Here is a 54,962-nt window from a genome sequence, read left to right on the forward strand (position 1 = left end):
CATGAAGTGCTTTTTCCTACTTTCGGAAAACTGGTGAACGCACATCTTTCCGGACTTCTACAAGGAAAACAATCCGCTGCGGAAAGATGGCAGATTATTCTTGAACTTCTGGAAAAGCTGGAATCGCCGCCTTATTATCTGACCAAAATAGAGCTGGTTCCCGTTTTATCACTGATCCAAGCGGGAGAAATGATTGCAGCATACAACGATCCGGTCGAGGCACTGAATGCATTTTACATGTCTTATGTGCGGCTCGACGGGCTTGAAAAGGAAAAATCAGATTTGTTACGTAAACTGCGAAAACGCATTCAGCAGACTAATAATTACCTGACCAATACCTTTGACAAACTGACAGAACTTGAAAATGCCGTTAAAAATGAAGAGCTCGGAAATATCATCATGGCCAACATGCATGCCATTCCCGAAAGAACGGAGAAAGCAGAACTGTATGATTTTTACCGCGACAAACCGATTGTGATCAAGCTCAAAAAAGACTTGTCGGCCCAGAAAAACGCTGAAATATTTTACCGGAAAGCAAAAAACGAAAAGATTGAAATTGCCAGACTGAACGAGAGCATTGAAGCCAGAATGGCGGAACTGGAAGAATTACAGCAACATCTTGCGGGCGTCGAAAACATTGATTCGCTGCGTGAACTGCGGGCTTATGTCAAAAAAAGCGGCTTGAACCAGTCGAAGGCGCCGGTTTCACAGGATGAACTGTTTAAAAAAGAAGAATTTCTGGGTTACACGATTCTGATCGGCCGGAATGCAAAAAACAACGATCTGCTGACCAAGCATTATGCGGGCAAAGACGATTTATGGCTTCATGCAAAAGATGTTACCGGATCGCACGTTATCATTAAAAACCAGCCCGGGCGCAATTTTCCGGAACTTGTCATTGAACGCGCCGCAGAACTGGCCGCATTTTACTCCAAAAGGAAAAACGATTCGTTGTGCCCGGTGATATTTACGCCCAAAAAATTCGTCAGAAAACCCAAAGGTTTGCCGGACGGCGCAGTGGTCGTAGATAAAGAAGATGTAATAATGGTTGTTGCGAAAGGCAGTTAGGGCTTTGATAAGTCCTGCGATGTAACGATCTTCGTATGAAATTTGAGAACAGGAATATAAGTGCAGGATGCTTGAAAATCGTCGCTTTGTCATCATTGGTTTTTTTGCTTTAATAGGTCTAACATACTTATTGCGACTTTTCTACTTACAGGTACTGGATGACAGCTACTCCATTGAGTCATCGAGCAACTCCATCAAACGTGTGACTGAAATTCCGTTTCGCGGCCAGATTTACGACCGCACCGGAAAGCTCATCGTATACAACACGCCGGTTTATGACCTGCTTGTTACGCCGTACAAGGCCCGAGTTGATGATACGTTGCGTTTTTGTCAGGTTTTGGGAATCGAAAGAAGCGACTTTGACAGTCTGATGGCTGCGGCCAGCGCATACAGCCGGGTAAAACCTTCGCTGTTTTTACGGCAGCTTTCCAAAGAGGATTTTGCTTCCATTCAGGATATCATGGTGGATTATTCCGGTTTCGAGTTTGCCAAAAGCTCGCTGCGGACTTATACGGCGCCAACACTTGCCAATACGCTCGGCTACGTCAGTGAAATTACAAAAACGCAGCTGGAGAAGCAGGAAGAGCCTTATTACCGCCAGAGCGATTACATCGGGCAAAGCGGAATCGAGAAAATTTACGAGAATGAACTGCGTGGAAAACGCGGTACCAAGTTCGTCATGCAGAACGTAAGCGGCGTGTACAAAGGCCCTTGGAAAGGCGGGGAACTGGATACCATGGCCGTCGCCGGGGAAAATCTTTACTCCGGAATCGATCTGGAAGTGCAGCAGTATGCCGATAGTTTGATGGTGAACAAAGTGGGAAGCGTGGTTGCCATCGAGCCTAAAACCGGGCAGATTATTTCCATGGTTTCCGCTCCGACTTACGATCCCAATATTCTGGCAAGCCGTTATTTTTCCAAAAACTACGCTGCGCTTGCAAGAAATCCTTACAAGCCATTGTTCAACCGGCCGGTTATGGCCAGTTACAGGCCGGGTTCCACTTTCAAACTGATCCAGGCATTGATCGGACTTCAGGAAGGCGTGATTACGCCGGGAAGCGGTTTTACGCATGCGAATTGTCCCGTTGGCTGTCACAATCATCCGGCTACCGGAACCGTTGCACTGGGCGTGATGCATTCCTGCAACCCTTATTTTTACAATGTGTTCAGAAGGATCATTTACAAGAACAATATCAAAAATACCTTTAAAGCATCCGCTGTCGGGCTGGACAACTGGCACGATCAGATCAGTAAATTCGGAATCGGGCAAAGGCTGGGCATCGACCTTCCGAGCGAGTACAAGGGAAATTTACCTAATAAAAAATACTACGACCGTTTTTACGGCGAGTACCGCTGGAAGTTTTCCAATATTTATTCATTGAGTATAGGTGAAGGCGAGTTGCTGATCACGCCGTTGAAAATGGCCAACGTTGCGGCGATCATTGCCAATCGGGGCTATTTCTATACCCCGCACGTTATTCACGGAATCGGCGATAAGAAGAAAGTAAATCCTGAATACCTTGTCAGACATGAAACTGGCGTGGAGCCGCATAATTTTGAGCCTGTAATTGAAGGAATGATCGGCGCAGTGGAAGGCGGAACAGCGAGAAGATCCAGGGTCGAAGGCATTACGATCGCAGGAAAAACGGGAACATCGCAGAACAAAAGAGGCGATGACCATTCCATTTTCATTGCCTTTGCACCCGTTGAAGATCCTAAAATCGCCATCGCAGTTTTTGTTGAAAATGCCGGAGCCGGAGGGCAGGCCGCAGCACCGATCGCCAACCTGATCATAGAAAAATACCTTACCCGGAAAGTTACAAACAAGGCTCTTGAAGAAAGGATGATGAAGGCAGACCTGATGAGCAAGGTAATTCTGCCGGGACAGAAGAAGCCTTTGCCTGCAGACACGACTAAAAAGAAGCCGGTGACCGAAACCAAGCCTTCCGCAGCAAGGCCGTAAGCAATACTATCAACATTCAGCATTACAATCATTCAGAACATGTCGGAAACCAAGCCCATAACCAAAAATGTAGACTGGGTCGTTGTGCTCATTTACATTGCATGCCTTATGATCGGGTGGATTAATATCTATGCGGCCGTTTACAATCCGGAGGTGAATACCAGCATGTTTGACTTCAACAACAATGCCGGCAAGCAGCTGATGTGGATCGGGACTGCGGCGCTGCTGATCGTCTGTATTCTGGTCATTGACTACAAATTTTACGAGACGTTCTCGTTCATCATTTATGCGGTTGTCATTTTTCTTCTGGTAATGGTCCTTTTTGCGGGTTCCAACGTCAACGGATCAAGGTCGTGGATCAAGTTCGGGCCGGTTTCATTACAGCCGGCGGAATTTTCCAAACTGGCCATCAGTCTCGCTATTTCCAAGTATTTAAGCGATCCGGCGATCAGTCTGACGCGCAAGCTGAAAGATTATTATCCGATCCTGGGCATCATTGCCGTTCCCGCCTTGCTGATTCTTTTATCCAATGAAACCGGTTCCATGCTGGTTTTCGCGTCTTTTGCAATTGTTCTTTACCGCGAAGGAATGCCCGGGTTTATCCCGGCGATCGGCATTGTGATGGCTGCTTTGCTGATTATTACCTTATTATTTATCAAATGGTATATTGCCGCCGCTATTATCGTGATTGCCGGACTCGTAATATGGCTGATGCCGGTGATGACCAGAAGGAGAGGAGGGCTCTGGGCAACGATTCTGATTGCTGTTGTCATGATCGGGATTGTTTTCGGTGTTGACTTTTTCATGAATAATGTCCTTCAGAAGCACCAGCGCGGCCGTATTATGGTTTTGCTCGATCCGGATTCCGATCCGAGGGGAATCGGCTGGAATGTTATCCAGTCCAAAATTGCAATCGGATCGGGTGGCTTTACCGGGAAAGGGTTTTTACAGGGAACCCAGACCAAATTCGATTTCGTGCCCGAACAAAGTACCGATTTTATTTTCTGTACCGTAGGGGAAGAACACGGATTTATAGGCTCTGCAATTGTTGTTGTCCTGTTTATAGCATTGATTTCAAGGCTCGTAGTGCTTGCTGAAAGGCAGCGTAGCCGCTTTGCCAGAGTTTACGGCTACTGCGTGGCAGGAATTATTTTCTTCCATTTTATGGTCAATATCGGCATGACGATCGGGCTGATGCCGGTCATCGGGATTCCGCTGCCTTTTTTCAGTTATGGCGGTTCTTCCTTGTGGTCATTTTCAATTCTGCTCTTTATTTTCCTGAAAATTGATGCACAGCGGCCTTTTACACTTTCGAGAGGTTAGGCGATTATAATTTTCCTGCGGCCATAATCAGCAGAATCCATCCGATAATGAGCGCAACGCCGCCGATCGGTGCGGTTGCACCGAATTTGGTAATGCCGGTAAAACAGATGGCATAAAGCGATCCGGAAAAAATAATCACGCCGACTGCAAAGGCATTGCCCGACCAGCCCAGCAAACGGACAGCATCCGCACCTGCGCGCTGCATCAGTATTCCGACCAAAACCATCGCAATAGCATGATAAAACTGGTATTTGACGGCTGTTTCAAACGTGTCCGCTCTTCCCGAAGTTTCCAGCATTCCTTTTAATGCATGCGCGCCGAAAGCGCCAAGTGCAACGGCAAGAGCCCCAAGAATTCCGCCTGCCTGAATCATGAATTTCATAATGTTTATAAACAATGGTTTCTGTAAAGTGAGGAACTGCAGCCGGATTCCGATCAGCAGCCTGGCGGTAAAGTTAGGCCGCGATTGAGGCAGAACCAACTCTTTAAATCTATTTTATTATCTTGCGCGCTTTTAAAATAAAGCGGTTTCCGCACGCGGTTGATAGCGGAAATTAGATTTAAAATGAAGTTAGAACGCTTTATCCAGCTCTGGACACATCGCTATCACAAATATTCGCATATTCTGAAAGCCAATTTACTCGGTTATCGGGCCGGGCTTCATTTTAAAACTGTCAAGAGCAGGTTAAAGCAGGGCCGTAAGCTGGTGGCTGTAATCCGCACGGAACATTTCGGCGACATTGTAGCGGCCGAGCCGATTTCCCGATATGTGCGGTCGTTGTACCCGGATGCATACATTGTATGGTTTGTAAAGCCGGCTTTTCATGAACTGGTCGATTATAATCCTGCCATTGACGAAGTTTTGCAGGAATTCTGTGTGACGCAGAGGGAAGTACTGCTTCAAACCGGCGTATTTGACGAAGTGTTTCAGTTGCAGTTTAAAAACAATAATCACTGCCCGAAATGTCAGATTTTTATCGAAAATCCGGTGGCGGAAAAGCGTGATATAACCATTTTCAATTACTTTGATTACGGAAACCTGCTGGAAGTCTTTGCGCAATCCGGCGATTTGATCCCGGCAAAAACGGCATTTCCTGCTGACGATCAGCCCAGACTTTATTTGCAGAAAAAACATGCTGAAAAAGCGGATTCCCTGCATTTGAACAAAAAGTTCATTGTCATTCATTGTCAGTCCAATTATGCTCCGAAAGACTGGCCGGCAAAACACTGGGAAAAACTGGTGGAATGGCTTGCGGATCAATATGACTATGAAATCGTGGAAATCGGGCTGAAAAGCAATCTTGAAATTAAAACCGGGGCATACCGGAATTTGTGCGGCCAGTTGTCTATCCTGGAAACAGCGGAAGTTATTCGCCGGGCCAGTTTCTTTATTGGTCTGGACAGCGGCCCGTCGCATCTGGGCAATGCAACGGGCACTTTCGGGATTATTTTAATGGGGTCGCTCAATAATTTTCCACAGTATAATCCGTATTCCGGAAGCTACGGACGACAGGAAAATGCCTTGTTTGTCCGCCAGGACGGAATGCCGTGTTCCGCGCTTTCATTTGAGTTTGTGCGTGAAAAAGTAGCGTCCGTTCTGAACAGCCGCAAAGCTGAAAAGCAGAACTGATGCTTTACCTTGAACCAAAGATAGCGCTTCCGACGCGCACAAGCGTACTTCCTTCTTCTACCGCAATCGGATAATCGCCGCTCATTCCCATCGACAGTTCCTGCATCTTGACCTGATCGGATTCAAATTGTTTAAAGGAATCAAACAGGTTTTTTAATCCCCGGAATTCAGCCCTGATTTTCGTTTCATCATCCGTATTGGAAGCCATTCCCATTAATCCCTTGATTTTAACCGATTTATAAGACCTTAATTCTTCGGATTGCAGGATTTCCGCGGCTTCTTCTTCGGATAATCCGAATTTTGTTTCTTCACGCGCAATGAAAATCTGTAAAAGACAAGGAATAATGCGGTCGTTTTTTGCCGCTTCCTTGTTAATTTCTTTCAACAGTTTCAGGCTGTCAACAGAATGGATCAGCGACACGAAAGGCGCCATGTATTTCACCTTGTTGGTTTGCAAATGCCCGATCATATGCCATTCAATATCTTTCGGAAGCGCTTCGTATTTGGCAGCCATTTCCTGGACCTTGTTTTCACCAAACAGTTTGGATCCGGCATGGTAAGCTTCCAGGAGCATTTCCACAGGCTTGGTTTTCGTTACGGCAATTAGCCGGGTTCCCGGTTTGAGGCGGCTTTCTGTTTGTGCAATGTTTTCTGCAATGGAAGGCATCAGAATTGAATAAGATTTTGGTAAGCTGAATTATAAATTGAAAAAATAGGCATGGCAACAGAAATCGGCGTTAACTTATTTCAAAATTGAAAAAAACATAGTTCTTTTACCAACTAATTTCAAAAATTAACCTTCTGTATGGACTATAATCAAGAACAAAAGCAAGATAGAAAAACACTTTTATGGGCCGCTTTGGCTGTATTGTTATTGCTTAATCTCGTGCTTGTTTATTTTATATATCATGAAAAACAGGAAAATGTAGCAAAGGACGAAATTATTACAGCCAAAACAGAAGAAGTTTTATTTATAAAAACCAAGCTGGATTCCATTTCAGCAGAGCTGGACGTGAAAATTGCAGAAATTCAGAAACTGGGCGGAAGTGTGGATTCACTTGTGGTTCTGAAAGAAAGGCTTGAAAAGGACAAACGTGAACTGAAAAATGCAAATGCTTACTCAGCAGCCAGTTACAGCAAGAAAATCAAGTCTTATGAAACGATCCTGTCTGAAAAGGACAGTGAAATTACGCAACTGAGGCAGCAGCTTGGCATTGCCACTTCCAGAAATGAAGAACTGAACCAGAAAGTAACCGGCCTGGAATCCGAAAGGCAGCAGCTTGCTGATTCTGTTACCAGTTATTCCGTGCAAAACAGGGAATTAAGTGAAAAGGTGAATATTGCTTCTGCATTACGTGCTGAAAACCTGACCGTCAATGCGCTTTCGTCCAAAGGCAAAGAAAGCAAAGGCGGAAAATACCGTTCAAAAAGGATTGATAAACTGAAAGTGAACTTCCAGCTGGGAGAAAATGCCGTTGCACAGCAGAACAACAAGGAAATTTACCTGCGTATCCTGGATCCGGACGGAGCCGTTTTATCCGATATGGCAACGGGCTCGGGTTCATTTATGTATAATGGTCAGGAATTGATTTACAGTTCCAAAGAAACCGTTGCATTCAATAATTCCCGTCAGTCCGTCGATATTTTCTACGGCCGCGGCGGCATTCCGCTCAAAGACGGAAAATATTCGATTGAAGTATATACCGAAGGTTTCAAGATTGGTCAGGGCGAATTTACGGTAAAGTAGCGCAGAGGCTGAATAACTTGGTGTTAAGTAATGGCGGGGCTTGGAATTGTAAATTCCAGGCCTTATTTTTGCACCCTCATTTTGGTAGTTATGCCAAAATGAGGATTTTATTTACAATTTTATAATTAATCAATTACCGTATGTCTAAGCAATATGAAACGGTGTTCATTCTAACTCCCATTTTGTCTGAGGCCCAGGCAAAGGACGCCGTTGAAAAATTCACGACAATCATCACTGCAAATGGTGCAACGATTGTACATGAAGAAAACTGGGGATTGCGCAAGCTGGCCTACCCGATTCAGAAAAAAAACTCCGGTTTCTATCATGTGGTGGAATACACTGCATCTGAAGGAAACGTTGTGGATGTTCTGGAAACCGAATTTCGTCGTGACGAGCGTATTTTGCGCTTTATGACTATTGTCCTTGACAAGCATTCGATTGCTTACAATGAGAAGAAACGCAAAGGACTGGTTGGAAAGAAAAGAGAAGAATCTACTGAATCAAAAACCGAAAACGCATAAGCTATGTCACTAGTAAACGAACCGGTTGAGAAAAACATTAACCGCAAAAAATACTGCCGCTTCAAGAAATCCGGCATTAAATATATCGACTACAAGAATCCTGATTTTTTACTTAAACTGGTAAATGAGCAGGGAAAAATCTTGCCTCGCCGTCTGACAGGAACAAGCCTGAAATATCAGCGTAAAGTTTCCCAGGCTATAAAAAGAGCACGTCATCTGGCTTTATTGCCTTTTGTTGCTGATCAATTGAAATAAAACAGACAGAGCTACAAACAATGGAAATCATACTAATCACTGATATTGCAGGTGTAGGCTATAAAAACGATATCGTAAACGTGAAAGCAGGTTACGGTCGTAATTACCTTATTCCTCAGGGATTTGCATTACTGGCGAATGCCTCTAACCGCAAAATCGTTGCTGAAAACGTGCGTCAGGCTTCGCACAAGGCAGAAAAACTTAAAAAAGACGCGGAAGATATTGCAGCAGCAATCGGCGACATGACAATCGACATCCGTACGGTTGTAGGTGAAAGCGGCCGTATTTTCGGACGTGTAACCAATACACAGGTTGCAGATATCCTGAAATCAAAAGGTTTTGATATTGACCGTAAGAAAATTACTGTTGATGATGTAAAATCGGTTGGTACTTATTCTGCACTGATTGATCTTCACAAAGAAGTAAAACACAAAGTTACATTGAACGTTATTGCAGCGGAAGATTAATCTTTGATGTTTCAGATAAAGAAAATGGCAATCCGAAAGGGTTGCCATTTTCTTTGTTTATGATTGTAAGTAAGCTGATATTTAAAGGTTTGCGTTTCCTATAATGCAGGAATGCGCAGAACTTGTCCGGGATAAATCTTGTCAGGATCTGAAAGCATCGGCTTGTTTGCTTCAAAAATAACCGGATATTTCATCATATCGCCGTATACTTTCTGCGCAATTTTGGAAAGCGTATCGCCTTTTTCAACCGTATGGTATGTAGCTTCCGGGGACGGCGTAGCGACCGTTAGCCGGTTATCAACCAGCTGAACACCTTCCACATTTCCGACTGCAAGTGCTATTTTCTCTGCATCTTCCTGCTTTGCAACTTCGCCTTCAATTGTGACGGTATCACCGGAAGTTTTTACGGTCAGTTTGTTATATGCAAGACCAAGTGACTTGACATGTGCCAGTAATGCGCTTGCCCTCAGCGGTTCAGTTTCAGGAGCAGGCGCAGCCGTTTCTTCTTTTTTAAATACTTTTTCTCCGACACCTTTTAAAAACGATAGTAAGCCCATGAGTTAGTGATTTTGCTTGAGTGATTAATTGAATTACTGTTGTTAAAATTTGGTATAATGAACCATATTGTAGCAAGAGCAATTATTATACCAGCATTATCTATAAATTACTGAGGCTTAAACCTGTTTTCAGCCTGCGCTTTGTACTTTTGCAGCAGGTAAAACAACGCCGGCCCGTATCGCAAAATAAATGAACCGCAACACATCGCTAGAAAAACTTAAAAGGGAAGAATTTGATATCTGTATTATCGGGGCAGGGGCTAGCGGTGCCGGATGTGCATTGGATGCTGTTTTACGCGGATACAAAGTGGCCATTATTGACAGAAAGGACTTTGCCTCCGAAACTTCTTCCAGATCAACAAAACTTATTCACGGTGGCGTAAGATATCTCGAGCAAGCCGTTAAGAAACTGGATTTTGCGCAGTTGAAACAGGTAAAACACGGGCTGGAAGAAAGGCATATCGTGCTGAACAATGCGCCGCACCTGGCCCGGCCACTGGCGTTGCTGACACCGGTAAACTCCTGGATTGAAGGTTTGTACTATAAAATCGGATTGCAGATTTATGACACCTTTGCAACCAAGGACTCGCTTCCGAAAAGCAAATGGCTGAGTAAAAAGGAAGTACTTGAAAAAATGCCTTCGCTGGACCGGAAAACACTTCATAGCGGCGTACTTTATTACGACGGACAGCTTGATGACGCACGTTACTGCCTTGCATTGGTGCAGTCTGCTTCGGAAGCAGGCGCTGTTGCCGCGAATTACATTGAGGTAAACGGCTTTGAAAAAGATGAGAAAGGAAAGGTAAATGCCGTAACGGTCAGCGATATACAATCCGGAAATACATTTACGATCAAAAGCCGGATGATCATCAATTGTACGGGGCCTTTTTCGGATAAAATCAGGTTGGCGGCGAACCCGAAGCTGCCGGAACGGATACGTCCAAGCAAAGGCGTGCATGTGGTGCTGCCTTATGAAACGCTGAACAGCGAATATGCCATGCTGATTCCAAAAACTTCCGACGGACGTGTTGTGTTTGCAATTCCGTTTGAAGGCGCCATGATCATCGGGACCACGGATACGGAATGCAGGGATATAAACGCAGAACCGACTTTGAATCAGAAAGAAAAGCAGTATTTAGTTGATACCTTGAATCCATATCTGGCCAGAAAAATCGACATTTCAAAACTGAAAGCCGGTTTCGGAGGTTTGAGGCCGTTGCTTTCTGCCGATCCTTCCAAGTCTACAAAAAGCCTGTTGCGCGACCATGAAATTGAAATGGACAGACATTCCGGTTTGATAAGCTTGCTTGGCGGCAAATGGACTACGTACCGCCTGATGGCAAAAGATACGATTGATGTGGCTGATGAAATTTTTAAAAAGGAAAACAGCTGTGTAACAGATCAGTATGTGTTGGCAGGCGGGGAAAATTACAATCCCGGACTATGGAAGCAATTACAAACGGAGTTTGGTTTTGAAGAAGATATCTGCAGACATCTTGTCAGAAAGTATGGCTCGCGGGCCACACGCATCGGCGCTTTGACTTTGAACGATCCTGCTTTGAAACAACGGCTTAGCGCTCAGTATCCATACATAAAAGCGGAAGTAATGTATGGCATTCAGCATGAAATGGTTGTAACGCCCAGGGATTTTCTGGCCAGAAGAATACGTCTGGAAATTACGGATTGGAAGGAAACGCTGCATTGTCTGCCGGTTGTTGCAGAACTGATGGCACAATCACTGGGCTGGAATGAAGAAGAAAAGCAAAAGCAGGTTGCAAGTTATTCGGCGGAGTTAAAAAAGTATATATCGGATGCCGGTTAACCTGCTGTCGATCAATTAAAAAGGGCAGTTTAACCAAACAAAAAGATCCTTTCAGTTTTAAAAACAAAAGGATCTTTTTTATAAATGCTAAATCTCAGATTAACCGCCAACAGCTAAAAGCCAACAGCTTTAAAATACAGTCGAACTTTTGAAGTCTTTTTCATCCATTCTGATGACTTTGGCAAGTGTTTGCAAAATGGAATCATGCTTTTTCACAAACGGGTTCGCCTCATCCCATACGTAGCCGGCAAGAACGGAGCAAATCTGGTATTTAATGCTTTTTTCAATATTGCTCGCAAATACAATGGTTTGAAAATCACCGTTATACCAGCCGGTAACATAACTTCTGAAAACATCAATTCCTTTCTGGATCACATTTTCATAATCCTTTTCCCAGTTCACTGTTTCACCCTGTAAATGTTTGTGCGTCATTTTAGCAGAAAGTAACCCTGAAGCGGTTGCAAAAGTTACGCCCGACGAAAAAATAGGGTCAAGAAATTCGGTGCTGTTGCCGGAAAGCACAAATCCTTCTCCGAACATTTTTTTCACACCAATGGAATAACCCAGAATATGGCGTGGTTCGAATTTGAAATCCGCCTGGGTGAAACGTCCCTGAAGATCATCAAATTCCCGGATAAATTTCTTGTATTTCTCTCCGCCGTTTGCAGCCAGTTCAATGATTTTTTCCCTGTTGCCGACAATGCCGACGGAAGTTGAGCCATCTGAAAACGGAATCGCCCAGATCCAGGATTTATTGTCGTCAAATGAATGTACGAATATGTTGTTTCCTGCTTTTTCAGTGCGTTTCTTATCTTCCAGATGAGAAAAAACAGCACCTCTTGGACTGAATGCGGAAGGTTTGCTCAGATCAAACAACCTGGGCAGTACGCGTCCGTACCCGCTGGAATCAATGATAAACTGGCACTCAATCTGATGGATTGTTCCGTTCACATCTTTATATACAATGAGTTGCTTGTCAGCACTGCATTCTACTTCAAGGACTTCACATTCAAAATGCACATTAACGCCTTTGGCTTTTGCGGCTTCGGCCAGTGTGTTGTCAAAGTCTGCCCTTTTTACCTGCCAGGTCCACGTCCAGCCTTTGGTAAATTGTTCCTCAAAGAAAAATTCACATTTCTTTTCACCGCGGACAAATGCTGCACCGGTTTTTTTCTGGAAATTTCTGGCCTTTACTGCTTCCAGAAGCCCGCATTCTTCCAGATGCTCCATGCAGCACGGCAGCAGACTTTCACCGATCTGGAAACGGGGAAACTTTTCTTTTTCCAGAATAGTGACGTGATAACCCTGTTTTTTTAAATAAGAAGCTGCAACGGTTCCGGCTGGTCCGGCTCCGATAACTACAACATCAACTGTTTGCATGATCAGGCATTTTTGACTTTTTGAATGAGTTTATCTTTGTTTACGAAGGAAAAACACGTTACAAATGCACTTACCGTAACGCCCAGGATTCCATGCAGGGAAATGTTCTGGCCGGTTAAATGCAGGTTGGGAATTCTTGTTTTTGTGTTGATCTGTGTCCGCGCCGGCGAAGCGGAATCTTTCATAACGCCGTATAAAGAGCCGTCTTTGTTACCGATATAATCCCGGAAAGTAAGCGGCGTAGCGCTGTGCACGTGTTTTATCTTTTCCGAAATTCCGGGAAATACGTTTTCAAGCTGCGCAATTACTTTCTTTTCCTTATCCGATTTGAATTTTTCATATGCTTCATTGCGTTCGCCGGGCTCGGCCACCGTCCTGAAAGTATCGCTCCACTGATCCGTCTCCGACGATTTCATGTAAGTCATCACCGACATGGAATCCGCGTATTCTCCTGTTCGGGAAATTCGGGGTGTGCAAATGAAATAAGTCTGGGGCCAGGTCGCTTCATCATAATGTACGCCGTCCCAAACGTCGTCCAGATGATGCTGATAAATGTTGTAATTGAGGTATTTAAAAGTTTGTTCTTTAAACGCAATGTGCACGAGAAAAGTAGAAATGCTGTTTTCAAGGTTCTGAACACGGTTTTTGTAAACACCCAGAAAACGCTCATGTCCAAAAATATCGATGGTGACGGACGGGTGCACATTGGAAATAAAATGTTTTCCAGCAAACGTTTCGCCGTTATCCAGCACTACTTCCCGGATTGCTCCTTTATCATCGTAATTGGCGGAAACTACTTTTTTGCGCTTGTGGATTACGCCTCCGTGCCGGCGGATGGATTTGCTCATCTGAATGGCAATCTGCGAGCCGCCGTCAATGAATTTATAGGCACCGGAAAGGTAACTTTTCATAATCAGCGCATGTACGTAAAACGGTGTTTTTTCCTTTACGCCTGCATAAAGCAGGTTGGAACCGGCCAGTACATTTCGCAAACGGACATTTTCAGTTAGTGAAGCAATGTAATCGTATGCATTCAGTTCCAGAACTTCTCCGTCCATATGATAATTCTCGTTGGAAATGCTGAGGTTGTACAACGGAAATTTGTCACAGATTTCCTGAATTTTGGAACAGTACGTTTCAATGGCCGATTTATCCTGCGGAAAGTAACCGATCAGCTTTTCCCGGAATTTGTCCATGCCTTGCGCATAGCTGAATTCGCTGCCGTCGTCAAACCGGATTACATCAAACCCGTTATCGTCCATCCGGTACAGTTTGAGTTTGTCCAGAATTCCGAAATAACGGAAGAACTGATAAAGGTTTTCGCCTTCGTCCAGGCCGCCGACATAATGAACACCCGTATCAAAAATGCTTTTGTTCCTGCTGTAAACCTGCAAATTGCCGCCTAGCTGATTGTTTTTTTCAAGAACTGCGACGCTGAAACCTTCCATTGCCAGAATAGTTGCGCAAGCCAGCCCGCCGAGGCCGCTTCCCACGATTACAAAATCAAATTCTTTTTGACTGGCGGAAGATTGCATTTAAATGGCAATTGAAAAAGTGAATAATCTGGTATTTATTAATCGGCAGTCTGTTCCTGACGCCGTTTCAGAATGAACAGCACATTGGACGTACTGCTGGAATGTTCGTGCATCTCACAGCTCAGTCTGTGCTTTTCGGCAAATGTCCGGATGTCTTCGGAAGTAAAGAAATGGAACGGATTTTCTTTTTTATTGAATGAAAAAATTCCTGTTGACAATGCTTCGGTTGCTTTCGTATTTCTGTGTTTTTGCTCGTTGTCCGCAATGCCGTCACGGATGAAAATAATGCCGTCTGCATTCAGTGCCGATGCACAGCGTTCCAGTAAGACAAGCTGTTTTTCTCCGGATAAATAATGCAGGATGTCATTCAGGAAAATGACATCGCATTTATCGAAAATGGCAGACATCACATCCTGAAACACAAATTTCAGATTTTCTGTTTTGTTGTAGCTGTTCTGGGCAATTCGTATTTTTTCTTCGTCATAATCAATTCCGGTAATTTGCCTTTCTTCATTTTTGTAATGCAGGTAAAAGGAAAGATAGCCGTACCCGCAGCCGATATCCAGAATGCGTTTTTTGTCTGCAACAAGCTCGTTATAAAAAGCATAGTTCCGGCTTTCCAGCTTCCATTTGATCTTGAAATACCATTCCAGCACCGGCCCTTTGAAGACATAATTGGTGAATACTTTATGCTTCATATACGCCGGATTTTCCATTTCCTGCTGATAGGAAGCAAATTCCGATTTAAAATAAGCCGCAACGGATTTGGTTTTATCCCGAAGCTGTGTGCCCCATTTCGGGTCCTGATAACGGATACGCGGAAGTACGCGCACGTTCAACGCACCGGAACGGATCAGGAAATCGCCTTTGGGCAGAACTTCGGAAGCGCCGTGAATGAGAATGGGTTGTATGTCAAGGCCAAGCTGTTCGGCAAGATGAAAAGCGCCTTTATGAAACCTTCCGATTCTGCCGTCTTCCGAACGCGTGCCTTCGGGAAAAATCAGCAGCGAATAGCCGTCCGCAACCAGTTCTTTTACTTTTTCAAGGTTTTCTTCCGGCCCGTTTTCGGTATAGATATAACCCGCATGCCGGATCATCGGACCAAAAAAAGGAGAATTGTAAACCCAGCCTTTCACCATCAGAACGATTTTCGGGTTCAGCATGATGGTCAGCAGGATATCCAGAAAAGAAGTATGATTGGCGATGAAAATAACGGGCTGGGCCGGTTGAAGGTTTTCAAGCCCTGAAATGTTCTTTTTCACATGCGGGCCGGAATAAATAACGGTTTTGGCATAAAATGAAAGCGAACGGTTGATCATTTCTCTTTTCTTCTTGCCCGGCACCGGCAGCAGCAAAATGATCAGGAGCTGGAACTGCATGAAGAAACAGCCGGCCACAAAGTAGGTAAAGCTGGAAATACTGATCAGAAAAGGCAGCATGGTTACGGGCGCCCTTTTTCTGGAAATCCTGTTCTGAACAAAATAATCGAACAAAACGGGTTGAAAAACAAAGGAAATAAACAGAATGCACACAATGCCCAGCACGCTGATGAGCGCAATGGAATGGATGGCCGGATGCTCGGCAAAAATCAGCACGCCGGTACCGATGATGGTGGTTGTTGCGGATAACACAATGGCGGACTGATAGGAGCGGAGCGTATCTTTTCCGTACTTGTATTTACTCAGCAGCCCGTCTGTTACAAAAATGCTGAAATCATCGCCAAGCCCGAAAATAAACGTCGTGACAATGACATTGACAAAATTGAATTTAATATCCAGAATGGCCGCAATCCCGAGAATCCAGATCCAGCTTATGACCATCGGCAGAAATGACAAAATCGTCAGTTCAATTCTTCCGTACACAATCAGCAACGTAAAGAACACAATGGATGCAGAAACGAGCAGCAGGTAATTGAAGTCGTCTTTTACCAGCGTAAGCAGTTCGCCGGCGAGTTCGCCGCGGTCAAAAATAACGGCGCCGTTAACAGAGCGCAGTTCCTTTTTTACATGTGCAAGCTGGTTTTGCGGAACGATCAGCGTGGAAATGTAAGTTGTTCCCGATGCTCCGGAGTCGATCAGATTATCAATTCCCGTTTCCTGAAAAAGCGTATCCAGTGAAACAGCGTTCTGATGCTGGCCTGCAATCCAGTCTTTAAAATCATTGAACGCATACGCATTGAAACCGTTTTTTGCCGCAGCCCGGTCCAGAATACTGTAAGTCGTTTCCTTTTGCCTGAAATTCCAGAATGCATACCATTCGCTGTTGCGCTGCCTTCTCAGATTTTCCGGAATCAGGAACAGCCCCGACGAAACAAAACTGCTGATTTTATTACTTTGCTTCAGTGCTTTCAGTTTTTGATAAACATTGTAATTGATATTTTGCGCCGTTTCGGCGGACTGGCTTGCTGCAAAAACATAAATCCGCTTTTCCGTTCTCGGGTCAATTCCCGTAAGTGCTTCCTCACGGTTTTTCAGATCTTCATTCTGAATGCTGAGGTTTTCGAGGCTGCTGTCAAAAGTTGTAAACTGAGCGAAATAAAGAAAAACCAGCGTGAGCAGAGCAATTACGCCGAGAATGACAGAACGGGATCTGGAATTTATTTGCGGAAAACGGAATGATTGTTTTTCCTGCGGAATTTTATGGTAATCAAAAGAAAAGGACGAAAGGATGACGGGTAAAATAATGAGCGTAAAAAGCGCAGCCCCAAGCAAACTTAAAGATGAAAAAAAGCCAAAATCCTGCAATACGGACGAATTGGCAAAATGCAGCGCACTGAACGCCATAACGGTTGTAAAACTGCCCGTAAGCAATGGCCCGCTTACTTCCCGGATCGCCAGCTGAATGTTCCGGGTATGCCGCAGATGTGTAAAAAAATGGAAAGCATAATCCAGCAAAATCCCAAAGATAACCGCACCGGTTGCCAGTGAAATGCCGGAAACTTCCGGACGGAAATAGCCGGTAATCCCAAGTGCAAAAATGGCCCCGAACAAACCGGGCAGTACAATATAAACCGGAATCAGCAGCTTGCGGTAATAAATAACAAGTAAAAGCAGTATGCCTGCAAGCGCAATGAATGAAGTAAGATAGGAATCCTTTTTGACCTGAATCGCATTCCGGGCCGCTATCTCGAAAGTGCCGAAATAATTGAAATGATTAAACCGGCTTTGTCGGTTCCATTTTGATCGGAATGCTTCGGTCAGGTTGAACAATTCCACATTTTTTTCGGAATCGCCGGAATCAAAACTGGTTGAGGCTAGAATCAGCAGTTGTTTGCGGTCGCTGCTGAACATCATTCCGTCTTCCATAACAATCCTGCCGCTGTTACTGACCTCGTTCAGTTCCCGGAAATACTTTCCCGTAATACCGAGCGGATCGTTGATAATGAATTGTTTCAGGAAAGTGCCGCCGGGCGTCAGAAGCTGATTGTAAGTAGATTTTACGGCCGAGCGGATCGTGTCGGGAATCAGCCTGGAACGGATATGCGCATAATAGGAAGTATCAATAAGCTGGGGAAAATGCGTGAACGCATACTGATAAACATCTTCCTGAACATCGGGCCGCTCGGCCTGAATATTCCTGATATAACCTTTGGTATATCTTCGTAACGAGTCCGAAAAAGCCTCGGCAAGCGCGCGTGCATCGTCGGTTGTGGTTTCAGCCGGAATGTCAACGGCAAATACGATCTGATTGATGATGTTCTTGCTTTCGACCAGCCGGTTGAATTCTTCGAAGCTTTTACCTTTCGGCAAGGTGGCAAAAATACTTTCCGTTACTTTTAAACGTGAAATCCCGGCAAGCAGAAAACCGGTAAGAAAAATCAGACCAAGAAAAAAGGCAGTTTTGTTAGAGGAAAGGAATTTGTTCAGCCTTACAAGTAAATCTCCGACCATTGAAACGGGAACGTGGATGTGAAGCAAAATTACAAAATTGTGAAGATCTGACAACTTGCTGTTACACGGAAAGTGCCGCTTTACGGCTTGTCAAAACCATCAAAAAAGATTTATTTTACAGATATTTAATTAGCCATCCTTAAATGAATCATATTTCCTTAGATCAGATTGAGCAGTATGCTTTTGAAAAGAAGGAATTTATCTTGACCGAAGACGCGCTCGGCAAAGTTTCGGAATCATTTGATTTTCTAACCGATTTCTCCAGAGACAAAATCATTTACGGGATCAATACGGGTTTCGGGCCGATGGCGCAATACCGGATTGAAAGTGATAAACTCAATCAGCTGCAATATAATCTGATCCGCAGCCATTCCAGCGGAACGGGAAAGCCGCTGAATGAAACGTATGCACGCAGTGTCATCGTTGCCCGGCTGAATTCCTTTTTACAGGCTAGTTCCGGCATCAGTACGGGTGTTATAAAGCAGCTGGTTTTATTTTTGAACAAAGGAATTGTACCCGAGATTTTCGAACATGGAAGCGTAGGCGCAAGCGGCGATCTGGTGCAGTTGTCGCATTTAGCGTTGAATCTGATTGGTGAGGGCTATGTCTATGAAAATGGAATCCGTTGCAAAACAGCCGATTTGCTGGCAATAAAAGGCATTGAACCGCTCAGAATGGAATTGCGTGACGGCCTCGGCCTGATTAACGGAACTTCCTGCATGACCGGAATAGCGGCTGTAAACCTTATTTATGCAAAAAGGCTTGTTCAATGGGCTACGGCAGCCTCTTCCATGCTGAACGAAATCATTGAAGCATTTGATGACTCGTTTTCAAAAGAACTCAATGCTGTCAAGCACCATAAAGGACAGCAGCTTGTGGCACAGCAAATGCGTGATTTTGTCGCCGGCAGCAGGCTTATAAGGAGTCGTGACGAACTTTTTAAGGACGATACGGCCATGCAGCGTAAGGAATTTGACCGTAAAATTCAGGAATATTATTCCATACGCTGTGTCCCGCAAATTCTTGGTCCCATTCTGGATACCATTCATTATGCGCAGGAAGTAGTTGAAAACGAATTGAATTCGGCCAATGACAATCCGGTTGTGAGCATAGAAGCCAACAATGTTTTCCATGGCGGCAATTTTCACGGGGATTATATTTCGCTGGAAATGGACAAGGTTAAAATCGTGCTGACCAAACTTTCCATGCTGATGGAGCGTCAGCTTAATTTCCTGATGAACAGCAAGCTGAACGGCAAATTTCCGCCTTTCCTTAATGCCGGAACCTGGGGCCTGAATTTCGGATTTCAGGGAATACAGTTTACGGCTACTTCCACAACGGCAGAAAATCAGGCATTGTCCGGTTCGGTTTACGTTCATAGCATACCGAACAACAATGATAATCAGGATGTTGTGAGCATGGGAACAAACAGTGCCGTGCTCGCGCGCCAGGTTCTGGAAAATTCATTTCAAGTGATGGCCATTCACATCATGGCGATTTGTCAGGCGATTGATTTGCTGGATCCAGAAGAAAAAGATAAACTCTCTCCGAACGCCAAATCGGTTTACAAACAGATTCGTGAAAAGGCATATTTTATAAAAGAAGATGAGCCGCAGGCGGAAAACATAGCGGCAGTTTGTGAATACATGAAAGAAAACCCGTTTACATTATGAACTGTGCATTGGTAACAGGCGCTTCAAGAGGATTGGGCAGGGCCATTGCCGTTCAGTTAGCCATAGACCACGGATTTTACATGCTGGTGAATTATGCTTCGAACCGGCATGCTGCCGAAGAAACGCTGGCTGCTATTACTGCGAATGGCGGGCAAGGTGAAATTATTCATTTCAATGTACAGGTGAAACCGGAAGTGGATGCGGCTTTGAATGAATGGAAAGAAAAAAACGAAAACAAGTTCATCCGTGTGCTGGTGAATAATGCCGGGATCACGCGCGACGGATTATTCATGTGGATGCCGGAAAATGACTGGGACGACGTCATGAACATATCAGTAAAAGGGTTTTATAACGTTACACAGAATGTCATTCAGCAAATGCTGCGGAAGCGCTCCGGCCGCGTTGTAAACATTGCGTCCTTGTCCGGGCTGAAAGGCGTTGCGGGACAAACCAATTATTCTGCGGCAAAAGGGGCCATGATTGCAGCCACAAAGGCGCTCGCGCAGGAAGTAGCCAAACGCAACATTACAGTAAATGCCGTTGCGCCGGGCTTTATAACCAGTGACATGACCAAAGACCTGAATGAGGACGAACTTAAAAAGATGGTTCCGATGAACCGATTCGGAAATGCCGAGGAAGTGGCGCATCTGGTCAGTTTTCTGGTTTCGGACAAAGCAGGTTACATTACAGGAGAAGTAATCAATATTAATGGAGGAATTTATTCATAAATGAGTCAGCGAGTTGTTGTCACCGGAATCGGGATTTATTCCTGCCTCGGCCAGAACTTGGGTGAGGTAACCCAGTCATTATATGCCGGCAAAAGCGGGATTGTTTTTGATCAGCAGCGGAAAGATTTTGGTTTCCGTTCCGCGCTGACGGGAATGGTTCAGGAACCGGACCTCAAAAACCAGCTTTCCAGAAGGCAGCGGCTGGGCATGCACCAGCCTGCCATTTATGCGTATGTCGCTACGAAAGAAGCGCTGGATATGTCGGGGCTGGATATTGATTTTCTTGAAAAATCGGAAACCGGCATCATCTTCGGAAATGACAGTACGGCGGCTTCCATTATAGAAGCCGTTGACCGGGCAAAGGAAAAAAAGGATACAACGCTGATCGGAAGCGGCGCCATTTTCCAGAATATGAACAGCACGGTGAACATGAACCTGTCCACCATTTTCAAGCTGAAAGGCATCAACTTTACATTGAGCGCCGCATGTGCTTCGGGTTCGCATTCCATTGGCATGGGCTATCTGATGATCAGTCAGGGACTGCAGGAAAGAGTGATCTGTGGCGGCGCGCAGGAAATCAATCCTTCTTCCATGGCCAGTTTTGACGGTCTGGGAACATTTTCAGTGCGGGAATCGGAACCGCAGAAAGCATCTCGGCCGTTTGACAAAGACCGCGACGGCCTTATTCCGAGCGGCGGGGCCGCAACCGTTATACTGGAATCATACGAAGCCGCTGTAAAAAGAGGTGCGCCGATTCTTGCCGAACTGATCGGTTACGGATTTTCCTCCAACGGCGACCATATTTCAAATCCAAGCGTTGACGGCCAAATCCGTTCGCTTAGAATGGCACTGAAACAGGCGCAGGTTACAACCCATGAAATTGATTACATCAACGCTCATGCAACTTCCACAGTCGTGGGTGACGGCAGTGAAGCAAAGGCTATATATGAAGTTTTCGGGGCAGACGTTCCGGTAAGTTCAACCAAATCCATGACGGGGCACGAATGCTGGATGGCCGGAGCGAGCGAAATCGTGTATTCCATACTGATGATGCAGCATTCGTTTATTGCGCCCAACATCAACTTTGAAAATCCGGACGAGGATTCTGCACGGATCAACATCATTCCGGAAACAAAGCAACAGCCAATTGATTGCTTCCTGTCAAATTCCTTTGGTTTCGGAGGAACCAATTCTACGCTGATCCTGAAGAAAGTTTAATTGTGCTAACTTATCTTTCTTGTGCCATTTCGTAATCGGCAATTGCCTGCCGTGAAAAAGATGTATTTTTGTTTTACACTGAAAACATGTAAATTGATTCAGTCTGCAGTTTAAAGGTGATAATTGTATCAGAAATTATCATTTTAATAATCCGGAAATTTTAAACTATCAGCAGGAATAAATTAATTTTGTAGCCATGTATATTAATGATGTAAAAATGAATTGGGAAGAAGTTATTGAAGAAACCCGTGATTTTTTGTCCGAGGAATTTGAGATAGACCGAAATCTTATTCTTCCTGAAAATAACCTGAAAGACACACTGGATCTGGACAGCCTTGATTATGTTGATCTTGTCGTGCTGATTGAGGAAAATCTGAATATCAAGATTACAGGAGAAGATTTCAAGGAAATTGTCACTTTCGGCGATTTTTTCAAGCTCGTTCGCAAGAAACTCGCACTGTAACCTATGAGCCGTTGGGACGGGAAGACAAAAGGATCACTTGCGGGTTATAAAATATTTCTGTTCTTTATTAATTCCCTCGGGATTGATTTTGCGTACCGCCTGCTGCGTATCGTTACAGGTTATTACTTTCTGATGGCTGCCAAGCCCAGAAATGCACTGCTCGATTTTTATCAGAACGGACTTCAGATTCCGTCCATTAAAGCAAAATTCCTTGCCCGTAAAAATTTCTATGTGTTCGGGCAGACACTTGTGGACCGCGCTGCTTTTCTGCTCGGTAAAAACGAGAAATTTGTCCATACCTTTGAAAATGAGCAATATCTGCTTGATATACGCGATGCGGGAAAAGGCGGGATACTGCTCAGCGCACATCTCGGTAACTGGGAAACGGCAGGAAATCTGCTGAAAGGACGGGTTGCTTCCGCGATCAATATTGTGATGCTCGATGCAGAAGTGGAAAGTATCAAGCAATACATGGATCTTTCAACCGGCGGTTCGCATTTCAAGGTCATTGCCATCAAAGACGATCTGTCGCATATTATTTCGATCCGCAATGCATTGCTTGGCAACGAGTTCATTGCCATTCACTGCGATCGCTATCTGGACGGGGCAAAATATATAGAGCTGGATTTTCTGGGTAAAAAAGCAAAGTTCCCGTACGGGCCGTTTGTCATTGCATCCAAATTTGAAGCACCGGTTACCTTTGTTTTTGCAGCCAAAAACGGCAAGTACAGTTATCACCTGAGCGCAACGTTGCCGATTACCGAAAAGCTGAAACCGGAGGTAATTGCGAAGTTGTACGTAGCGGAACTTGAAAAGAAAGTAAGGCAGTATCCGGAGCAATGGTTTAATTATTTCAACTTTTTCAATTGATGCTGATCGCCAGAAATGTCATGGAAAGCTGGATTCCGCACCGGGAGCCTTTTGTTATGATTGATAACCTGCTGCTTGCAACAAAGGAAGTTTTCGAGTCAGACTTTTTTATAAAAAGTGATAACATGCTGGCGCAAAACGGCTTTTTTCAGGAAACCGGACTGATTGAAAACATTGCACAAACCTGCGCCGCCGCATTCAGCTATCTGGATGCAGAAAAGCATGAAAATCCGCGCATGGGCTTTATCGGAGCTATTTCCAGACTTCGGGTATACGAACTTCCGGCAGTAAATTCGGGTATTGTCACGGTTGTAAATCCGTTGCACCAGCTGGAAAACATCTATCTTGTAAAAGGCGAAAACTGGCAGGATGGACGTAAATTGCTCAGTTGCGAAATGAAAATTGTGGTTTCGCAGTAATTTTCAATGATTCAAAAAGCATGATTACCTCAGAAATCAGGATTGATATTCGATTTAGTGAAACCGACGCCATGGGCGTTGTATGGCATGGAAACTATCTGAAATTTTTTGAGGACGGACGCGAAGCTTTCGGAAAAGAACACGGGCTGGAATATCTGACCATTTTTGATAACGGTTATTTTACGCCCATCGTCAAATCGGAAATCGAACATAAGTCGCCGGTTTATTACGGACAGGTCATTAAAGTCATTACCCGTTATATTCCGGCAAAGTCGGCCAAGTTGCTGTTTGAATATGAAGTAGTTAATATGACTACGGGCGAAATCAGCGCAATTGGCAAAACCATGCAGGTTTTTCTGAACAGGGAAACGCGGACGCTGGAACTGGTCACGCCGGATTTCTACAGAAACTGGAAAGAAAGAAACGGAGTTAGTAAATAAAAAGCCATTTTACTGCAACTGGAAATGACCTACATCGGTGCGGAGTTGATGATTAGCCCATTAGGAAAAACCACAGAAGAAAACCGTACGGCAATGACCGCTAACCGGTCCGGGATTTCACTGATCGCGGATGCAGGTTTTGACCACCAAAATCTGTTTTTATCAAAAATGACGGATCTGGACGGTCCTGGAAAATTTACGCGTCTGATCATACAAGCCGTTGAAGCCATCAGGAATGAAATGGACGACGCTGTGTTGCTTTCGGAACGGACTATATTCGTGATCAGTTCGACCAAAGGCGATCCGGAGCAAATAAATGATCCTTTTAACGCACCAGTTTCGGCGGTACAGCAAAAATTCAACCTTGCAAATCGTCCGCTCGTTATTTCAAGTGCCTGTATTTCAGGAATCGTTGCCATAAACACGGCGCATCATCTGATCCATGCAAAACTTTACGACCATGCCGTTGTAATTGGCTGCGATGTGCTTTCGGACTTTGTTGTTTACGGTTTCCAGTCGCTTTTCGCCATTGGAGACACGCCGTGCAAGCCGTTTGATGCCGCGCGGAACGGGATTTCAATCGGTGAAGGCTGCGGTGCAGTCGTGATTTCGGCTTCTGAAAATATTTTTAAAAATGCTCCTTTGCAATTGCTTGCCGGCACGACTGCCAACGATGCCAATCATATTTCCGGACCTTCAAGAACAGGCGAGGGGCTTTTCCGGAGCGTAAAGAAAACGATGGAAAAAAACGGCATTGCAGCAGATGAGCTGGATTTTATTTCGGCGCACGGAACGGCAACGGTGTTTAATGACGAAATGGAATCCATCGCTTTTGATCGTCTTGGCATGAGTACCATTCCGTTGAACAGTCTGAAAGGCTATTTCGGGCATACGCTTGGCGCGGCAGGAATTATTGAAACCGCAGCTTCCATGCAAATGATCCGGAACGGTATTTTGTTCAAAAGCCTTGGTTTTCAGGAGCAAGGTACTTCGAAAGCCCTGAATATTGTTTCGGGGAACACGGTGGCAAATCCTGAAACTATTTTAAAAACGGCATCGGGTTTTGGAGGCGGAAATGCTTCCCTTATTCTCAGAAGCTTATGAAATTCATTACGGCATATGCCCATTTGAAGGAGAACATTTGTGCAGTCAACGGCGAAATGATCTGCAGGCGTGACAAGGATTCCGGCGATTCCTGGTTTAAGCAAATTTACAAGCAGCAGGAATTCGTTTATCCTAAATTTCACAAGATGGACGTGCTGTCGCAGGCAGGATTCCTGACTTCGAAACTGATCAAACGTGCCAATCCGCAATTTGCCGAAAAGTATAAGGATGATGAAATAGCCATGCTTTTTGCAAACCAGTCAGGCAGCGCCGAAACGGATCAGAAATTTGTTCATGCTTATCGGAACGGTGCGCCAAGTCCGTCGCTGTTTGTGTATACTTTGCCCAATATCGTCATGGGTGAAATTGCCATTCTCAACAAATGGTATGGAGAAAGTCTGTTTGCCGTTTTGCCTGAATTTGATCCGGAATTTTATATAAACCATTGTCATATACTGCTGTCGGCAGGTTCTGAAGCGGTACTTTGCAGCTGGCTTGAGATAGCAGGAAACCAAATTGATGTTTTTACGTTTCTGATTGAAAAAGAAGGTGAAAACAGGTCTGAATTTACTGCGGATAATTTGTCAAAAATTGCTTTTGCAGGCAATTTGCATAAAACTGAAATTAACGCCAATTATTAATATTAGTCATGGATGATTTAAAGGAAGAACTTAAAAGACAACTGATCGAACAGCTCAATCTGGAAGAAATTACACCGGCCGATATCGACGACGACACCTTGCTGTTCAGCGACAAAGGCCTTGGGCTGGACTCGATAGATGCGCTGGAACTTATTGTGCTGCTCGAAAAATACCACGGCATTCAGGTTACAAAACCGGAAGAAGGCAAGGAAGTCTTCAGGTCTGTTAATTCAATGGCCGAATATATCCTCAAAAGAAAAGGCTGATTTTACCATAAAAAGCAATGAGTGTGCGCATAACCGGAATCGGGGTCGTTTCTGCCATCGGACTGAGCGTTCAGGAAAACCTGCTTGCATTGAAAGAAAGCAGAACCGGCATTATGCCATTCTCGTTTCTGGATGATGATAAAATCTTTCTGGCCGGTGCGGTAAAAGCAACAAATCCGGTTTTAAAAAAGGAATCAAAAACGCAAAGCCAGTTCATTTCGCGTACTACCTTGCTTGGACTGAAAGCTGCGCGGGAAGCCTATGGAAATGCAAAGCAGCACAATCAGATCAGAACGGGCATTATTTCTGCTACTTCGGTTGGCGGGATGGATCAGAGCGAGCAGTTTTACAATGCATACCTGGATGGAACGGATGCGGATTTTGCAATGCTCGGAACGCATGACAGCGGAAGCACTACGGAACGTATTGCAGCAGAACTGGGAATTTCGGGCTACATAAACACGCTTTCAACGGCTTGTTCGTCTGGTGCAAATGCCATTATGCTCGGGGCAAGGTTGCTGATGCAGGGAAAACTGGACCGGGTTCTGGTTGGCGGAACAGACGCGCTGACGAATTTTACGGTAAACGGGTTTCGCTCGCTGATGATTTACGACGAACAATGGTGCCGGCCGTTTGACGAATCCCGGGAAGGGCTGAACCTTGGAGAAGGAGCCGCCTTCCTGCTGCTTGAAAATGAAAAAAGCATCCGCTTCTCCGGCAACAGAACGCTGGCTTTTCTGAATGGCTGGGCAAATGCGGCGGATGCTTTTCACCAGACGGCTTCTTCGCCGGAAGGAAAAGGCGCAACGCTCGCTATGCAGAAAGCAATAGAAAAGTCCGGTATCAGTCCGTCGCAAATTTCGTACATCAATGCACATGGAACCGGTACAAAAAACAATGACCTTTCGGAATCTGTTGCGTTGACAAACGTTTTTGGCGATCAGGTGCCTGCATTCAGCTCAACCAAATCGTTTACAGGCCATACCCTCGCAGCCGCCGGCGCAGTGGAAGCCGTTTTTTCCGTTCTTGCCATTCAGAACCAACTGATTTATCCGAATATCAATTTCAGTACTCCGATAACGGAGACCGGACTTGAACCGGTCACGATTCTGCAGGCAGAAAAACCGGTTCATGCGGTGCTTTCCAACTCTTTCGGTTTTGGCGGAAACAATTCTTCACTGGTTTTTTCAGATCATGCCTGATCATTTTCTATCTTTCCGCTAACAGAAATTCTAAACATTTAAGCATTACATACTTGTATTACATTTCTGCCGCTTCCACGATTTCTCATCAGCCTGCATTTCTGAATCCGGGTTTTTCCGGCATGATCGAACCGCTGCATGCCGGTTCTGCACTGATTAATCCTGATTACAAGGAATATATTGAGCCCGGTTTGCTGCGCAGAATGAGTAAAATACTCCGTATGTCCGTTGCCTGTTCCGGAGCGTGCCTGAAACAAGGCGGGATCGAACATCCGGATGCCATTGTGGTCGGAACGGGATTGGGTTGCCTGCTGGATACAGAAAAGTTTCTGAACCATGCCTTAACGGTCAAAGGTTTACTGCCTCCGACTTCGTTTATTCAGTCTACGCATAATACCATGGCCGGACAGATTTCGCTCAGTCTTGGAAATCACGGTTATAACATGACGCATACGCAGAATTCCGTTTCTTTCGAAAATGCTTTGCTGGACGCCATGCTGCTGATTGATGAAGGCGAAAAACACATTCTTGCCGGTGCTGCAGACGAACATATAGCCTTGTTGGACGAAATTTCAAAGCAATTAAATGTCCGGTCAGATTCCCGATTTACTTCCGGGGCATCATTTTTTATACTTTCAGCTGAAAAGTCGGATCAAACTTTGGCCGGGATTAAAGATGCCGAAGCAGTGGGCCTTGTAAAGAATATACCGGAGCAAATTACGGCGTTTCTGGACAGGAACAATGTAAGTCCGGAGGATCTGGATCTGGTTTTATATGCCGGTTCCATCGTTGGAACGGAAGATGAAGAGAAGGGTTTTCAGTCCTTTTGGAAGATGGAAAATCTGCATGTTATAAATTACCTGAAGTACTCGGGCATTTATCCGACGGCATCGGCTTTTGCCTTGCACTTTGCCGTTGACAAAATGCAGCACACACGATCTTTAAAGAATATTCTGATTTGTAATTCATTGATTCAGCATAATTTGGGTCTCATTCTCGTACAATCCGTTGAAGCATAATATTGTAACCTTTACCGCCATTACTGTTTTTGCCCTGAGTGGAATCATATTCTGGGAAACAGGACTTGTTCTGATCGTTTTTGCGATCATTATACTGTTATATCTGGGTCTGACCGCCTACGGTTCCTTTCATATTCAGACCAATTACTTTCTTAAATCCATCAATTACGGTAAAAAAAAGGCCATTGCATTGACTTTTGACGACGGCCCCGATCCGGATACCACACCGAAAATTCTTCATATTCTAAAAGAAAAAGACATCAAGGCTGCATTTTTTGTAATCGGCAAAAAAGCAGAAAAATATCCTGAACTGCTGCGGCAAATGGATGAAGAAGGTCACATCGTCGCCAACCATACGTTCAGTCACCATTATTTTACGGCATTTTTCCCAACTCGAAAGCTGAAGGCCGAGCTTTTGAAATGCAATGCGGTTATCGCTGATATTCTTGGTAAGAAGCCTTTGTTTTTCCGGCCGCCGTTCGGTGTTACCAATCCGAGGTATGCAACCGTTCTGAAAGATCTCGGGCTGAATTCCATCGGCTGGTCTCTGCGCAGCCTCGACACCAAAGCGGAAAACAAATATCAGATCATCAACAAGATCATTTCGGAAATTGAAACCGGGCATATTGTTTTGCTGCACGATAACCGGAGCGTAACGGCTGATTCGCTGGAAGATGTCATTGAACATTGCCGGCAGAAAGGAATCCGTATCGAATCGCTTTCCAAACTTATTCAGAAAGAACCCTATGAAAATATATAGGTTACTTCCTTTTTTACTGATCTGTTCAGGGTTTTTTCAGTTGCATGCCCAGCATTTCAGACCTGCCGCCGAGCCTGACAAAATTCTGCAGGAACTGCGACAAGCTTCTGAAACCACTTCATCCGTTCAGGCTTCATTTTCCGAAGAAAAGTACCTCTCGGTTTTGAAAGAACCCGAGCGTTCATCCGGCGTATTTTATTATAAGAAGAAGGACAAAATGCGCTGGGAACAAAAACTTCCGGCTAAATACGTCATTCTGATCAGCGGCGACAATCTCAGGATTCAGGAAGGCGGAAAAGAAAAGAAAGTAGGGCAGGCGGGCAAAATGGCCGGCCAGATCAAGGAACTGATGATCGGGCTTGTCAACGGTGATTTTCAGCAGAACAAGGCCTTTTCACAAAGCTGCCTGGAAAGTGAAGATCAGTATATGATTGTGCTTACGCCCGTTAACCGTCGATTGAAAAACATTTATACAAGTGTAAAGCTGGTGTTTTCCAAAAATACGATGCGTTTGAAAGAGCTTTCTTTTTTCGAAAAGAACGGCGACAGAAGCATCATGAAATTCCAGAATGAAAAAATAAACCAGCCTCTGAACGACGGCATTTTTCAAAATCTGTAAGTATTATCCGGCCACTGCATGTTCCTGAACGATCTTTACAGCATCATAAATTTTAACCAGTCGGAGGATAAACTGGTTTCCGAAATCAGGCTGAATGCTTCGCATCGCTTGTTTCAGGGACATTTTCCGGGTATGCCGGTGACGCCGGGTGTCGTACAGCTTCAGATTGTAAAGGAATTGCTGGAACAGCATTTTCATAAAAAGATCAGGCTTGATACGCTGCGGTCATGCAAGTTCCTTCATATTCTGAACCCTGTGGAAAACCCGCTGATACGGATCAATATCAAGTGGCGTATATCGGAAAGTATGGAAGTTACCGCAAGTGCAGAATCCGGGGAAGTGATTTTCTTTAAAGTGCAGGCAACTTATCTGTAAAGTCATCAGCATGCTTACATTTGGATGCAAATTGCCAGTTATTCCAGCCCAATCAATCTGAAAAATGACCCTTAAGGATATCCATTGCTGTATCATTGTCCCGACTTACAACAATTCAAAAACGATCCGGAATGTTATTGCCGAGGTGCTGAGGTATTCAGACGGACAAGATGTGATTGTTATCAACGACGGCTCAACGGATGAAACGGAAATGATCCTGGCAGAGTTTGCTTCAAAAATCACCGTTCTGAACAATGAGCGTAATTCCGGAAAAGGCTATTCGCTGCGGAAAGGATTCCGGGAAGCCATAAGGCTGGGTTATGCAAACGCCATCTCGATTGATTCGGACGGACAGCATCTTCCTTCGGATATTCCGCTTTTTACAGACGCCGCCAGCCAGCATCCGGGTGCGCTGATTATGGGTTCGCGGGATATGGAACAGGAAGGTGTGCCGGGAAAAAGTTCGTTTGGAAACAAATTTTCAAATTTCTGGTATAAAGTCGAAACCGGTCTGACTTTGCCCGATACGCAGACCGGTTACCGCCTGTACCCGCTGGAACCGCTCCGTAAAATCCGCTTGTTTACAACCCGGTTTGAAACAGAAATTGAAGTGATCGTGAAAATGGCATGGCAAAATGTTCCCGTCGTTCCGATCCATATCCATGTGATTTATGACAAAAAAGAAAGAGTAACGCATTTCCGGCCGTTTATTGATTTTACCCGGATCAGTATCCTGAACACCTGGTTTGTGATCCTTACTTTGCTGTATTATCTGCCCAGAAGGATTTTTATCCGTGTAAAGAAGAAAGGACTCTGGAATATCATCAGGCATGAAGCTGTAAAACCCGAAGAATCCAATCTCAGCAAAGCCCGTTCGGTAGGTTTCGGTTTTTTCATGGGGATTTTTCCGGTATGGGGATTTCAGCTGCTGATCGGGATTCCGCTTGCGGTTTATTTCAAAATGAACAAAGTCCTTTTTCTGGCTGCGGCCAATATCAGCATTCCGCCGTTCATTCCGTTCATTATTTTCGGAAGCTACAAATTCGGAGGCCTGTTCTACAAAAACGGTACGCAGGTGAACAGTTTCAAAAATCTTACGCTCGAATCCATTCACGTTAATTTTTTACAGTATTTTATCGGCGGCGCGTTGCTCGCTGTTGTTGCAGGCACACTCGGATTTCTGTTTACTTATCTGATTTTATCGGTTACGCGTAAGAAAGAAAAAACGCTCGATTTCCCCGGTTTTATCAAGTAATTCTGTATTTAGAACAATTATATCGTTTAAAATTGATATTTATTGGAGTGAGAAGTTTAAACTTATAAACCGTTGGTAATAAGTTGTTTGTAGCATAATAACCCTTTTTGGACTACAACATTTCTGGAAAATATCATAAAATCTATACGAATTAATCTAAAATTAGCGGTTCCAGCCTTTAATATGAGGTCCCATTCTCTATATTTACGAGAATTATAAAACCTTTAATCAAATTCTGAATAGCGTATGAGTAACATTACTTATCTGGTGCCGGCACTTGGCCTCGTAGGCTTGCTGGTGATGTTCTTCAAAAGAGGCTGGGTTGTCCGTCAGGATGCAGGAAGCCCGGAAATGAAAAATATATCGGACGCCATAGCAGACGGTGCGCTGGCTTTCCTGAAAGCCGAATGGCGCGTACTCATTGTATTCGGTATTATAGTCAGTATTTTATTAGGTTACTCAGGCACACTTGTTGAAAATTCCAGTGCATTTATCGGCATATCTTTCGTAATCGGCGCGTTTGTTTCTGCATTTGCCGGCTACATCGGAATGAACATAGCAACGAAATCCAATGTTCGCACGACGCAGGCCGCGCGTTCCAGTCTTACCAAAGCACTGGAAGTTTCATTTACAGGCGGTTCGGTAATGGGTATCGGCGTTGCCAGTCTTGCCGTAATCGGACTTGGCGGCCTGTTTATCATTCTATATTCTGTATTTGTAACCGACGGCAGCGATGTAAACGGGCTCGGCATGGAAAAAGTACTGGAAGTGCTGGCCGGTTTTTCACTGGGAGCCGAATCCATCGCATTGTTTGCGCGCGTAGGCGGCGGCATTTATACCAAAGCGGCTGACGTAGGCGCGGATCTTGTCGGCAAAGTGGAGGCCGGCATTCCGGAAGACGACCCGCGCAACCCTGCAACGATTGCCGACAACGTGGGCGATAATGTGGGCGACGTTGCTGGAATGGGTGCCGATTTGTTTGGTTCCTACGTGGCTACGATATTGGCGACGATGGTTTTAGGCCGTGAAATCATTTCGGAATCCACGGATAATTTCGGCGGTATCTCACCGATTTTGCTGCCGATGGTCATTGCCGGCATCGGCCTGATCGCATCCATCATCGGTATGCTGCTCGTACGCGTCAGTAACGATGAAGGCAATGTGCAGGCTGCGTTGAACCGCGGCAACTGGGGCTCTATCATTATCGTACTGATCGCAAGCTATCCGCTTACTTTTTGGATGCTGCCCGAAGGCACGCTCACGATCCGGGGCGTTGATTTTACCGCAATAGATGTCTTCTGGGCTATTTTGCTGGGTTCAATTGTCGGTGCCATCATGTCAACGGTTACGGAATATTATACCGCCATGGGAAAACGCCCGGTTCAGTCCATTGTCAATCAGTCTTCGACCGGGCATGCGACAAACATCATCGGCGGACTTTCTGTGGGAATGGAATCAACCGTTGTTCCGACGCTTGTGCTGGCTGCTGGGATATTTATCAGCTACGAATTTGCAGGATTGTACGGCGTGGCCATTGCGGCTGCCGGAATGATGGCTACAACGGCCATGCAGCTTGCCATTGATGCTTTTGGCCCCATTGCCGATAATGCCGGAGGAATTGCTGAAATGGCTTATCTGCCGGAGGAAGTACGCGGCCGTACAGACATTCTGGACGCGGTAGGAAATACGACTGCGGCTTCGGGAAAAGGGTTCGCCATTGCTTCTGCGGCACTTACGTCCCTGGCGCTTTTTGCAGCATTCTGCGGCGTAGCGGGAATTAATTCCATCGATATTTACAAGGCCAACGTGCTTGCCGGTTTGTTTGTAGGCGCCATGATCCCGTTCATATTTTCTTCGCTGGCCATTGCGGCGGTTGGCCGTGCGGCTATGAAAATGGTTGAGGAAGTTCGCAGGCAGTTCCGTGAAATCCCCGGCATTATGGAAGGAACGGCAAAGCCTGAATACGATAAATGTGTTGCCATTTCTACACAGGCTTCCATTCGCGAAATGGTTGCTCCGGGGTTAATCGCCTTGATTGTTCCCGTAATCGTAGGATTTATTTTCGGGCCGGAAGTACTGGGCGGAACGCTGGCCGGCGTCACCGTTTCAGGCGTCTTGATGGGGATTTTTCAAAACAATGCCGGCGGCGCCTGGGACAATGCCAAAAAGTCCTTTGAAAAAGGAGCGGTTATCAACGGTGTTACGTACTATAAAAAGTCGGAACCGCATAAAGCTGCGGTTACGGGTGATACCGTCGGTGATCCATTCAAGGATACTTCGGGCCCGTCCATGAATATCCTGATCAAACTGATGTCCATTGTTTCGCTCGTCATTGCGCCGCATATTGCCGTGGAAGACAGAGAATCAGGCATCCTCAATAATCCAACTCATAAGATTGAAATGGCAAAAAAATATAAACCGGCAGAAACCAGTAAAGTTGAAACTGCTGATTATGCCATGCAGCTTAAAAAATAATACTTTGCAGCATCCAAGAAAATCCTGATTTCAGATTCTGGAATGATTTTTGTTCGGGAATATACGGACATGCAGCTTTGCTGAAAAGCTGATCAATGATCAAGTATATTCATTCTCAACCAAATAGAAGATCATGAAGAAGATATTTGTTATGGCTGCACTGATTGGATTATCGACTGCGGCATTTGCACAGGAATCGGCAAAAACAAAAGCAGACAAAGCCGTAGCTTCAACGAAGGCTGCCGGAAAACAGGCTGGTCAGGAAATTAAGAAAGATGCCAAGGAAGTTGGTGACAAAACCAGCGAAGGCGCAGACAAGGTAGGCAAAGGTATGAAGAAAGGTGCCAAGAAAGTAGAGAAAGGCGCTGAAAAAGCATACGATGCTACCAGAGACGAAGCAAAAAAAGTGAAGAAGAAAGCACAGGATTAATCTGTTTTTTTCAGCAATAAAATAAAAAATCCCGGACAGCAATGCCGGGATTTTTTTATGGGTAATGCATCCGGTTATCCGAGTTTCTTTTTAAGATAGGCCAGAGACAATTTATAAGCATCTTCAGTAGCGGCGGCATCGTACTTCGGGTTGCTCGGGTTGGCAAATCCGTGAACGGCATCGTACATCTTAATGGTAACCTGCTTTCCGGCTGCTTTCATATCTTTTTCAAATTTTGCCACAACTTCCGGGTTGATGCCCTGATCCTGCGAACCAAAAATACCCAGTACATCCGTTTGCAGCGTTTTCAGTTTTTCCACATCCTGTTCCGGACGGCCGTAGTACATGACGCAGCCCGCAACCTGTTTGCCGCTTGCAATGGCAGACTGCAATGACAGCATTCCGCCGAAACACCATCCGATGCTGGCGATTCTGGCATTTTTACCTGCATAGTTCAGTCCGCCTTTTGTAATGGAAGCAAGTCTGTCCGCAGATGCATTCTGCATAAGCTGGCCGGCTTCCTCGCGCGTGGTTCCCACTTTTCCGTCGTACATATCCAGTGCAAGCACATTTACATCGCCCAGATCTTTGTGCAGTTTGGCTGCCTCCTGCTTGATGTGATCGTTCAGTCCCCACCATTCCTGATATACCAGAAGCCATTTGTCCGATTTTTTAGGAGACTTTATCAAAAATCCGGAACCTGTTTTACCGTCAGGAGTCGGAAAACTGATCATTTCGCCGTTGCCTTGATATTTAAAAGGAACGGGAATTTCATGAAGAGCCTGAAACGCCGCATTTGCTGCCAGTTCAGACATGTCATTGGCAGCAGCAGGCGTGTGACAAACAGGGATTGTCAGCGTTTTGGTTACAGGTTCAGGCAGGAACATTCTGAACATAAAGATGGTCAGCAGAATAAAAATGGTTCTCATTGTTAAGGCTTAAAAGTTTGAAAAAATATCTCTGGCTTAAATATATGTAAATTAAAACAGAACTGAAGTTCTGCCGCATGCAGGCAAAACCATCCATTTTGAAAGACAGGGTCATCTGCATGCAAGAGTATTTATCATTGATGAAAATATTGTACTTATTAAAAAACAGGAACTTAATGCCGTAATGCGCCCGTTAAATATTCAGTAATTTATATTTGGTCATGAATCGCAAGCAATATTTTTTTATCATTCTTATACTGGGTTTTCTAGCAACAGTCAGCCCTTTTTCCATCGATATGTACCTTCCGGGCTTTCCCCGGATAGCTGCCGATCTTAAAACAACTATTGATAAAGTACAATTATCCTTAACAAGTTACCTCATCGGAATATGCATCGGGCAAGTACTTTACGGCCCTTTGCTGGATCGTTTCGGTCGTAAAAAACCGCTTTTTTTCGGGCTTGCATTGTATGTGCTGGCGTCCGTAGGCTGTGCATTTACTTCTTCTGTCGATGAACTTGTCCTGATGCGTTTTTTCCAGGCCATGGGCGGGTGTGTAGGTCTTGTGGCTTCACAGGCACTGGTCAGCGATCTTTTTCCTTCTGAAAAGCGGGCGGAAGTTTTTTCCATGATTACCCTGGTGATCGCCGTTTCTCCGATGATCGCACCAACGGTAGGCGGCTATGTTACGGGCGTCATTTCGTGGCACTGGATATTTATTATTCTGGCCGGGATCGTTTCCATGATCATGGCAGCCATTTATTTCTTTCTGCCAACGGGACGTCAGGCTGATACGTCGGTCTCTTTACGGCCAAAAGCAGTATTGTCCGGCTATTTTACTGTCATCAGGCAGCCTCAGTTTCTGATTTATACGCTTGCCGGCGGACTGGCAACCGCAGCTCCGTTTGCATACATTGCCGGTTCTTCGGATGTATTCATGAACATTTACAAAGTAAGTGAACAGCAGTACGGCTGGATATTTGCATTTCTTGCATTTGCCATGATCGGTTCAACGCAGCTGAATCATTTTCTTCTTAAAAAATACAGAAGCGAGCAGATCATCAAAACAACCCTGTTTTACCAGAGCATTGTCGGGCTGATCCTGATCGCGGGTGTTTATAACAACTGGTTCGGACTTTACTCACTTATCGGCATGATGTTCGTTTTTCTGATCGGACAGGGACTTACCGGCCCGAATACTTCTGCATTATCGCTGGCACCTTTCAGCAAGCATACGGGGAGCGCGTCTGCTTTAATGGGAAGCTGGAGAATGGGCTCCGGTGCTATTATTTCGGCTATTGTGAGTTTTTTACATAACAATACGGCCTTGCCTATGGTCGGAATGATGGCCTTTTGTTCACTGGGCGGCCTGTTCATTCTGCATACGGGCAACGCGGTTGTAAGGTATCATTCGAGCCGAAGAAAGGTGGAAGAGGAAGTTTCCGTCTTGTTGTAAAAAAAGGTTTATGGCAGATTTTGGACGGCATTCAGGATCATGGTGATGTATTCGTCCCGTTGGATGTCATAAGCAACTTCGGCATTCGGCTCCATTTCCAGTACATTGTAAAAGTCAACAACGGTTGTCCCTCTGGTCAGTTCACCTTTTGTTTCCACGGCAACATAGCAAGGTTTGGTCCGGAAAATGTCCGGATTAATCAGCCATGCAATGGCGCACGGATCATGCAGTGCAGCGCCGCCGTCCAGCTCGGAGCGGTGTTTCCTGTAAAAAATGGAAAAGAAATCCATCAGATCTGCGGCTGCAGCGGCAGACTTGTTTCCGATTTTTCTCAGTGCATCTATATCTTTCTGAAAAACCAGTGCCTTGTGCGTGACATCAAGCCCGCACATGGTTATCGGGATTCCGGATGAAAAAACGACAGCCGCCGCTTCCGGATCAGCAAAAATGTTGAATTCCGCAAGCGGCGTCATGTTGCCCCGGAATATGCCGCCGCCCATCAGGGAAATTCTTTCAATTTTATTTTTAAGATGCGGATAAGCAAGCAGGAAAATAGCAATATTGGTCAGCGGTCCGGTCGGCACAAGCGTCACTTTTTCAGTAGCACGGGTCAGGATTTCTGCAATGCCTTCACAGGCCGTTACAGGTTGCGCTGTCAGTGTGGCTTTTGGAAGTGAAGGTCCGTCAAGCCCGGTTTCGCCATGAACGTAATCTGCCGTAATCAGCTGACGGAACATCGGTTTTTCCGCACCTCTGTAAACGGGCACATGCGCACCGATCAGCGTCAGGATTTTTAACGCATTGTTCAATGTTTTTTCCTGTGTCTGGTTGCCGGCAGAAATGGTCACCGCTTTTACATCAAAAAGGCCGTTTCCAAATGCGAGCATCAGCATCAGTGCATCGTCATGCCCCGGATCACAGTCGATAATTACCGGAATTTTTTTTGTCATATGCCTGTAACGCCGAGTAACTACTTTTTACCAATTGACTTTTTATCCACCAGAATTCCCAATCCGTAATGATAAGGATAATTGTAAAGTTTCTGGCCCGTTTCGGCCGCAATGTCCTTCACAGCCCTTCTTACTTCCGGAAAGCTCTCGGTATCATGAAAAATGGTACAGCTGCTGTGCTGCGCCGCCCATAATCCGCACTCAAAAGTTTCTTTATAGTTATGCACAATGTCTACATGCGCAAGATCGTAGCGTTTGTTGTCGCGTTTTATCCAGTCTCGGTAATCCGATTTGACGAGCACAATATTTTGGTATTCAGCCAGTCTGTTGCTTGTTTCCTGAAAATGTTCAGCCTTGTTTTCGGTATGAATGTCTCCTTCGAAAGTATCCACGCCTGTAACGGACTTGAAGTAATTGGAAAACACCACAGCCGAATAACCGAATTCGACGCCGAATTCAATGCAGCTTTCATTTTTCAGCCCGAATCTTTCAATAATATCCGCAATGATCATTTCCAGACCTTTCCATGCCGACACGATTTCCAGCATTTTTTTAGGTTTGCTGAGCTTCACGGGTTTGTAAGGTACGATGTCTTTAATAAAATGATCATTTATATAAGTTCTGAGTCCCATGTCTGTAGCACTTTTAATGTTTAAACTGTAAAATAATAGGATCGGACATAAGGATCCATGCAGCAATGTCCGGCTTAAAATACGCCAACCAAATGGTAAATATAGAATTATATACTTGTAACCTGGTATTATTTAAAGCAAGTTGCATTGTTCCGCATGATACGATTGTACTTTCTGAAAACGGAGAAAGAATGTAACCGTTTCTTTCCTATTGTTTGATTGGTGCATTTTTCAAATTTACGAATTCAGCGGACAATCATCCGGCATTTTTTCGCCTGCAAAGCGGCTTTTCTTCCATATCGTACAAAGTAGTGATCCGCTTGTCAAACAAAAACGAAAGGTATTGCTGAATGGAACCGGTTAATAAATATTTCGGATCGCCGGATTTACGTACGACAAAATAGTACGTTGCAAGGCATCCATATAGCTGGAATCATTCAGTTAAAGCTTTTTGTTGACCGGATAATTAATATGACAGGCTGATCGACATAACTGCGGAATACGGCTGAATGACGGCAGAATTTGCCTTCTTTCCGGCATTTTTTGTGTAAAATCGGCCTTAATAATATTCTTCTGTGTTATTTTACAGCGATTTAAAAATCGTCAGCCGCATGAAAAATCTGTTCTTAGCATTCTTTATTTTCATCATTGCACTGCAATCCTGCAAGCATAAAACTGCCAATGAAACCTATTTACCTCCCGTAAAATCTGTATTTACAAACTATTATGAAGAAAGGCTTCAGCTTTACCCGCTGGAAGCTACCGTTAACGGGGACAACCGTTACAATGACCGCATGTCTGATGAACTTACAGAAGATGGAAGGGCTAAACTGAAAGAATTTTATAAAAAATACAAGGCGGAACTTGCAAGGTATGACCGTGAAAAGCTTTCGGATGAAGACAAGACCAGCTGGGATATTCTGCTGTGGGAATGCAATATTAACCTTGCGGAACTGAAATATCCGACTGAACTAATGCCTTTAAACCAGATTTTTTCCAAGCACCTGTTTATTTCCCAACTGGCCAGCGGAAGCAGCAGCCAGCCGTTCAAAACGGTGAAAGATTACGAAGACTGGCAGAAACGCGTTGACGGGTTTGTCGTCTGGTGCGATACGGCCCAGGTAAATATGCGTAAAGGAATCCAGCAAGGGTATGTACTGCCGGCTTCCCTGATCCGGAAAATGATACCGCAGCTGGCCGGAATGGATCACGGGCCGGTTAACGAACATCTGTTTTATGCACCGGTAAAAAAGTTTCCGAAAGACTTTTCAGCACAGGACAAGTCCCGTTTGAAAAAGGAATACGCAGAAATGGTGGAAAACAAGGTAATTCCGATGTTCAAAAAGCTGCATACTTTTGTGGAAGAAGAATACTTGCCTGCCGGAAGAAATACGGCCGGGTTCAAATCGCTGCCAAATGGAGAAGATCTTTATAACTACTACATAAAATACTACACGACAACCAATATGAAGTCCGACGAAATTCATAAGCTAGGACTAAGCGAAGTAGAAAGAATTTCTGCGGAAATGGAAAAAGTTAAAGCGCAGGTCGGCTTTAAAGGTGACCTCAAATCTTTTTTCGATTTTGTGCGCGCCAATCCGAAATTGATGCCGTTCAAACAGCCGAAGGAAGTAATTACCCATTTCAACAAAATACACGAGGTCATGAAGCCGAACCTGAAAAAGCTGTTTGACCTTACCCCCAAAACCGCTTTTGAAGTACGCAGAACGGAAGCTTTTCGCGAGGCGTCGGCATCTGCGGAGTATAATTCAGGATTGCCGGACGGTTCCAGGCCGGGTGTATTCTACGTTCCGATTCCGGATGTGAAAAAGTACAATATTGTTTCGGATGAAAGCCTTTTCCTGCATGAAGCCATTCCCGGACACCATTATCAGATTTCTCTTCAGCAGGAAAATACGGCGCTTCCCGACTTTCGTAAAAATCTCTGGTACAGTGCTTACGGGGAAGGCTGGGCGCTATATGCTGAATCGTTGGGCAAGGAACTGGGCCTTTATACCGATCCGTATCAGTATTTTGGCATGCTGAGCGGCGAAATGCACCGCGCCATCCGTCTCGTTGTGGATACGGGAATCCATTCCAAAGGCTGGTCGAGAGAAAAAGCCATTCAGTATTCACTGGATCATGAAGCCGAGTCGAAAGAAAGTATTACGGCGGAAATCGAGCGGTATATGGCCGGTGGCGGGCAAGCTTTATCCTATAAAATCGGTCAGCTGAAAATCAGACAATTAAGATCCAAAGCCGAAAAGAAACTGGGCTCCGGATTTCAGATCCGTGAGTTTCACAATCTGGTGCTTGAATCGGGATGCGTTCCTTTGGAAATTCTGGAAGACAAGGTCAACAAATGGATTGCCAGCAAAAGCTGATTCTTTTTTAGCTTCTTACTATTAACTGAACCCGGGCTTCTTCCACGATGTCCGGGTTTTGTGCGTATATAAATACCTGGATAATTTATCTATCCAGATTTTTATCACGCGTGAACCGACGGGCTGCAATGGCTGGCCTTTGGCTGCTGTATGCATGGTGTATTCAGCGCCTTTCCGTTCCACCTGCACGGTCTGAACATTTTTCTTCCTGCTGAAAATCTCGTCTTCCGGATCACGTATTTTTCACTTTTCGCAACAAGGCAAGTCCGTCGCCATGTACGATTGCGCTTACATGCGGCGCATCGCCTGCTTTGCATCATAACCTGAAGTTCCCGTCAGTTTGGGAATGCGGAACAGTACAGTGCAGGACAGTTGTAAAATTTAGAAAAGACAAATTGTACCATTAAATGTACATTTTTTTAATTAATTAATTATATTAATGAAAAAATGTCCTGCTACGTTCCTGAACCCTTAATTATGAAATTGAAGACAGGATTTATCATAACGCTTCTCACGGCCGGAATTGCTTTTGCCATACAATCCTGCAACAAAGCGCCTGGTACTCAGGAGGCGGAAAGGAAATTGCCTGATCAGGTCAGTTATAATTTTGATATCCGTCCGATCCTTTCCGACAAATGCCTCGCATGTCACGGTCCCGATGCCAACAAACGGGAAGCCGGTCTCCGGCTGGATGTGGAGGAAAGTGCCTTTGAAGCATTGCAGGAAAATCCGGAAGCCCATGCGCTGGTGAAAGGAAAGCCGGAATTTTCACAGGCATACCTGCGCATGACGACCAAAGACACGGCATTGCTGATGCCGCCGCCGGCCTCCAATCTGAAACTGACGCAGCGCGAAATCGGCCTGATCGAAAAGTGGATCCGGCAAGGTGCCAGGTATGAAAAGCACTGGGCATTTGTAACGCCGAAAAAACCCGCCTTGCCGGAAGTTTCTGACAAAAAATGGCCGGTGAATGAAATTGATTATTTCATCCTGCAAAAATTGGAAGAAAACGGCATGAAGCCCAATGAAGAAGCGGACAAGGAACGGCTTCTGAAAAGGCTGAGCCTCGATCTGGTCGGTTTGCCGCCCACGCTTGAAATGATGGACAAATTCCTGGCAGACAAGCGGCCTGATGCATACGAACGCATGATCGATCAGTTGCTGAAAAGTCCGGCGTATGGTGAAAAAATGTCCTTGCACTGGCTGGATCTGGCACGTTATGCCGACTCGCACGGCTATCAGGATGACGGTTACCGCACGCAATGGCCCTGGCGCGACTGGGTTATCCATGCTTTTAACAACAACATGCATTACAATGATTTTGTGAGCTGGCAGCTTGCGGGCGATCTGATGCCGAACGCAACGAAGGAACAGCTGCTTGCAACGGGATTCAACCGGAACCATAAAATCACCGAAGAAGGCGGCGTCATTCCCGAAGAATACCGGATCATGTATGTTACCGACCGTAACGATCTGTTCGGAAAAGGGCTTCTGGGCGTTACGCTGGAATGCGCGCATTGTCACGATCATAAATACGATCCTTTTTCGCAAAAGGAATATTATCAGATGTTTGCGTTTTTTAACAACGTAAAAGAAGTCGGTATTGAATCCGTAATCGGCGGGCCGGAAACGTACGCCAAAAAGCCGTTGATGGAGATCAGCGATGAGGATGTGAAAGGCATTCTGAGCTTTGTAAACAAAACAGATACCAATCAGCTGATCGTATCGGTCATGGGCGATCTGGATACGACGCGCAAGACGTACATTCTGAACCGCGGCGTGTACGATGCACCGGGCGATGAAGTGCAGCCCGGAACGCCGGCTTCCATTTTGCCTTTTGATAAAAAATATCCTAAAAACCGGCTCGGACTTTCGCAATGGCTTTTTGACAAACGAAATCCGCTGACTGCACGGGTTTATGTAAACATTCTCTGGCAGGAATTCTTTGGAAAAGGGATTGTAAAAACCTCCGGAGATTTTGGCATGCAGGGTGAACTGCCTTCCCATCCTGCCTTGCTGGACTGGCTTGCAACCGATTTTATGGAGCACGACTGGGACATCAAACGGCTTGTAAAGCAAATGGTATCCACGGCCGCTTACAGGCAATCGGCTGTTGTGAGCAAGGAAAAACTGGCAAAAGATCCCGACAATATTTTACTCGCAAGAGGCCCGCGCTATCGTATCCATGCAGAATTCATTAAAGATCTTGTGCTGGCAAGCAGCGGATTACTGAACAAAACAATCGGCGGCCCGAGCGTGAAGCCTTATCAGCCGGCGGGCTTGTGGGAAGGTGCCACTTCAGGAAGAGGTTTGCTTTCCGTTTACAATCAGGATCACGGTTCTGCGCTGTACCGACGCGGCATGTACACGCTGATCAAACGAACGGTTCCGCCGCCTACCATGAGCATTTTTGATGCAAGTAACCGGGATTTATGCGAAGTAAAAAGACTTAAAACCAACACGCCGCTTCAGGCACTGGTGATGATGAACGACCCTGCCGTGCTGGAAGCTTCGAGAGTGCTGGCCACAAAACTGTTGCAGGAAAAAAGTGAAGATAAAGATAAAATAACTAAAGCTTTCCGGCTGATCGTCTGCCGGAAGCCAAGTGAAAAGGAGCTGGATATTCTGACCGCCTATTACGAAAGGCAACTGAAAAGCATTCAGCCAAAGTCGGCTGAAAAAATGCTTGCGGCAGGAGAGTACCCACTTACCAAAAATCTGGATAAAAAGGCCGCAGCTGCCTTCATGCGTGTGATTTCGACCATTTACAATCTGGAAGAAACGATCACCAAATCATAACTGAAAATCATCCGAATGCTTGAAGCCTAATGCCGAGAGCCAACCGTCCGAAGCATGGAAAAAGAAATTCTTGAACACGGGTTCAGTTTTAACAGAAGGCGCTTCTTATCCTCGATGAGCCTCGGACTTGGAAGTGTGGCACTCGGCTCGCTGCTCATGCCCGATCTGCTGAAAGGCGGAAACAGGGACGAAGAGGGACTCACGCCCGGCATTCCCCATTTTGCCCCGAAAGCAAAACGGGTCATTTACATGTTCCAGAACGGCGCGCCTTCGCAGCAGGAACTGTTTGACTACAAACCCAAACTGCGCGAAATGTTTGGTCAGGAAATTCCGCCTTCGGTACGCGGCATGCAGCGGCTTACCGGCATGACGGCCAATCAGGCATCTTTTCCGCTGGTGGGATCGTTCGTGGATTTCAAACAATACGGCGATTCTCAGGCCTGGGTAAGTAATCTGATGCCTTATACGGCCAGGATCGTCAATGACCTTTGCTTTGTCAAATCCATGTACACGGAAGCCATTAACCATGATCCGGCGTTAACTTTTTTGCAAACGGGTTCACAGCAGGGAAACCGTCCGAGCATGGGTTCGTGGCTGAGTTACGGGCTGGGAAATGAAAATAAAAACCTTCCGAATTTTACCGTACTGCTGTCGCGCGGCGTAGGAAACGGGCAGGGCGTTTATTCCAAATTGTGGTCCAACGGTTTTCTGGATTCTGTGCATCAGGGCGTTCAGTTCAGCAAAGGAGAAGATCCGGTATTGTACCTCCGCGATCCCGACGGCATGAACCGACAGGAACGCCGCGACATGCTCGACAATCTGGCGCAGCTCAACGATCTTTCCTATCAGGAATTCGGCGATCCGGAAATTGCAGCGAAAATCAAGCAGTACGAAATGGCTTACCGCATGCAGACTGCCGTTCCGGAAGTCATGGATCTGTCCCGTGAATCGGATGATATCGTCAAGTTATACGGGCCGGAATGCCTTGTTCCGGGAACTTATGCCGCTAATTGCCTCCTTGCGCGCAAGCTTTCCGAAAACGGCGTCCGTTTTGTACAGCTTTATCATCAGGGTTGGGACCAGCATGGAAACCTTCCGTTTGAAATAACCAAACAGGCCATGGACGTGGATCAGGCTTCTGCCGCACTGGTTACGGATCTGAAACAAAGAGGCTTGCTCGATGAAACGCTTGTGATCTGGGGCGGGGAGTTTGGCCGTACGAGCTACACGCAAGGCAAGCTTACTGCCGACAATTACGGTCGTGATCATCATCCGCGCTGTTTTACCATCTGGATGGCCGGCGGCGGTATAAAACCGGGTATGGTGTACGGAGAAACCGATGAACTTGGCTATAACATCGTAAAAGATCCGGTGCATGTGCATGATTTTCAGGCAACTATTTTGCATCAGCTCGGGCTTGACCATGAAAAGCTGGTTTTCAGGCATCTGGGCAGAAGGTACCGGCTGACCGACGTTTCAGGCAAAGTTATTAGAGATATTATCAGTTAATAAAGGATTTAAATGCATTCAAAATTCAGGACTTTTGCCGGACAGCTTCTGATCGCCTCCCAAATCTTTATTCTGTTTCTGCTTCTTTTTGAAAATAAACTGGTGATTCCGGCCTGGCTTCAGACCATCGGCCGCATGCATCCGCTGATCCTGCATTTCCCGATTGTCATTCTGTTGCTGGCCATGCTGCTGGAATTTTTCAGCTTTCGTCCGGAGTATGCCAAAAATCCTTTTTACAGGAATTTTCTTCATAATCTGCTGCTTGCGGGCTCGCTGCTGGCTGCCGTTACGGTTATAATGGGATTGTTTCTTTCAAAGGAAGAAGGATACGAAGGCGAAATCCTGACGTATCACAAGTGGACCGGAGTCGGAATTTTCTTCTTTGCTTCCTTTATTTACTTCATTCGAAATTCGTCCTGGTATAAAGCGCCGGTTGCAAAAGCCGGCTCACTGCTGACCGTCGCGGCATTGGTTGTAACCGGGCACTACGGCGCGGCATTGACGCACGGCATGAATTTCATCTGGGAGCCGATTGAATCTACGAAAGAGGCCGCAGCTGTTTCACCGGATGAGGCCATTGTATTTACCCACATTGTGCAGCCGATTCTGGAACAAAAATGTACAAGTTGTCATAATCCGGACAAAATGAAAGGTCAGCTGAGCCTTACGGACGCACAATCTCTGCTGAAAGGCGGCAAATCGGGAAAGTTGCTCGTTCCCGGAAATCCGGAAATCAGTTTGCTTCTTCAGCGCATTCATTTGCCAAATGATGAAAAAAAGCACATGCCGCCGATCGGAAAGCCGCAGCTTACGCCACAGGAAACGGCAATTCTTAACCTTTGGATTAAAGATCAGGCAAAAATTGATAAAAAACTGGCTTCATATCCGGAAAATGACTCGCTCCGGTTTCTGGCAGCAGCGTATCTTCGGCCAGCGGGTCAAATGGAAGCGTATGATTTTGAGCCTGCCGATGAAGATGAAATTACAGCACTCAATTCGGATTACCGGACTATTGTTCCGGTTGCCAAAAATTCTCCTGCGCTGGCCGTCAATATTTACAACCGGGCAACGTATACTTCCAGGCAGCTGAATGATCTGGAAAGTATAAGAAAGCAAGTAATTTCCTTGAACCTGAATAAATTGCCGGTAAAAGATGCCGATCTTGAAATCATCGGAAAGTTTGAAAACCTGCAAAGGCTGAACCTGAACTTTACCGAAATTTCGGCCGGCGGACTGAAAGCATTGACCGGGTTGAAAAACCTTTCCAGTCTGGCTATTTCAGGAACGAAGATCAAATACGGTGAACTCAGCGCATTGCTTCCGGCATTTAAAAACCTGAAAACGGTTTCCGTCTGGAACACGCCGTTATCAGAACCGGAAATCGCACAGCTTCAGAAGGCCAATGGCAATTTGGCCATCATCGGCGGTTTTAAAGATGACGGCAAAAATATGCTGCGTTTGAACCCGCCGCAGATGAAAAACAGTTCGCCCGTATTTGCCGGAACCATGGCTTTGCAACTGAAACATCCGATAAACGGCGTTGAAATCCGTTATACAATGGACGGCAGTGAACCGGACAGTGTAAAATCGCCATTAGTCAGTGATAAAATGCTGCTGACCAAAAGTGAAAATATCAAGGCAAAAGCGTTCAAAAACGGTTGGTACGGAAGTGAAACGGTGCAATTTGATGTGTACAAAAGCAGCCTTCAGCCCGACAGCGTGCAGTTGCTTGCCCCGCTGAACCGCGTGCATCAGGCAACGGGCGCCAAAACTTTTTTTGACCGGAAACTGGGCGTAATCGGCGCCAACAATCCCGCCTGGGCCAATAACTGGGCCGCCGTAAAGGATAACGACATGATCCTTGTTTCGGAATTCAAAAAACCTGCGCTGATTTCCTCCGTCGGCATTCATTATATGATTGAAGAAGATACCGGCATTTTTCCTCCTGAAACCGTGGAAGTTTGGGGCGGAAAAGATGCTGAAAGCATGAAATTGCTGTCAAAGTTCCAAACGGCAATGCCTGCAAAAGGGGATAAGCCTTCTTTGAAAACGATGGAAGGCAAGTTTAAGCCGCAAACCGTTTCCTGTCTGAAAATAGTCGCAAAGCCGCTGAACAAGATTCCGGAATGGCACAAAAACAAAGGCGGCAAAGCGCTGTTGCTTGTGGATGAAATGTTCCTGAATTAAAACCTGAAACTTACACTTTTTGAATGCACGGCTGCAATGACTATATAAACGTTACGGCGTATACTGGTTTGTTTACCGCGTCACTGCCTCGTTTTTACCACTTCACAAATTTCAGGCGCAAGGTGATAGTTGCCATACGGTGCTTTGTTCACAGAAATAAATGGGCAGAGATTTAAAAACCAACCTTTGGATAGTTCAAAACAGCCTCCTGCTATATCCCTAATTAAGAAAAAGATATTTTGATAATCTTTGTCAGCAAGGGTTTACTTGATCATTCATATAACACACTTTTTACAATGGTAAAAATTACAAAGCGCCTCTCATTTGGCCTGACTTCTGTTTGTCTTTCAACTGTACTCCTGATGAACAGCTGCTCAGAAGATGCACTAACACCGGTGCCAGAAGCTGCTGTTAACAAAAGCTCAAATTTAAGAGAAAGCATCAATCCTATTCAGCCAGTGTACCTTGCGCCTACGCTTGGACAGCCCGGCATGAAATCTCTACCAAATGGCTGGACTTCTTTAAAAAATTATGCTACTTCGGATGTTCATGCATTGGGTGGCAATCCAAATACACCCTGGTTAACAGCTAACCTGGCTTCACCGGAATCGGGTTTTACCAAATTTATTACTCTTAAAACCCAATACAGTCCCTACAACTCTGAAAATAAATCATGTTGGGCAGAAAGCCAGATAAAGAATCTGAAACCAGGCAAAAAATACGAGCTGACCTTTTATGTCTCTACCAACAAAGCTTACCAGGGAGGAGAAAAGGCACTCTTGGCAGAAGAAGTTTACTTTCAGTTACGAAGTGAGACCAATTTATTTGGATTCCTTATTGTCGAACATATTGATTTAAAAAGCAAACCTGAGCAATGGATAAAGAAAACAATTGCATTTACGGCGGAAGAACCGACTCTTGAGATACTTTTCAAAGTCAATCATCCTGGATGGGTTACGATTGGTAGTGCATATACCAATATTTTTATTTCCCCCACTGCAGTTAAGCAAATAAATTAGACAATCCATCTATCAGTTTTACTTAACAGCAAAGACCACTCTGAAAGTGGTTTTTGCTGTTTTGAGCTTTAAAGGAATTCGCATAGATTGTATCAAATGCTATGAACAAAGCTTCTTTTTACAAGGTTAAAACTTCATTTAGTAACTAACAACTTGTGTTAACAAGCCAACCTGAAACTTACGCTTTCTGAATGCGGCGCCACATTTCGGCACAGGCGCGGGCGTTGTGGTACGGACATTTCCAGGCATTTATCTTGTCACCTTTGATCTGCGTTCCGTCCGCTTTTACCGTTCCGAACCATTCGCCTTTATCCTTGTCCACAAATTTGGTAACAATATAATCCCAGCTTCGCTGCGCTTTTACTTTATACTGTTCCTCTTTTGTAAGCTGAAAAGCATTGTAAAACCCGACCATTTGTTCGGCAGCAACCCACCAGCTTCTGTCCGTTTGCAAGTGTTTTGTTTCAGGATCGTATTCATAGTTCAGCGCACCGTCCGGGCTCAGGCCTTTGCTGGCTGCGGCAGCCATTGCGATGGATTTCTTCTTTACTTTTTCAATCAGCTCTTCATCATGCAGCACTTCCGCAGTTTCAAAAAGCAGCCATGAAGCTTCGATATCATGCCCGTAGGAAACAATGTTATCCTTTGCTTTCCACGTTTCGTCAAAAAACAGCTGCATACTGTTTGTTTCCGCATTTACAATGTGCGTTAAAATAGCTTCCAGCATGTCCGCTGTCTGCTTTTTCAGCTTTTCGTCCGGCCATACGCTGTACAGATTGGTATAAGCCTCCACCAGATGCAGATGCGTGTTCATGCTTTTGATCCACGGCTTTTTGCTCAGGATATAATCATCCGTTTCCGACCAGTCGCGGGAAAATGCTTCGCGGTAACCGCCGTTTACGGGATCAAATGCATGTTTTTCAATGACGTTAAAAAGTTCTTTTGCCTTTTCCAGCGCAGGCGCGTAATGCGTAACGCGGTAATATTCACTAAGGCCGTACATTGCAAATGCATTGCCGTAAATCTGCTTTTTTGTTTCTTCCGGTGAGCCGTCTGCTTTTACAATCCAGTAAACGCCGCCATACTCAGGATCAAAATAGTATTTGACAAGCTGCTGATATGCCCTGTCGGCAAGCGTAAGGTATTTCGGTTCCTTGAAAAGCCGGTGAGCCAGCGAAAATGTCCATAAAATCCTACTCGTCAGAACAACCGAGCGCGCAGCATCTTTTACAGGCATATTTTCATACGTAACACGGCCGTAAAATCCTCCTTTTTCCGGATCCGGCCCGTATTTTTCCCAGTAATCAAGAATATTCAGAAGCTCTTTCTTAAACGCTTCTGCAGTAAATGCAGCCATAATCAGGTTTGTTTTCAGGAAAAAGCAATTGCAGGTGCATTCATACTTATTCCCAAACGCCTCATCATTTTCCGGTTTTTAATTCAAAAAATTCGATCAAGCCCTGTAAACCCGTCCACAAGTTCAAAGAACAACAATCAATGACAACCTATGACAAAAATCAACAACCCATGACTTTCATCTTCCAACCTGTCCTTGTTCCCAAAAACAAAAAAAGCCCGACCGCAAAAACGATCAGGCTCATATACAATTCTGTCTTGAGTTAATCTCCCTGATTTTCTTCCAGGCTTTCGTGATTGTCGCCGCCGAGGCTGTAATAATTATTTTCTTCGTCCTCTTTCCCGATCATCTCATCATAATCATCATCTTCCGAACCGGGAACATCCAGGTCGTCACCAGTAAGTTCGTCGTCGAAAGTTTTTTCATTCCAATCGTCCGCATCCATTTCGACTTCACGTTTCAATCTGGTAATATCTTCAGGGTCAATATCATCGACGATCAGCCCCTGACGGAAAATATCTTCTTCAGGCGGATAATTTCCAGGCAGGTCGTCATCGTACAAATCGTCATCATCATCTAACGGACTCATAATATTAAAGGTTTTTGGTGTAATAAATTTTCAGATCCTTCCGATCTTGCTATTGACGAAAGCCGATAAAAAGATCATTCCAGCCTGAATTATTCAAGAAATTTGGCTGGCAGGCCAAGTAATAAATGAACCTTTGTATACTTTTCACGCAAAGACAACATTATTATTTATCTCTGAAAACAACTTCACAATTATTTCTTTTACATGCAAAGTAAATTAACAAAAGCTGCGGGCGTTCTGGCAGTTTTAACCGTAACATCGGGCTTGTTTGCTTATAAAGCCCAGCTTCCTGACCTCACAAAAAAAACTTACATTGAAGCAAAAGACCTGAAACTGCCCGCGGGTTTTTCGGCAAAAATCCTGGCGACCGACCTGGGTGCAACAAGGCATATGGCTATCGGCAAAAACGGCGATATGTATGTAAAAATTATCCAAACTGAAAGACGGAAAAGGGACTTATCTGCTGCGTGATACCAACCATGACGGCACAATCGACGAACAGAAACTTTTCGGCGATTTTGCAGGAACCGGCATTGCGATCCGGAATGGCTACTTGTACAGTTCGTCCAACAAAGGCGTTTACCGCTACAAACTGAATGAAAAGGAAGAAATCATTGATTTCGAAAATCCTGAAAAAATCGTGGACGGACTTGTGGATCATGGTCGCGACAATGCAAAACCGCTTGCACTGGACAAAAACGGCAATCTGTATGTTACCGTTGGTTCTTATAGCGACAATTGCAGACAGGCAAATTCGGGAAAAGGCATGTCGCCCTGTACGATCCTTGATTCTGCCGGCGGGATATGGAAATTCAAAGCTGACAAACTGAACCAGACTTTTGCGGACGGGGTGCGGTATGCAACCGGCTTGAAAAATGCAGTCGGAATAGACTGGGACAACAAAACCGATGCATTGTATGCAACCGTGCACGGAAGAGGAAAATTTGATGATTTTTACCCGCAGTATTACACGCCGAAACAAAGCGCCGAGCTTCCTGCCGAAACGCTTTACCGCCTGAAAGAAGGCGATGATGCCGGCTGGCCGTACATTTATTACGATCATATCCAGAACAAGAAAATCATGGCGCCCGAGTACGGCGGCGACGGAAAAAAGGTAGCCGGCGAAAAGGCAATCAATCCGGTTGCAGCGTTTCCCGCGCATTTGGGTCCGAATGCATTGCTGTTTTACACCGGAAATATGTTTCCGGCGCGTTATAAAAACGGCGCTTTTATTGCTTTTCACAGTCAGTCGGCCGAACTGAAGAAAGGCTACATGGTGGCATTTGTGCCTTTTGTAAATGGCAAGGCGGGCAAATGGGAAATTTTTGCAGACAACTTTGCAGGCATCGATCTTGCAAAACCATCCGGGCCAGTTGAGCACAGGCCATGCGGACTGGCACAAGGCCCGGACGGCGCATTGTACGTAACCGATGACCTGAACGGTACGATCTTTAAAATTGATTACAAAAAGAAATAAAATTACAGGCTCATTCCGCCGTCCACATAAATGTTTTGCCCGGTTATAAACCTTCCTGCTTCCGAGCAGAGCAAAACAGCCATGGCGGCACAATCTTCCGGCGCGCCGATCTGTCCGGAAGGCGTCATCAGCCTGTTATTAATGCGTTCTTCCGGTTCCGGGACATCCTCTTCCAGGCGGGGTGTCCCGATCACGCCGGGCGCAAGATTATTCACCGTCACGCCTTTGTTGGCCAGCTGCATGGCAATATTCTGTACAAGATTGAGCATGGCGGATTTGGTCGCGGCATATACGGCCATGGACGGATGCGGTTTTACCTGCTGAACGCTTCCAAGCGTTACAATTCTTCCCCAGCCATTGGAAACCATTTCAGGAGCAAAGCGCTGCATGAGCAGCAAGGATGACTTGAAATTGGCATTCAGCTGATCGTCGATATCTTCAACCGTTATTTCTGTCCATATTTTAGGAATTTGAACGGATGCATTCAGGATCAGAATATCCAGTTTTCCCGTCAGCGACTTTACTTCGTCGTAAATTCCTGAAACAGCGTCCGGTTTGGTAAGATCGCCTGCAACCGCAAAACAGCGTACACCGAAGGCTTTTACTTTGGAAGCCGTTTCATCTGTTTCAGATTTGTCTTTTCTGGAATGAAGGATTACGTCGGCGCCGGCTTCGGCAAAAGCAAGTGCAATTCCCTCGCCGATTCCCTGGCTCGAACCGGTTACAAGTGCCGTTTTACCTGATAAACTGAATTTCTCTGAAAGCATACTGTAAATGGATTTTAGCTTTGCCAGACACTAATTTCATGCCATATGCCGCTTAATACTCTCTTTTAAATACATAAGTACCGCCCGACTGCTTTAATATAAATTCACTTTTTGTAGTAATAAACTCCATTTCAATTCCCGCTTTATCAAACCTGAAAACGTCCGGTTTCACCGCATCCAGTTTAAACATCGGCTGGCCGGTTGCTTTGGCCGTCAGAACATTTCCTTCCTTTGCAACCGTGATCATAAACGGCAATTGCGGGCAGGAATAAGTCCCGAGATATTGATTAAGTGCTTCCGGTTTGAGAGTAATGGTTTTGAATTCAGGAAGTGAAAACGGCCTTTTATAATACGTACTCAGCATGGCGATCAGGATGTCGTTCATGGCATAGGAAAATCCGTTGCTGCATACGGCAACGGCAAGGCTGTCGTCCGGAAAATAGTAAAGACTGGAAGCAAATCCGTCGATTCCGCCGTTGTGCCCGTACCCTTTTCTGTATTCAAAAGGAACCTGAAAAAGGCCCATTCCGTAACCGTCCGTAATGGTTTTCATTTGGTTAAGGCTTGATTCTGAAACCAGTTTTCCCGAAAAAAGTGCAGTAATGAATTTGGTAAGTTCTGTGGGCGTGGACACGATTGCGCCCGCACCGGCCGGAACGCTCATGTCCGTTTCAGGCATCTGCGTCCATTTTCCGTCAAAAGTATACGAGTAACTTTCATGCTTTGCCAAGTCGGTTTTTCCGCCATAGTAAGTTTCGTTCAGCTGCACCTTGTCTAAAATCCGGCTTCTGAGATTCTCGGCATACGTTTTTCCGGTTAATTTTTCAATTATATAACCAAGCAGGACATAATTGGAATTGCTGTAAGATGCTTTTTGACCGGGGCTGAAATCGGGTTTTCCGGCCGCGATGACTGCAACCATTTCCTCCGGTTTTTTTGCTTTTGTCATGTACTCCTTGTAACCGGCTTCATCGGTAAAATTATGGATTCCGCTTCGGTGATTCAGCAGGTTTTCAATGGTAATCTGTCCGGAATTGGGAATGGTAGGGAAGTAAGCTTCCAGCGTTGCATTCAGGCTGAGTTTCTTTTCCTCGACAAGCTGGAAAATCATCGTGGCCGTAAAAACTTTGGTTATGGAACCGATGCGGTAAAGCGTATGGACTGTTGCCGGGATTTTTTTCTGATCGCTGATCGAGGCGTAGCCTGTTGCTTTTGAATAAAGAACATTTCCGTTTTTACTGATCGCCACGCTCACCATTGCCTTGTTGTTTGTTTCCAGAAGGTCCAGCAGACTGTCGAGTTTGTCTGAATCCAGACTTTGGGTACACCCCTTTAAAGTGAACAATAAATAAAGGGTTAGGCTGAACAAAACGGTTTTTTTCATATGGAAGGCGGTTAGCTATTGGCTATTAGCGGTTAGCTGCTGGCTATTGGCGGTTAATGATTGAACGCTTACAATTTGACATTTTGCTGCTAGTTTAAACCGGAATTAATCAAAAACCAAAGGCTCGAAGCTAATAGCTAACAGCCAAAAAAACCGGCGAAGCCTGAAAATGCCTGCCGGTTGAAATATTGTTTTTCATCTCATCAGAAATCGGTGTCCGGACTGGCAAGTTCCATTTCCTTGATCCAAATATTCCTGAAATATACATCGTGGCCTTCGGACTGTAATTTCAAACCTCCGGGCGTATCCGTAATACCTTTGCCGCCATCGTTGCCGCCGTCAATTCCGGAATTGGGCCCGCCCCATACCTGACTGATTTTCTGGTTCGTATGCACTTTTTTTCCATTAAAATACAAAGTAACCACAGGCTGCTCCGTCAGTTTGCCGTCCTTGAACCGCGCCGCACGGAAAAGAATATCGTATGCATTCCATTTTCCCACGCCGTTGTAAGCATAATATGGCGATTTGGATTCGTTGATGACGGCTGCCATGCCGTGCGAAGTGGAATCGCCGTCCAGCACCTGAATTTCGTATCTGTTCTGAAGATACACGCCGCTGTTGCCGCCGGGCTTGGTGATCAGGAATTCCACATGCGCGCGAAAATCTTTAAACTGTTTTTTAGTGACAATATCAGCCGAGCCGTACAGGCCGCCCTGTGAAGCCGGATCGTTGCAGTTGATTACCGTTCCTTTATCCACCGGATCATTTACAACCGTCCATTTGATCGGCGGCTTGGCTGCGAGTCTGGGCCCGTTCCAGTAGATCCATTTTTCGTCGAGCATTTTACGGCTGCCGTCCATATATACTTCTGCACCTTTCGGGGCTTTTGTTCCCACTCCGACCTGCGCATGGGCCGCAGAAACAGCCGCAACCGCAAGCATAGTCTGGAAAAATGTTACGGCCTTTTTGTGAAAAATAATATTCATTCTGAAATATTGATTATTGAACGTTATGAAATCTGTTGCTGACGGGTATAAGACAAAGTCAATTTATAAATACTCAATCACCGCAATTTATTGCAAAAGCTCCTCATTCTCGGGTCGGAATTTCCGTAAATGTTGATGTGGAACTTAAGCCACACGGATTTTGGGCCAAATAAAGCGGTTTGAAAGTCTGTTTGCCGGGAACACTTTTATATATACTTAAATCCTGAATAAATATTTCCTGAACTATCGCCCGAATCGCTATGAATACTATACTTAACAAAAAAAGCATCAACACAATAGACTGCACCCCAAAAGTTGGACGAGTTTAAGAATTAACGATTAGTGTGATGAGCTCGGTATTGTACCGGGCTCATTCCATTTAAATTAAGCCTGATCCTGTCTTTGTTGTAGTAGTTGATATAAT

At 45.2% G+C, this 54,962-nt stretch carries 48 protein-coding genes and 1 pseudogene (1 of these 49 only partly in view); 34 read left to right on the plus strand and 15 right to left on the minus strand.

Translation table 11 applies throughout. The annotated features are described in order from the left end of the window. The 3 genes from FEM33_RS02965 to rodA form a co-directional block, all read left to right on the plus strand. A protein-coding gene (locus tag FEM33_RS02965) for an NFACT RNA binding domain-containing protein (protein WP_139010627.1) crosses the window boundary here: on the plus strand, positions 1 to 1,068 show its 3' portion. 504 nt of this gene lie to the left of the window's left edge; only the last 1,068 of its 1,572 coding nucleotides appear in the window; its start codon lies beyond the left edge, outside the window; the stop codon is at positions 1,066 to 1,068. A gap of 67 nt (positions 1,069 to 1,135) precedes the next feature. Then, positions 1,136 to 3,031, plus strand: coding sequence for a penicillin-binding protein 2 (mrdA, locus tag FEM33_RS02970; RefSeq protein ID WP_229214059.1), 1,896 nt, complete (start codon positions 1,136 to 1,138; stop codon positions 3,029 to 3,031). Positions 3,032 to 3,070: 39 nt separating this feature from the next. After that, complete coding sequence (gene rodA, locus FEM33_RS02975) at positions 3,071 to 4,354, plus strand: rod shape-determining protein RodA (protein WP_139010628.1); 1,284 nt, start codon at positions 3,071 to 3,073, stop codon at positions 4,352 to 4,354. Between the two features lie 4 nt (positions 4,355 to 4,358). Here rodA and FEM33_RS02980 read toward each other — a convergent pair whose 3' ends face one another. Then, on the minus strand, positions 4,359 to 4,736 hold the full coding sequence (locus tag FEM33_RS02980; protein WP_139010629.1) for a DUF423 domain-containing protein: 378 nt from the start codon (positions 4,734 to 4,736) through the stop codon (positions 4,359 to 4,361). Between the two features lie 183 nt (positions 4,737 to 4,919). On the opposite strand from FEM33_RS02980, the gene FEM33_RS02985 reads away from it, so the two are divergent. Beyond that, entirely contained in the window at positions 4,920 to 5,984 is a 1,065-nt protein-coding gene (locus FEM33_RS02985; RefSeq protein ID WP_139010630.1) for a glycosyltransferase family 9 protein, read from the plus strand. A 4-nt stretch (positions 5,985 to 5,988) separates the two neighbouring features. Here FEM33_RS02985 and FEM33_RS02990 read toward each other — a convergent pair whose 3' ends face one another. Then, positions 5,989 to 6,651: a YggS family pyridoxal phosphate-dependent enzyme gene (locus tag FEM33_RS02990; RefSeq protein ID WP_139010631.1), complete on the minus strand. Its 663-nt coding sequence runs from the start codon at positions 6,649 to 6,651 to the stop codon at positions 5,989 to 5,991. Between the two features lie 138 nt (positions 6,652 to 6,789). Between FEM33_RS02990 and FEM33_RS02995 the strand changes: the two genes are divergently transcribed. The 4 genes from FEM33_RS02995 to rplI all read left to right on the plus strand — a co-directional run bounded on the left by FEM33_RS02995 (position 6,790) and on the right by rplI (position 8,974). After that, complete coding sequence (locus FEM33_RS02995; RefSeq protein ID WP_139010632.1) at positions 6,790 to 7,731, plus strand: DUF8428 domain-containing protein; 942 nt, start codon at positions 6,790 to 6,792, stop codon at positions 7,729 to 7,731. A gap of 140 nt (positions 7,732 to 7,871) precedes the next feature. Beyond that, positions 7,872 to 8,252, plus strand: coding sequence for a 30S ribosomal protein S6 (gene rpsF / locus FEM33_RS03000; RefSeq protein ID WP_139010633.1), 381 nt, complete (start codon positions 7,872 to 7,874; stop codon positions 8,250 to 8,252). Positions 8,253 to 8,255: 3 nt separating this feature from the next. Continuing rightward, a complete protein-coding gene (rpsR, locus tag FEM33_RS03005; RefSeq protein WP_138280541.1) occupies positions 8,256 to 8,507 on the plus strand; it encodes a 30S ribosomal protein S18 in 252 nt (83 codons plus the stop codon). A gap of 20 nt (positions 8,508 to 8,527) precedes the next feature. Beyond that, positions 8,528 to 8,974, plus strand: a complete 447-nt coding sequence (gene rplI, locus FEM33_RS03010) for a 50S ribosomal protein L9 (protein WP_138280540.1) — start codon at positions 8,528 to 8,530, stop codon at positions 8,972 to 8,974. A gap of 98 nt (positions 8,975 to 9,072) precedes the next feature. Here rplI and lysM read toward each other — a convergent pair whose 3' ends face one another. Then, positions 9,073 to 9,531: a peptidoglycan-binding protein LysM gene (gene lysM, locus FEM33_RS03015; protein WP_139010634.1), complete on the minus strand. Its 459-nt coding sequence runs from the start codon at positions 9,529 to 9,531 to the stop codon at positions 9,073 to 9,075. Positions 9,532 to 9,721: 190 nt separating this feature from the next. Here lysM and FEM33_RS03020 point away from each other — a divergent pair, with 190 nt between their 5' ends. After that, complete coding sequence (locus FEM33_RS03020; protein WP_139010635.1) at positions 9,722 to 11,353, plus strand: glycerol-3-phosphate dehydrogenase/oxidase; 1,632 nt, start codon at positions 9,722 to 9,724, stop codon at positions 11,351 to 11,353. A gap of 129 nt (positions 11,354 to 11,482) precedes the next feature. Here FEM33_RS03020 and FEM33_RS03025 read toward each other — a convergent pair whose 3' ends face one another. The 3 genes from FEM33_RS03025 to FEM33_RS03035 are packed head-to-tail and all read right to left on the minus strand — an operon-like array spanning position 11,483 to position 18,185. Continuing rightward, positions 11,483 to 12,733 carry an NAD(P)/FAD-dependent oxidoreductase gene (locus tag FEM33_RS03025; RefSeq protein WP_139010636.1) on the minus strand — a complete coding sequence of 417 codons (1,251 nt, stop codon included), beginning with the start codon at positions 12,731 to 12,733 and terminating at the stop codon, positions 11,483 to 11,485. 2 nt (positions 12,734 to 12,735) lie between these two features. After that, positions 12,736 to 14,268, minus strand: coding sequence for a phytoene desaturase family protein (locus FEM33_RS03030; protein WP_139010637.1), 1,533 nt, complete (start codon positions 14,266 to 14,268; stop codon positions 12,736 to 12,738). A 38-nt stretch (positions 14,269 to 14,306) separates the two neighbouring features. Continuing rightward, on the minus strand, positions 14,307 to 18,185 hold the full coding sequence (locus FEM33_RS03035) for a trifunctional MMPL family transporter/lysophospholipid acyltransferase/class I SAM-dependent methyltransferase (protein WP_229214060.1): 3,879 nt from the start codon (positions 18,183 to 18,185) through the stop codon (positions 14,307 to 14,309). Between the two features lie 116 nt (positions 18,186 to 18,301). Here FEM33_RS03035 and flxA point away from each other — a divergent pair, with 116 nt between their 5' ends. The 18 genes from flxA (at position 18,302) to FEM33_RS03125 (ending at position 34,115) form a co-directional block, all read left to right on the plus strand. Continuing rightward, the gene (flxA, locus tag FEM33_RS03040) at positions 18,302 to 19,831 is read left to right on the plus strand and encodes a flexirubin biosynthesis tyrosine ammonia-lyase FlxA (RefSeq protein ID WP_139010638.1); all 1,530 of its coding nucleotides are present in this window, start codon (positions 18,302 to 18,304) and stop codon (positions 19,829 to 19,831) included. Further along, positions 19,828 to 20,559: a flexirubin biosynthesis SDR family reductase FlxB gene (flxB, locus tag FEM33_RS03045; RefSeq protein WP_139010639.1), complete on the plus strand. Its 732-nt coding sequence runs from the start codon at positions 19,828 to 19,830 to the stop codon at positions 20,557 to 20,559. The genes flxA and flxB overlap by 4 nt, the downstream gene beginning before the upstream one ends. Continuing rightward, on the plus strand, positions 20,560 to 21,777 hold the full coding sequence (locus FEM33_RS03050; RefSeq protein ID WP_139010640.1) for a beta-ketoacyl-[acyl-carrier-protein] synthase family protein: 1,218 nt from the start codon (positions 20,560 to 20,562) through the stop codon (positions 21,775 to 21,777). A 217-nt stretch (positions 21,778 to 21,994) separates the two neighbouring features. After that, positions 21,995 to 22,240 (plus strand): phosphopantetheine-binding protein, encoded by a 246-nt coding sequence (locus tag FEM33_RS03055; RefSeq protein ID WP_171036487.1) that lies wholly within the window; start codon positions 21,995 to 21,997, stop codon positions 22,238 to 22,240. A 3-nt stretch (positions 22,241 to 22,243) separates the two neighbouring features. Further along, positions 22,244 to 23,110: a lysophospholipid acyltransferase family protein gene (locus FEM33_RS03060; RefSeq protein ID WP_139010641.1), complete on the plus strand. Its 867-nt coding sequence runs from the start codon at positions 22,244 to 22,246 to the stop codon at positions 23,108 to 23,110. Further along, entirely contained in the window at positions 23,110 to 23,529 is a 420-nt protein-coding gene (locus FEM33_RS03065; RefSeq protein WP_139010642.1) for a hotdog family protein, read from the plus strand. Before FEM33_RS03060 ends, FEM33_RS03065 begins: the two co-directional genes overlap by 1 nt. A 20-nt stretch (positions 23,530 to 23,549) precedes the next feature. Then, on the plus strand, positions 23,550 to 23,969 hold the full coding sequence (locus FEM33_RS03070; protein WP_139010643.1) for an acyl-CoA thioesterase: 420 nt from the start codon (positions 23,550 to 23,552) through the stop codon (positions 23,967 to 23,969). 93 nt (positions 23,970 to 24,062) lie between these two features. After that, entirely contained in the window at positions 24,063 to 25,073 is a 1,011-nt protein-coding gene (locus tag FEM33_RS03075; protein WP_229214061.1) for a beta-ketoacyl synthase N-terminal-like domain-containing protein, read from the plus strand. Further along, the gene (locus FEM33_RS03080; RefSeq protein ID WP_139010645.1) at positions 25,070 to 25,714 is read left to right on the plus strand and encodes a hypothetical protein; all 645 of its coding nucleotides are present in this window, start codon (positions 25,070 to 25,072) and stop codon (positions 25,712 to 25,714) included. The genes FEM33_RS03075 and FEM33_RS03080 overlap by 4 nt, the downstream gene beginning before the upstream one ends. Positions 25,715 to 25,722: 8 nt before the next feature. Continuing rightward, positions 25,723 to 25,980, plus strand: coding sequence for a phosphopantetheine-binding protein (locus FEM33_RS03085; RefSeq protein WP_139010646.1), 258 nt, complete (start codon positions 25,723 to 25,725; stop codon positions 25,978 to 25,980). A 17-nt stretch (positions 25,981 to 25,997) separates the two neighbouring features. Further along, positions 25,998 to 27,182 carry a beta-ketoacyl-[acyl-carrier-protein] synthase family protein gene (locus tag FEM33_RS03090; protein WP_139010647.1) on the plus strand — a complete coding sequence of 395 codons (1,185 nt, stop codon included), beginning with the start codon at positions 25,998 to 26,000 and terminating at the stop codon, positions 27,180 to 27,182. A gap of 53 nt (positions 27,183 to 27,235) precedes the next feature. Next, entirely contained in the window at positions 27,236 to 28,201 is a 966-nt protein-coding gene (locus FEM33_RS03095; RefSeq protein WP_229214062.1) for a beta-ketoacyl synthase chain length factor, read from the plus strand. Next, entirely contained in the window at positions 28,191 to 28,961 is a 771-nt protein-coding gene (locus FEM33_RS03100) for a polysaccharide deacetylase family protein (protein ID WP_139010648.1), read from the plus strand. The genes FEM33_RS03095 and FEM33_RS03100 overlap by 11 nt, the downstream gene beginning before the upstream one ends. Next, the gene (gene lolA2, locus FEM33_RS03105) at positions 28,948 to 29,580 is read left to right on the plus strand and encodes a flexirubin biosynthesis/transport protein LolA2 (RefSeq protein WP_139010649.1); all 633 of its coding nucleotides are present in this window, start codon (positions 28,948 to 28,950) and stop codon (positions 29,578 to 29,580) included. Before FEM33_RS03100 ends, lolA2 begins: the two co-directional genes overlap by 14 nt. Positions 29,581 to 29,598: 18 nt before the next feature. Further along, positions 29,599 to 29,955 carry an ApeI family dehydratase gene (locus tag FEM33_RS03110; RefSeq protein ID WP_139010650.1) on the plus strand — a complete coding sequence of 119 codons (357 nt, stop codon included), beginning with the start codon at positions 29,599 to 29,601 and terminating at the stop codon, positions 29,953 to 29,955. 64 nt (positions 29,956 to 30,019) lie between these two features. After that, positions 30,020 to 31,210 carry a DUF2062 domain-containing protein gene (locus FEM33_RS03115; RefSeq protein ID WP_139010651.1) on the plus strand — a complete coding sequence of 397 codons (1,191 nt, stop codon included), beginning with the start codon at positions 30,020 to 30,022 and terminating at the stop codon, positions 31,208 to 31,210. A gap of 246 nt (positions 31,211 to 31,456) precedes the next feature. Continuing rightward, positions 31,457 to 33,685, plus strand: coding sequence for a sodium-translocating pyrophosphatase (locus tag FEM33_RS03120; RefSeq protein ID WP_139010652.1), 2,229 nt, complete (start codon positions 31,457 to 31,459; stop codon positions 33,683 to 33,685). 133 nt (positions 33,686 to 33,818) lie between these two features. Further along, positions 33,819 to 34,115 carry a hypothetical protein gene (locus FEM33_RS03125; protein ID WP_139010653.1) on the plus strand — a complete coding sequence of 99 codons (297 nt, stop codon included), beginning with the start codon at positions 33,819 to 33,821 and terminating at the stop codon, positions 34,113 to 34,115. 74 nt (positions 34,116 to 34,189) lie between these two features. Here FEM33_RS03125 and FEM33_RS03130 read toward each other — a convergent pair whose 3' ends face one another. Further along, complete coding sequence (locus FEM33_RS03130; RefSeq protein WP_139010654.1) at positions 34,190 to 35,044, minus strand: dienelactone hydrolase family protein; 855 nt, start codon at positions 35,042 to 35,044, stop codon at positions 34,190 to 34,192. Positions 35,045 to 35,265: 221 nt separating this feature from the next. On the opposite strand from FEM33_RS03130, the gene FEM33_RS03135 reads away from it, so the two are divergent. Then, entirely contained in the window at positions 35,266 to 36,498 is a 1,233-nt protein-coding gene (locus FEM33_RS03135; RefSeq protein WP_139010655.1) for a multidrug effflux MFS transporter, read from the plus strand. 8 nt (positions 36,499 to 36,506) lie between these two features. Here the strand turns inward: FEM33_RS03135 and FEM33_RS03140 are convergent, their stop codons facing one another. Both FEM33_RS03140 and FEM33_RS03145 read right to left on the minus strand, forming a co-directional pair. Then, positions 36,507 to 37,448, minus strand: coding sequence for a nucleoside hydrolase (locus tag FEM33_RS03140; protein WP_139010656.1), 942 nt, complete (start codon positions 37,446 to 37,448; stop codon positions 36,507 to 36,509). Positions 37,449 to 37,468: 20 nt separating this feature from the next. Continuing rightward, positions 37,469 to 38,080 (minus strand): class I SAM-dependent methyltransferase, encoded by a 612-nt coding sequence (locus FEM33_RS03145; RefSeq protein WP_139010657.1) that lies wholly within the window; start codon positions 38,078 to 38,080, stop codon positions 37,469 to 37,471. 611 nt (positions 38,081 to 38,691) lie between these two features. Between FEM33_RS03145 and FEM33_RS03150 the strand changes: the two genes are divergently transcribed. The 5 genes from FEM33_RS03150 to FEM33_RS03170 all read left to right on the plus strand — a co-directional run bounded on the left by FEM33_RS03150 (position 38,692) and on the right by FEM33_RS03170 (position 47,978). Further along, a complete protein-coding gene (locus FEM33_RS03150) occupies positions 38,692 to 40,464 on the plus strand; it encodes a DUF885 domain-containing protein (RefSeq protein WP_139010658.1) in 1,773 nt (590 codons plus the stop codon). Positions 40,465 to 40,941: 477 nt separating this feature from the next. After that, positions 40,942 to 43,263, plus strand: coding sequence for a PSD1 and planctomycete cytochrome C domain-containing protein (locus tag FEM33_RS03155; RefSeq protein WP_139010659.1), 2,322 nt, complete (start codon positions 40,942 to 40,944; stop codon positions 43,261 to 43,263). A gap of 54 nt (positions 43,264 to 43,317) precedes the next feature. Next, positions 43,318 to 44,772, plus strand: a complete 1,455-nt coding sequence (locus tag FEM33_RS03160; protein ID WP_139010660.1) for a DUF1501 domain-containing protein — start codon at positions 43,318 to 43,320, stop codon at positions 44,770 to 44,772. 12 nt (positions 44,773 to 44,784) lie between these two features. Continuing rightward, complete coding sequence (locus FEM33_RS03165) at positions 44,785 to 46,959, plus strand: c-type cytochrome domain-containing protein (RefSeq protein WP_139010661.1); 2,175 nt, start codon at positions 44,785 to 44,787, stop codon at positions 46,957 to 46,959. A gap of 296 nt (positions 46,960 to 47,255) precedes the next feature. Continuing rightward, positions 47,256 to 47,978, plus strand: a complete 723-nt coding sequence (locus tag FEM33_RS03170) for a hypothetical protein (protein ID WP_139010662.1) — start codon at positions 47,256 to 47,258, stop codon at positions 47,976 to 47,978. Positions 47,979 to 48,156: 178 nt separating this feature from the next. Here the strand turns inward: FEM33_RS03170 and FEM33_RS03175 are convergent, their stop codons facing one another. Both FEM33_RS03175 and FEM33_RS03180 read right to left on the minus strand, forming a co-directional pair. Further along, entirely contained in the window at positions 48,157 to 49,335 is a 1,179-nt protein-coding gene (locus FEM33_RS03175; RefSeq protein WP_139010663.1) for an AGE family epimerase/isomerase, read from the minus strand. A gap of 262 nt (positions 49,336 to 49,597) precedes the next feature. Beyond that, positions 49,598 to 49,924: a hypothetical protein gene (locus FEM33_RS03180; protein WP_139010664.1), complete on the minus strand. Its 327-nt coding sequence runs from the start codon at positions 49,922 to 49,924 to the stop codon at positions 49,598 to 49,600. Between the two features lie 204 nt (positions 49,925 to 50,128). Here FEM33_RS03180 and FEM33_RS03185 point away from each other — a divergent pair. Beyond that, a pseudogene (locus tag FEM33_RS03185) lies at positions 50,129 to 51,401 on the plus strand (PQQ-dependent sugar dehydrogenase). Between the two features lie 2 nt (positions 51,402 to 51,403). Here the strand turns inward: FEM33_RS03185 and FEM33_RS03190 are convergent. From FEM33_RS03190 to FEM33_RS26940, 4 genes are all read right to left on the minus strand, one after another. Then, entirely contained in the window at positions 51,404 to 52,168 is a 765-nt protein-coding gene (locus tag FEM33_RS03190; protein ID WP_139010665.1) for an SDR family NAD(P)-dependent oxidoreductase, read from the minus strand. Positions 52,169 to 52,220: 52 nt separating this feature from the next. Further along, positions 52,221 to 53,552, minus strand: a complete 1,332-nt coding sequence (locus FEM33_RS03195; RefSeq protein WP_139010666.1) for a serine hydrolase domain-containing protein — start codon at positions 53,550 to 53,552, stop codon at positions 52,221 to 52,223. A 203-nt stretch (positions 53,553 to 53,755) separates the two neighbouring features. After that, positions 53,756 to 54,538: a 3-keto-disaccharide hydrolase gene (locus FEM33_RS03200; RefSeq protein WP_139010667.1), complete on the minus strand. Its 783-nt coding sequence runs from the start codon at positions 54,536 to 54,538 to the stop codon at positions 53,756 to 53,758. Positions 54,539 to 54,870: 332 nt separating this feature from the next. Beyond that, positions 54,871 to 54,957: an IS3 family transposase gene (locus tag FEM33_RS26940; RefSeq protein WP_374756416.1), complete on the minus strand. Its 87-nt coding sequence runs from the start codon at positions 54,955 to 54,957 to the stop codon at positions 54,871 to 54,873. Between the last annotated feature and the right edge of the window lie 5 nt (positions 54,958 to 54,962).

This window comes from Dyadobacter flavalbus (assembly GCF_006149045.1).
In the GTDB taxonomy this organism is placed as follows: Bacteria; Bacteroidota; Bacteroidia; order Cytophagales; family Spirosomataceae; genus Dyadobacter; species Dyadobacter flavalbus.

What these genes read in the sequence shown, in the direction of transcription:
- mrdA (WP_229214059.1), top strand. Translation starts at nt 1,136, where the DNA reads ATGCTTGAAAATCGTCGCTTTGTCATCATTGGTTTTTTTGCTTTAATA.
- rodA (WP_139010628.1), top strand. Translation starts at nt 3,071, where the DNA reads ATGTCGGAAACCAAGCCCATAACCAAAAATGTAGACTGGGTCGTTGTG.
- FEM33_RS02980 (WP_139010629.1), bottom strand. Translation starts at nt 4,736, where the DNA reads ATGAAATTCATGATTCAGGCAGGCGGAATTCTTGGGGCTCTTGCCGTT.
- FEM33_RS02985 (WP_139010630.1), top strand. Translation starts at nt 4,920, where the DNA reads ATGAAGTTAGAACGCTTTATCCAGCTCTGGACACATCGCTATCACAAA.
- FEM33_RS02990 (WP_139010631.1), bottom strand. Translation starts at nt 6,651, where the DNA reads ATGCCTTCCATTGCAGAAAACATTGCACAAACAGAAAGCCGCCTCAAA.
- FEM33_RS02995 (WP_139010632.1), top strand. Translation starts at nt 6,790, where the DNA reads ATGGACTATAATCAAGAACAAAAGCAAGATAGAAAAACACTTTTATGG.
- rpsF (WP_139010633.1), top strand. Translation starts at nt 7,872, where the DNA reads ATGTCTAAGCAATATGAAACGGTGTTCATTCTAACTCCCATTTTGTCT.
- rpsR (WP_138280541.1), top strand. Translation starts at nt 8,256, where the DNA reads ATGTCACTAGTAAACGAACCGGTTGAGAAAAACATTAACCGCAAAAAA.
- rplI (WP_138280540.1), top strand. Translation starts at nt 8,528, where the DNA reads ATGGAAATCATACTAATCACTGATATTGCAGGTGTAGGCTATAAAAAC.
- lysM (WP_139010634.1), bottom strand. Translation starts at nt 9,531, where the DNA reads ATGGGCTTACTATCGTTTTTAAAAGGTGTCGGAGAAAAAGTATTTAAA.
- FEM33_RS03020 (WP_139010635.1), top strand. Translation starts at nt 9,722, where the DNA reads ATGAACCGCAACACATCGCTAGAAAAACTTAAAAGGGAAGAATTTGAT.
- FEM33_RS03025 (WP_139010636.1), bottom strand. Translation starts at nt 12,733, where the DNA reads ATGCAAACAGTTGATGTTGTAGTTATCGGAGCCGGACCAGCCGGAACC.
- FEM33_RS03030 (WP_139010637.1), bottom strand. Translation starts at nt 14,268, where the DNA reads ATGCAATCTTCCGCCAGTCAAAAAGAATTTGATTTTGTAATCGTGGGA.
- flxA (WP_139010638.1), top strand. Translation starts at nt 18,302, where the DNA reads ATGAATCATATTTCCTTAGATCAGATTGAGCAGTATGCTTTTGAAAAG.
- flxB (WP_139010639.1), top strand. Translation starts at nt 19,828, where the DNA reads ATGAACTGTGCATTGGTAACAGGCGCTTCAAGAGGATTGGGCAGGGCC.
- FEM33_RS03050 (WP_139010640.1), top strand. Translation starts at nt 20,560, where the DNA reads ATGAGTCAGCGAGTTGTTGTCACCGGAATCGGGATTTATTCCTGCCTC.
- FEM33_RS03055 (WP_171036487.1), top strand. Translation starts at nt 21,995, where the DNA reads ATGAATTGGGAAGAAGTTATTGAAGAAACCCGTGATTTTTTGTCCGAG.
- FEM33_RS03060 (WP_139010641.1), top strand. Translation starts at nt 22,244, where the DNA reads ATGAGCCGTTGGGACGGGAAGACAAAAGGATCACTTGCGGGTTATAAA.
- FEM33_RS03065 (WP_139010642.1), top strand. Translation starts at nt 23,110, where the DNA reads ATGCTGATCGCCAGAAATGTCATGGAAAGCTGGATTCCGCACCGGGAG.
- FEM33_RS03070 (WP_139010643.1), top strand. Translation starts at nt 23,550, where the DNA reads ATGATTACCTCAGAAATCAGGATTGATATTCGATTTAGTGAAACCGAC.
- FEM33_RS03075 (WP_229214061.1), top strand. Translation starts at nt 24,063, where the DNA reads ATGACCGCTAACCGGTCCGGGATTTCACTGATCGCGGATGCAGGTTTT.
- FEM33_RS03080 (WP_139010645.1), top strand. Translation starts at nt 25,070, where the DNA reads ATGAAATTCATTACGGCATATGCCCATTTGAAGGAGAACATTTGTGCA.
- FEM33_RS03085 (WP_139010646.1), top strand. Translation starts at nt 25,723, where the DNA reads ATGGATGATTTAAAGGAAGAACTTAAAAGACAACTGATCGAACAGCTC.
- FEM33_RS03090 (WP_139010647.1), top strand. Translation starts at nt 25,998, where the DNA reads ATGAGTGTGCGCATAACCGGAATCGGGGTCGTTTCTGCCATCGGACTG.
- lolA2 (WP_139010649.1), top strand. Translation starts at nt 28,948, where the DNA reads ATGAAAATATATAGGTTACTTCCTTTTTTACTGATCTGTTCAGGGTTT.
- FEM33_RS03110 (WP_139010650.1), top strand. Translation starts at nt 29,599, where the DNA reads ATGTTCCTGAACGATCTTTACAGCATCATAAATTTTAACCAGTCGGAG.
- FEM33_RS03115 (WP_139010651.1), top strand. Translation starts at nt 30,020, where the DNA reads ATGACCCTTAAGGATATCCATTGCTGTATCATTGTCCCGACTTACAAC.
- FEM33_RS03120 (WP_139010652.1), top strand. Translation starts at nt 31,457, where the DNA reads ATGAGTAACATTACTTATCTGGTGCCGGCACTTGGCCTCGTAGGCTTG.
- FEM33_RS03125 (WP_139010653.1), top strand. Translation starts at nt 33,819, where the DNA reads ATGAAGAAGATATTTGTTATGGCTGCACTGATTGGATTATCGACTGCG.
- FEM33_RS03130 (WP_139010654.1), bottom strand. Translation starts at nt 35,044, where the DNA reads ATGAGAACCATTTTTATTCTGCTGACCATCTTTATGTTCAGAATGTTC.
- FEM33_RS03135 (WP_139010655.1), top strand. Translation starts at nt 35,266, where the DNA reads ATGAATCGCAAGCAATATTTTTTTATCATTCTTATACTGGGTTTTCTA.
- FEM33_RS03140 (WP_139010656.1), bottom strand. Translation starts at nt 37,448, where the DNA reads ATGACAAAAAAAATTCCGGTAATTATCGACTGTGATCCGGGGCATGAC.
- FEM33_RS03145 (WP_139010657.1), bottom strand. Translation starts at nt 38,080, where the DNA reads ATGGGACTCAGAACTTATATAAATGATCATTTTATTAAAGACATCGTA.
- FEM33_RS03150 (WP_139010658.1), top strand. Translation starts at nt 38,692, where the DNA reads ATGAAAAATCTGTTCTTAGCATTCTTTATTTTCATCATTGCACTGCAA.
- FEM33_RS03155 (WP_139010659.1), top strand. Translation starts at nt 40,942, where the DNA reads ATGAAATTGAAGACAGGATTTATCATAACGCTTCTCACGGCCGGAATT.
- FEM33_RS03160 (WP_139010660.1), top strand. Translation starts at nt 43,318, where the DNA reads ATGGAAAAAGAAATTCTTGAACACGGGTTCAGTTTTAACAGAAGGCGC.
- FEM33_RS03165 (WP_139010661.1), top strand. Translation starts at nt 44,785, where the DNA reads ATGCATTCAAAATTCAGGACTTTTGCCGGACAGCTTCTGATCGCCTCC.
- FEM33_RS03170 (WP_139010662.1), top strand. Translation starts at nt 47,256, where the DNA reads ATGGTAAAAATTACAAAGCGCCTCTCATTTGGCCTGACTTCTGTTTGT.
- FEM33_RS03175 (WP_139010663.1), bottom strand. Translation starts at nt 49,335, where the DNA reads ATGGCTGCATTTACTGCAGAAGCGTTTAAGAAAGAGCTTCTGAATATT.
- FEM33_RS03180 (WP_139010664.1), bottom strand. Translation starts at nt 49,924, where the DNA reads ATGAGTCCGTTAGATGATGATGACGATTTGTACGATGACGACCTGCCT.
- FEM33_RS03190 (WP_139010665.1), bottom strand. Translation starts at nt 52,168, where the DNA reads ATGCTTTCAGAGAAATTCAGTTTATCAGGTAAAACGGCACTTGTAACC.
- FEM33_RS03195 (WP_139010666.1), bottom strand. Translation starts at nt 53,552, where the DNA reads ATGAAAAAAACCGTTTTGTTCAGCCTAACCCTTTATTTATTGTTCACT.
- FEM33_RS03200 (WP_139010667.1), bottom strand. Translation starts at nt 54,538, where the DNA reads ATGAATATTATTTTTCACAAAAAGGCCGTAACATTTTTCCAGACTATG.